The organism is Arthrobacter sp. 05T442 (assembly GCF_056395945.1).
Window position 1 is genome coordinate 1 of the sequence record NZ_JBFTKM010000020.1, and the last position, 48959, is coordinate 48959.

43 protein-coding genes and 6 tRNA genes are annotated in these 48959 nt (G+C 68.1%); 25 read left to right on the top strand and 24 right to left on the bottom strand.

The features are described 5' to 3' along the window. Both AC1DES_RS16295 and AC1DES_RS16300 read left to right on the top strand, forming a co-directional pair. A partial coding sequence (locus tag AC1DES_RS16295) for an HNH endonuclease (RefSeq protein WP_476896750.1) occupies positions 1 to 493 on the top strand: 493 nt, incomplete at its 5' end. 272 nt (positions 494 to 765) lie between these two features. After that, positions 766 to 1149 carry a VOC family protein gene (locus AC1DES_RS16300; RefSeq protein ID WP_476896751.1) on the top strand — a complete coding sequence of 128 codons (384 nt, stop codon included), beginning with the start codon at positions 766 to 768 and terminating at the stop codon, positions 1147 to 1149. 124 nt (positions 1150 to 1273) lie between these two features. Here AC1DES_RS16300 and AC1DES_RS16305 read toward each other — a convergent pair whose 3' ends face one another. After that, positions 1274 to 3814 carry a DNA gyrase/topoisomerase IV subunit A gene (locus AC1DES_RS16305; protein WP_476896752.1) on the bottom strand — a complete coding sequence of 847 codons (2541 nt, stop codon included), beginning with the start codon at positions 3812 to 3814 and terminating at the stop codon, positions 1274 to 1276. A gap of 67 nt (positions 3815 to 3881) precedes the next feature. On the opposite strand from AC1DES_RS16305, the gene AC1DES_RS16310 reads away from it, so the two are divergent. The 3 genes from AC1DES_RS16310 to AC1DES_RS16320 all read left to right on the top strand — a co-directional run bounded on the left by AC1DES_RS16310 (position 3882) and on the right by AC1DES_RS16320 (position 8747). Beyond that, positions 3882 to 6584 carry a bifunctional acetate--CoA ligase family protein/GNAT family N-acetyltransferase gene (locus AC1DES_RS16310; RefSeq protein WP_476896753.1) on the top strand — a complete coding sequence of 901 codons (2703 nt, stop codon included), beginning with the start codon at positions 3882 to 3884 and terminating at the stop codon, positions 6582 to 6584. Positions 6585 to 6709: 125 nt separating this feature from the next. Then, a complete protein-coding gene (locus AC1DES_RS16315; RefSeq protein WP_476896754.1) occupies positions 6710 to 7453 on the top strand; it encodes a DUF5998 family protein in 744 nt (247 codons plus the stop codon). A 16-nt stretch (positions 7454 to 7469) separates the two neighbouring features. After that, positions 7470 to 8747: an alkaline phosphatase family protein gene (locus AC1DES_RS16320; RefSeq protein ID WP_476896755.1), complete on the top strand. Its 1278-nt coding sequence runs from the start codon at positions 7470 to 7472 to the stop codon at positions 8745 to 8747. A 68-nt stretch (positions 8748 to 8815) separates the two neighbouring features. On the opposite strand, the gene sepH is transcribed toward AC1DES_RS16320, so the two are convergent. Then, entirely contained in the window at positions 8816 to 10192 is a 1377-nt protein-coding gene (sepH, locus tag AC1DES_RS16325) for a septation protein SepH (RefSeq protein ID WP_476896756.1), read from the bottom strand. 322 nt (positions 10193 to 10514) lie between these two features. On the opposite strand from sepH, the gene AC1DES_RS16330 reads away from it, so the two are divergent. Further along, positions 10515 to 10814, top strand: coding sequence for a DUF4193 domain-containing protein (locus tag AC1DES_RS16330; protein ID WP_018772415.1), 300 nt, complete (start codon positions 10515 to 10517; stop codon positions 10812 to 10814). On the opposite strand, the gene AC1DES_RS16335 is transcribed toward AC1DES_RS16330, so the two are convergent. After that, positions 10811 to 11296 (bottom strand): DUF3093 domain-containing protein, encoded by a 486-nt coding sequence (locus AC1DES_RS16335; protein ID WP_476896757.1) that lies wholly within the window; start codon positions 11294 to 11296, stop codon positions 10811 to 10813. The genes AC1DES_RS16330 and AC1DES_RS16335 overlap by 4 nt on opposite strands. A 108-nt stretch (positions 11297 to 11404) precedes the next feature. Between AC1DES_RS16335 and dut the strand changes: the two genes are divergently transcribed. The 4 genes from dut to AC1DES_RS16355 all read left to right on the top strand — a co-directional run bounded on the left by dut (position 11405) and on the right by AC1DES_RS16355 (position 14023). Further along, positions 11405 to 11917: a dUTP diphosphatase gene (dut, locus tag AC1DES_RS16340; RefSeq protein ID WP_476896758.1), complete on the top strand. Its 513-nt coding sequence runs from the start codon at positions 11405 to 11407 to the stop codon at positions 11915 to 11917. A 180-nt stretch (positions 11918 to 12097) separates the two neighbouring features. Continuing rightward, entirely contained in the window at positions 12098 to 12832 is a 735-nt protein-coding gene (locus AC1DES_RS16345) for a DUF3710 domain-containing protein (protein ID WP_476896759.1), read from the top strand. Next, positions 12825 to 13265, top strand: coding sequence for a hypothetical protein (locus tag AC1DES_RS16350; RefSeq protein WP_476896760.1), 441 nt, complete (start codon positions 12825 to 12827; stop codon positions 13263 to 13265). The genes AC1DES_RS16345 and AC1DES_RS16350 overlap by 8 nt, the downstream gene beginning before the upstream one ends. Continuing rightward, on the top strand, positions 13262 to 14023 hold the full coding sequence (locus AC1DES_RS16355; RefSeq protein ID WP_476896761.1) for a DUF3159 domain-containing protein: 762 nt from the start codon (positions 13262 to 13264) through the stop codon (positions 14021 to 14023). The genes AC1DES_RS16350 and AC1DES_RS16355 overlap by 4 nt, the downstream gene beginning before the upstream one ends. A gap of 20 nt (positions 14024 to 14043) precedes the next feature. On the opposite strand, the gene AC1DES_RS16360 is transcribed toward AC1DES_RS16355, so the two are convergent. Then, positions 14044 to 14787: a potassium channel family protein gene (locus tag AC1DES_RS16360; protein ID WP_476896762.1), complete on the bottom strand. Its 744-nt coding sequence runs from the start codon at positions 14785 to 14787 to the stop codon at positions 14044 to 14046. Next, positions 14788 to 15459, bottom strand: coding sequence for a potassium channel family protein (locus tag AC1DES_RS16365; RefSeq protein ID WP_476896763.1), 672 nt, complete (start codon positions 15457 to 15459; stop codon positions 14788 to 14790). A 155-nt stretch (positions 15460 to 15614) separates the two neighbouring features. Here AC1DES_RS16365 and AC1DES_RS16370 point away from each other — a divergent pair, with 155 nt between their 5' ends. The 11 genes from AC1DES_RS16370 to AC1DES_RS16420 all read left to right on the top strand — a co-directional run bounded on the left by AC1DES_RS16370 (position 15615) and on the right by AC1DES_RS16420 (position 30438). Further along, positions 15615 to 17591, top strand: coding sequence for an APC family permease (locus AC1DES_RS16370; protein WP_476896764.1), 1977 nt, complete (start codon positions 15615 to 15617; stop codon positions 17589 to 17591). Beyond that, positions 17588 to 18931 carry a class I SAM-dependent RNA methyltransferase gene (locus tag AC1DES_RS16375; protein ID WP_476896765.1) on the top strand — a complete coding sequence of 448 codons (1344 nt, stop codon included), beginning with the start codon at positions 17588 to 17590 and terminating at the stop codon, positions 18929 to 18931. Before AC1DES_RS16370 ends, AC1DES_RS16375 begins: the two co-directional genes overlap by 4 nt. A gap of 167 nt (positions 18932 to 19098) precedes the next feature. Then, complete coding sequence (locus tag AC1DES_RS16380) at positions 19099 to 21912, top strand: aconitate hydratase (protein ID WP_476896766.1); 2814 nt, start codon at positions 19099 to 19101, stop codon at positions 21910 to 21912. 152 nt (positions 21913 to 22064) lie between these two features. Next, positions 22065 to 24038 carry a 1-deoxy-D-xylulose-5-phosphate synthase gene (gene dxs, locus AC1DES_RS16385; RefSeq protein ID WP_476896767.1) on the top strand — a complete coding sequence of 658 codons (1974 nt, stop codon included), beginning with the start codon at positions 22065 to 22067 and terminating at the stop codon, positions 24036 to 24038. Between the two features lie 83 nt (positions 24039 to 24121). Continuing rightward, positions 24122 to 24679 (top strand): hypothetical protein, encoded by a 558-nt coding sequence (locus tag AC1DES_RS16390; RefSeq protein ID WP_476896768.1) that lies wholly within the window; start codon positions 24122 to 24124, stop codon positions 24677 to 24679. Positions 24680 to 24783: 104 nt separating this feature from the next. After that, positions 24784 to 25002: a helix-hairpin-helix domain-containing protein gene (locus tag AC1DES_RS16395; RefSeq protein ID WP_476896769.1), complete on the top strand. Its 219-nt coding sequence runs from the start codon at positions 24784 to 24786 to the stop codon at positions 25000 to 25002. A 58-nt stretch (positions 25003 to 25060) separates the two neighbouring features. Beyond that, complete coding sequence (locus AC1DES_RS16400; RefSeq protein ID WP_476896770.1) at positions 25061 to 26038, top strand: aldo/keto reductase; 978 nt, start codon at positions 25061 to 25063, stop codon at positions 26036 to 26038. 11 nt (positions 26039 to 26049) lie between these two features. Next, on the top strand, positions 26050 to 27111 hold the full coding sequence (locus AC1DES_RS16405) for a nucleoside hydrolase (RefSeq protein WP_476896771.1): 1062 nt from the start codon (positions 26050 to 26052) through the stop codon (positions 27109 to 27111). Positions 27112 to 27294: 183 nt separating this feature from the next. After that, entirely contained in the window at positions 27295 to 28128 is an 834-nt protein-coding gene (locus tag AC1DES_RS16410; RefSeq protein ID WP_476896772.1) for an ECF transporter S component, read from the top strand. Positions 28129 to 28132: 4 nt separating this feature from the next. Next, positions 28133 to 28891: an energy-coupling factor transporter transmembrane component T gene (locus tag AC1DES_RS16415; protein ID WP_476896773.1), complete on the top strand. Its 759-nt coding sequence runs from the start codon at positions 28133 to 28135 to the stop codon at positions 28889 to 28891. Further along, a complete protein-coding gene (locus AC1DES_RS16420; RefSeq protein ID WP_476896774.1) occupies positions 28888 to 30438 on the top strand; it encodes an ABC transporter ATP-binding protein in 1551 nt (516 codons plus the stop codon). Before AC1DES_RS16415 ends, AC1DES_RS16420 begins: the two co-directional genes overlap by 4 nt. A gap of 114 nt (positions 30439 to 30552) precedes the next feature. On the opposite strand, the gene AC1DES_RS16425 is transcribed toward AC1DES_RS16420, so the two are convergent. The 9 genes from AC1DES_RS16425 to AC1DES_RS16465 form a co-directional block, all read right to left on the bottom strand. Continuing rightward, positions 30553 to 32733 (bottom strand): 3-hydroxyacyl-CoA dehydrogenase NAD-binding domain-containing protein, encoded by a 2181-nt coding sequence (locus AC1DES_RS16425; RefSeq protein ID WP_476896775.1) that lies wholly within the window; start codon positions 32731 to 32733, stop codon positions 30553 to 30555. Next, positions 32730 to 34046, bottom strand: a complete 1317-nt coding sequence (locus AC1DES_RS16430) for a thiolase family protein (RefSeq protein WP_476896776.1) — start codon at positions 34044 to 34046, stop codon at positions 32730 to 32732. The genes AC1DES_RS16425 and AC1DES_RS16430 overlap by 4 nt, the downstream gene beginning before the upstream one ends. Before the next feature lie 179 nt (positions 34047 to 34225). Next, a complete protein-coding gene (locus AC1DES_RS16435) occupies positions 34226 to 35584 on the bottom strand; it encodes an HRDC domain-containing protein (RefSeq protein WP_476896777.1) in 1359 nt (452 codons plus the stop codon). A 71-nt stretch (positions 35585 to 35655) separates the two neighbouring features. Then, a complete protein-coding gene (locus AC1DES_RS16440) occupies positions 35656 to 36297 on the bottom strand; it encodes a DUF3000 domain-containing protein (RefSeq protein ID WP_476896790.1) in 642 nt (213 codons plus the stop codon). Positions 36298 to 36366: 69 nt separating this feature from the next. Continuing rightward, the gene (locus tag AC1DES_RS16445) at positions 36367 to 37455 is read right to left on the bottom strand and encodes a threonine aldolase family protein (protein ID WP_476896791.1); all 1089 of its coding nucleotides are present in this window, start codon (positions 37453 to 37455) and stop codon (positions 36367 to 36369) included. Positions 37456 to 37492: 37 nt separating this feature from the next. Beyond that, positions 37493 to 38227, bottom strand: a complete 735-nt coding sequence (locus AC1DES_RS16450; protein WP_476896778.1) for an SDR family oxidoreductase — start codon at positions 38225 to 38227, stop codon at positions 37493 to 37495. Next, entirely contained in the window at positions 38224 to 39621 is a 1398-nt protein-coding gene (locus AC1DES_RS16455; RefSeq protein WP_476896779.1) for a DUF6421 family protein, read from the bottom strand. The genes AC1DES_RS16450 and AC1DES_RS16455 overlap by 4 nt, the downstream gene beginning before the upstream one ends. 201 nt (positions 39622 to 39822) lie before the next feature. Continuing rightward, positions 39823 to 40371 carry a peptide-methionine (R)-S-oxide reductase MsrB gene (gene msrB, locus AC1DES_RS16460; protein ID WP_476896780.1) on the bottom strand — a complete coding sequence of 183 codons (549 nt, stop codon included), beginning with the start codon at positions 40369 to 40371 and terminating at the stop codon, positions 39823 to 39825. A 14-nt stretch (positions 40372 to 40385) separates the two neighbouring features. Beyond that, the gene (locus AC1DES_RS16465; protein WP_476896781.1) at positions 40386 to 40877 is read right to left on the bottom strand and encodes a hypothetical protein; all 492 of its coding nucleotides are present in this window, start codon (positions 40875 to 40877) and stop codon (positions 40386 to 40388) included. Positions 40878 to 41014: 137 nt separating this feature from the next. On the opposite strand from AC1DES_RS16465, the gene AC1DES_RS16470 reads away from it, so the two are divergent. After that, on the top strand, positions 41015 to 42316 hold the full coding sequence (locus AC1DES_RS16470) for an alpha/beta hydrolase family protein (RefSeq protein WP_476896782.1): 1302 nt from the start codon (positions 41015 to 41017) through the stop codon (positions 42314 to 42316). Positions 42317 to 42380: 64 nt separating this feature from the next. Here AC1DES_RS16470 and ybaK read toward each other — a convergent pair whose 3' ends face one another. From ybaK to AC1DES_RS16485, 3 genes are all read right to left on the bottom strand, one after another. Beyond that, positions 42381 to 42878 (bottom strand): Cys-tRNA(Pro) deacylase, encoded by a 498-nt coding sequence (gene ybaK, locus AC1DES_RS16475; protein WP_476896783.1) that lies wholly within the window; start codon positions 42876 to 42878, stop codon positions 42381 to 42383. An 18-nt stretch (positions 42879 to 42896) separates the two neighbouring features. Continuing rightward, positions 42897 to 43373 carry a SufE family protein gene (locus AC1DES_RS16480; RefSeq protein ID WP_476896784.1) on the bottom strand — a complete coding sequence of 159 codons (477 nt, stop codon included), beginning with the start codon at positions 43371 to 43373 and terminating at the stop codon, positions 42897 to 42899. Positions 43374 to 43456: 83 nt separating this feature from the next. Continuing rightward, positions 43457 to 44374 (bottom strand): sulfurtransferase, encoded by a 918-nt coding sequence (locus tag AC1DES_RS16485; protein ID WP_476896785.1) that lies wholly within the window; start codon positions 44372 to 44374, stop codon positions 43457 to 43459. 276 nt (positions 44375 to 44650) lie between these two features. On the opposite strand from AC1DES_RS16485, the gene zapE reads away from it, so the two are divergent. After that, the gene (zapE, locus tag AC1DES_RS16490) at positions 44651 to 45688 is read left to right on the top strand and encodes a cell division protein ZapE (RefSeq protein WP_476896786.1); all 1038 of its coding nucleotides are present in this window, start codon (positions 44651 to 44653) and stop codon (positions 45686 to 45688) included. A gap of 198 nt (positions 45689 to 45886) precedes the next feature. On the opposite strand, the gene AC1DES_RS16495 is transcribed toward zapE, so the two are convergent. The 6 genes from AC1DES_RS16495 to AC1DES_RS16520 all read right to left on the bottom strand — a co-directional run bounded on the left by AC1DES_RS16495 (position 45887) and on the right by AC1DES_RS16520 (position 46892). Beyond that, positions 45887 to 46153, bottom strand: a complete 267-nt coding sequence (locus tag AC1DES_RS16495; protein WP_476896787.1) for an antitoxin — start codon at positions 46151 to 46153, stop codon at positions 45887 to 45889. A gap of 182 nt (positions 46154 to 46335) precedes the next feature. After that, positions 46336 to 46410: transfer RNA gene (locus AC1DES_RS16500), tRNA-Val, on the bottom strand. Between the two features lie 49 nt (positions 46411 to 46459). Then, positions 46460 to 46532 (bottom strand) — tRNA-Gly (locus AC1DES_RS16505). A 56-nt stretch (positions 46533 to 46588) separates the two neighbouring features. Beyond that, positions 46589 to 46663: transfer RNA gene (locus AC1DES_RS16510), tRNA-Val, on the bottom strand. Positions 46664 to 46702: 39 nt separating this feature from the next. Further along, positions 46703 to 46773 (bottom strand) — tRNA-Cys (locus AC1DES_RS16515). Positions 46774 to 46819: 46 nt separating this feature from the next. Continuing rightward, positions 46820 to 46892 (bottom strand) — tRNA-Gly (locus AC1DES_RS16520). A 319-nt stretch (positions 46893 to 47211) separates the two neighbouring features. Between AC1DES_RS16520 and AC1DES_RS16525 the strand changes: the two genes are divergently transcribed. After that, a tRNA-Val gene (locus AC1DES_RS16525) sits at positions 47212 to 47283 on the top strand. A gap of 89 nt (positions 47284 to 47372) precedes the next feature. Then, on the top strand, positions 47373 to 48233 hold the full coding sequence (locus tag AC1DES_RS16530; RefSeq protein ID WP_476896788.1) for a cytochrome: 861 nt from the start codon (positions 47373 to 47375) through the stop codon (positions 48231 to 48233). A gap of 233 nt (positions 48234 to 48466) precedes the next feature. Here AC1DES_RS16530 and AC1DES_RS16535 read toward each other — a convergent pair. Beyond that, the coding region (locus AC1DES_RS16535) for an HNH endonuclease (RefSeq protein WP_476896789.1) at positions 48467 to 48959 on the bottom strand (493 nt) is incomplete at its 5' end.

The window sequence follows — 48959 nt, forward strand, 5'->3', positions numbered from 1 at the left end:
GGCAGGCGGCCCGGAGCAGGCAGGCCCGGGGCAGGCAGGCCGGACGTTCGAGCACACGGGGACCCTGCTGTTCACCGGGCCCGTCACGGCCTCCACGGTCCGGAAGATCGCCTGCGACGCGGACATCATCCCCGTCGTCCTCGGCGGCGGGGGCCGGATCCTGGACATCGGCCGGGCCTCGAGGGTCTTCCCGCCCCATATCCGCAAGGCCCTCACCGCCCGGGACCAGGGCTGCGCGTTCCCCGGCTGCACTATCCCCGCGCCGTGGTGCGAAGCCCACCACATCACCTACTGGTCCCGCGGCGGCACCTCCGGGACAGAAAATGGCACCCTGCTGTGTTCCCATCACCACCACGTGATCCACAAGGAACACTGGACCATCCAGCTCCGCACCGGGATCCCCTGGTTCATCCCGCCACCCCACATCGACCCCCGGCAACGCCCCCGCCGCAACCACTACTTCAAACCCGCCGGCCTCAGCGCGGCCGCGTGACCGCGGCCCGCAGGGACGACCCCACGGATGACCGCAGCGTCTCCACAAAAGCGTTCCCACGTGGTGGCCCGCAGACAGTGACCACGGCTCGGGAGTGACACCGATCCATCGAGTGGCTGCGGCGCACTGGCCCAAGCCTGGCAACGCGAAGTCCATGAGCGCAATACAGCTGGCCGCCGCCGGAAATCCGCGCCCAGTTTTGCAGATACGCCGGGCAGTCGGAGGAGTAAAATTCCTTCCGGGGGGCGGGCCTGGAAAGAGAGAGAACAGCCATGCTCAAGGATCAGCAAGTCGGCGCAGTGCTGCCGGCGGCGGACATCGCCCGTGCGCGTGCTTTCTACCGCGACAAACTCGGGCTCGAACCCGAGAACCCGGATGCCGAGGACAACCTGCAGTACAAGTGCGGCGGCGGAACCGGGTTCCTGCTCTATCAGACACCCAATGCGGGCACCGCCAAGAACACGCAGATCGGCTGGTTGGTCGACGACCTGCCGGCTGCCGTTGCGGAGCTCCGGGCCAGTGGAGTCGTCTTCGAAGAATACGATTTCCCGGGACTGAAGACCGAGGACGGCATTGCCACCACTCCCGACGGGAGCTTGGCCGCGTGGTTCCTGGACACCGAAGGCAACATCTTGAACCTCAACCACATGGCCTAGCCAGGCCGTTCACTGAATGCTGGCCCGGCCGGACCCGCCCCCCGGGCCCGGCCGGACCCGCCCCCCCGGGCCCGGCCGGACCCGCCGCCCGGACCTCCCCTCCCTGACAAGGTGCGTCCGGGGGCTACTCGTCCGTCCCGGACCCCGGCTCCCCGAACCACGCCATGCTGGGGCCAATGGCGTCGATGGCCTGTGAAAGCGGGATGCCGGATCCGTCCCGGCGCCCGTGCTCGCCGGGCAGTGACCTTGCCACGCCGGCCAGGGAGGACGCTTTCGCCGGGCCGTGTCCGGCCCAGGCGAGGAGCAGCGTGTCCTCGCCCTTGAGGAACCGGTGTGCCCGGACCCCGGCCGTGGCCCTGCCCTTGGCCGGATATTCCGCCAGCGCCGTGACTTTGGCGGCGCCAGGAGCTGTACCCGGAAGGGCGCCCTCGGTGCCCGCGATGGTCACAACGACCGCCGCGGTGTCCGCCGGTGCGGCCGCGCCGAAGAACAGGACGCGGTCCCCGGCGGCGAGCTTGATGCCGGCCATGCCGCCGGCAGTGCGGCCCTGCGGGCGGACGGCAGCCGCGCTGAAGCGCAGCAGCTGCGCCTGGCGCGTCAGGAAGACGAGGTCGTCGTCGTCGGAAGCGGCGGGCGCAACACCCACCACGGTGTCCTTGTCCTTGAGGGCGATGACTTCCCAGTCCTCGCGGTTCAGCGGATAGTCCGGCTGGATGCGCTTGACCACGCCCTGGGCGGTGCCGACCGCCAGTATTTGGTCCAGCGGCGCGAACGCCACGAGCGATTCGCCCTTCAGGAGCGTGATGAAATCCTTGGCCGGTACGCCGCCGGCCATGTTCGGTGTCCCGGACGTCGGCGGGAGGACGGGCATGTCCATCACCTGCAGGCGCAACATGCGGCCCTGGGAGGTGATGGCCGCGATCTCGCCGCGGGCGGACGTCTTGACGACCGAGGAGAAGACATCGTGCCTGGTCCGGGGCCCGGTCTCGGCGAGGCTGTCCTGGTTGGCGGTTCGGGCGATCTGGCCTGATGCGGTCAAGATGGCCCAGCAGGGGTCGTCGGAGATCTCGAGCGCCAGGGGAGCGGCCTTGCCCTTGGCGCCGGGTGCGGCGGCGAGGGCGGCAGCGACCGTGGGGGAGACCGCCTCGGATTCGAGGAGCACCGTGCGCCGAGGCGTGCCGTACTTCTCGGCGATGTCGGCCAGTTCGGTGGAAACCAGCGCGCGGAGCCGTTCGTCCGAGCCTAGGATGGCTTCGAGTTCGGCGATCTCGCGGCGCAGTTCCTCCTGCTCTTTCTCCAGCTCGATGCGGGAGTACTTGGTCAGCTGCCGGAGCCGGAGTTCCAGGATGTAGTTGGCCTGGATCTCGGAGAGGTCGTAAATGGACATCAGCCGGGTCCGGGCCGCGGCCGCCTCGTCCGAGGACCGGATGATCTGGATGACTTCGTCGATGTCGACGATCGCGACCAGGAGACCCTCCACGAGGTGCAGGCGGTCCTTTTTCTTGCCCAGCCGGAAGGCGGTGCGGCGCCGGACCACGGTGATGCGGTGGTCCACGTAGACGGAGAGCAGCTGCAGCAGGCCGAGGGTCTGCGGCTGGCCGTCCACCAGGGTGACGTTGTTGATGCCGAAGGAATCCTCCATCGGGGTGTAGCGGTAGAGCTGCTGGAGCACGGCGTTCGGGTTGAAGCCGTTCTTGAGCTCGATCACCAGGCGCAGGCCGTGCTTGCGGTCGGTCAGGTCCACGATGTCGCTGATGCCGGTCAGCTTCTTGCCGTTGACGGCGTCCTTGATCTTCTCGATCACCTTCTCCGGGCCAACCATGTAGGGCAGTTCCGTGACCACCAGGCCGGTCCGCCGTGCGGAGAGCTGCTCGATCTCGACCTTGGCCCGGGTCTTGAAGGACCCGCGCCCGGTGGCGTACGCGTCCCGGATGCCGTCCAGGCCCACGATCCGGCCGCCGGTGGGAAGGTCAGGGCCGGGCACGAGCTTCATGACGTCCTCGAGCGTGGCGTCCGGGTGCTCGATCAGGTGCCGCGCCGCGGAGATCACTTCGACGAGGTTGTGCGGGGCCATGTTCGTCGCCATGCCGACGGCGATGCCGGTGGCGCCGTTGACCAGCAGGTTCGGGAACGCTGCCGGCAGCACGTCGGGCTGGGTCAGCTGGTTGTCGTAGTTGGGGACGAAGTCGACGACGTCCTCGTCCAGGTGGTCCGTCAGCGTCAGCGCCGCCGCCGCCAGCCTGGCTTCCGTGTACCGCGGTGCTGCCGGGCCGTCGTCGAGCGAGCCGAAGTTGCCGTGGCCGTCAATGAGGGGCAGCCGGAGCGAGAAGTCCTGGGCCATGCGGACCATGGCGTCGTAGATCGCCGCGTCGCCGTGCGGGTGCAGCTTGCCCATGACCTCGCCCACCACACGGGCGCTCTTGACATGGCCCCGGTCCGGGCGCAGGCCCATCTCGCTCATCATGTACAGGATCCGCCGCTGCACGGGCTTCAGGCCGTCGCGGGCGTCGGGGAGCGCCCGGGAGTAGATCACCGAATAGGCGTACTCGAGGAACGAGCCCTCCATCTCGGAAGTGACATCAATATCGACGATGTTTTCTACGAATATTCCTGCGGAATCTTGGCTGGCTTCCCCTGCGGGGGACGTGGTTTGGCGGCGGGCCATAAGGCTGGAAGGTCCTTCTAGGGGGTGCTGAACGGGTACTGCGTACGTTTATGACTAGGCTAAGCCTATGGTGGATCAGCCCGAGCACGGCGTATATCCGGAATATTGGGAAGCCGATGTTGTCCTGCGCGACGGCGGCACAGCTCATCTGCGCCCCATCCACCCGTCCGACGCCGAGGCCGTCCAGGCCTTCCACATCGGCCAGTCGCAAAAGTCCATCTACATGCGGTTCTTCGCTTTCAAGTCCAAGCTCTCGGGCAAGGAACTCAAGCGTTTCACGGAGGTGGACTACAAGGACCGGGTGGCCCTCGTGATCACCATCGGCGGGGAGATCATGGGGATTGGCCGCTACGACCGGCTGGATGACCCCGAGGAAGCGGAAGTCGCGTTCAACATCGCGGACGCCCACCAGGGCCGGGGAATCGGTTCCATCCTGCTCGAACACCTCGCCGCCGCCGCCCGCGAAAACGGGATCCGCAAATTCAGCGCCGAAGTGCTCCCGGAAAACCGCAAGATGCTCATGGTGTTCTCCGACGCGGGCTATGACGTCAAACGGCACTTCGACGACGGCGTCGTCAGCCTCGAGTTCAACATCGACCCCACGGACAAGTCGCGGGCCGTGATGGAGTCCCGGGAACACCGCGCCGAGGCGCGCAGCATCCAGGAACTGCTGGCCCCGTCCTCCGTGGCGGTCATTGGAGCCAGCCGCAAATGGGGCACCGTGGGCTACCAGTTGCTCGAACACATCATCGAAGGCGGGTTCACCGGCCCGGTCTACGCGATCAACCCGGAGGCCCTGGAACTTGCCGGCATGCTGTCCTTCGCCAAGCTTTCCGAGGTGCCGGGCCCGGTCAAGCTCGCCATCATTGCGGTCCCGTACGACGAGGTCCCCAAGGTCGTGGAGGACTGCGGCGCCGCGGGAGTCAAGGGGATCGTCGTGGCCACCGCCGGGTACGCGGACGACGGCGACCGCGGACTCCAGAGGCAGCGCGAACTGGTCAGGCAGGCCCGTGCCAACGGCATGCGGGTGATCGGGCCGGCCTCGCTGGGGATTGTGAACACCAACACGGCAGTGTCCCTCAACGCCTCGATGGCGCCCTCCCTCGCCCGCCGCGGCGGCCTGGGGCTCTTCAGCCAGTCGGCGGCGATCGGCGTGTCCCTCTACGCCGCTTCGAGCCGACGCCGGGTAGGCATCTCCACGTTCCTCTCGGCCGGCAACCGCGCCGACGTGTCGGGCAACGACATGATGCAGTACTGGGAGGACGACGCCGACACCACCGCGGTCGGCCTGTACCTCGAGTCCATCGGGAATCCGCGCAAGTTCACCCGCCTGGCCCGCCGGCTGGCCCGGACCAAACCCGTCATCGTCGCCAAATCCGACGCCATGGGCCTGAACCTTCCGCCCGGCCACGCCGTCCGCACCACGCAGGCGCCGCCGGAGGCCCTCGACGCCATGATGCGCCAGGCCGGCGTCATCCGCGTCGAGACGATCGAACAACTCATGGACGTCGCCCAGATCGTCTCCAGCCAGCCGCTGCCCACAGGTCCGGGACTCGCCGTTTTCAGCAACTCCCGCGCCCTCGGCAAGGTAGTCGCTGACAGCGCGGCCGCGCAGGGTCTCGGCGTCGAGCGCATCGTCTCCGACGTCGACCTCGACGCCGGCATGTCCACGGCGCTGCCGGCGCTGCGCCGGAGCCTGCAGGAGACCCTGACGATCGACACCGTCCACGCCGTGGTGGTCGCGTTGCTCCCCGCGCACGGGCTCACGGTGGAGAAGATCGCCGGCGTGCTGGCGGAGTGCTCCGCTGCGGCCGGAAAACCAGTGGTCGCGGCCTTCAGCGGCATCCTGGACCCCTCCATCAGTGTCGAAGGTATGGTGGGACCGGACGACGCCGCAGCGGCACACTCGGCTGCCGTACCGTGCTACTCAAACCCGGGAGCGGCCGTGGCAGCCCTCGCGGCCGTCGTCCGCTACGCCCAGTGGCTCGACCGGGACCAGGGCCTGTTCGTGGAACCCGACGGCTGTCAGCCGGCCGCCGCCCGCGCCGACCTGGAGCAGCTGCTCCAGCACGTGGGAGGCGAGCAGCTCGTTCGGCTCGACGCCGGGCCGGCGGCAGGGCTGTTGGCCCGTTACGGCATCCGCGTCGTCCCGTCCGAGGGGTTCGAGACGGCCGAGCAGGCCGTGGCAGCGGCAGGCAGGCTCGGCTGGCCGGTGGCATTGAAGACAACGGACCCTGCCCTGCGGCACCGGCTGGACCTCGGCGGCGTGCGGCTGGACATCCAGGATGCAGCGTCGCTGCGGCGCAACATAGCGCAGATGCGCAAGTCCCTGGAACGTTATGGCTCACCGTCCCTCGAGGTGCAGTCCATGGTGCCGGTGGGGCAGGCCTGCACCTTCCGCGCCATAGAGGACCCGCTGCTGGGGCCGGTGGTCTCCTTCGGCCTGGCAGGGGATGCCGTCAACCTGCTCGACGACTGGGCCCACCGCGTGCCGCCGCTGTCCGGCTCCGACCTCCACGACTTCATCCGGGCGCCGCGGGCCTCCCGGAAACTCTTCGGCTACCAGGGGCTGCCCGCCGTGGATGCCGCGGCACTGGAAGGCCTGGCGGCCCGGCTGACCCGGCTCAAGGACAACCATCCTGAGATCGCCCTCGTCGAATTCAACCCGGTCCTCGCCGGGCCCGAGGGCGCCTCGATCCTGGCGGCCGACGTCCGGATCGCCAACGCCGCCCAGCGCACCGACAGTGCCCGGCGCGCAATGCGCCGCTAAACCCCTGCCGCTAAACCCCTGCCGCCCGGCACCGGCCGGCGCCATTGCATCGGGCCGGCGCCATGCCTTCGGGCGGGCGGCCCGGCAGTTAGCAACTCCATGGCCGATCTGTGAAAATGGAAACCATGACCTTCCAGCCTCCAGCATCAAATCCCCAGGCGCCCGTCCCGGGACGCCAGGTCGCGCACCACCACGGCCTCCATGACCACAGTGCGCAGGGCCAGAGCCTGGAAGGGGCCCTCCAGCAGGCCGGTTTCTACCCCCGGCTTGTGGCCGACGTCGTTGCGGACGCGCTGGATGGGCGAGACTGCGTGGCGCACCTGGTGCATCTGGAGACGCACTTCGACCGGGCCGAGGTCCGCCGCCACATCACCGTGCTTGTGCTGACGGAGGACATGCTGGTGATCACGCACGTCGATGACCAGCAGCTCGATGAGGCCGGAGAGCAGACCGTCGCCCAAGTGTCGACCGAGTCCGTCCCTGTCACCCAGATCCGCTCCGTGGTGCTCAGCTATGTGTACGCCCAGCCGCAGGATTACAAGCCCTCCGATCCCGTCCGGGAGCTCACCCTCTCCATCGCCTGGTCCGGCGGGCAACGCCTCGACATGGGCCCGGCCAGCTGCGGGGACCCGCAGTGCGAGGCCGACCACGGTTACAGCGGCACCATCGCGCAGGAAGACATCGTGTTGCGCATCAGCGCCGAAGCCGACGGACTGCAGGCCGTGCAGGACGCCAAGCTCTTCGCCCGCGCGCTCCGCGCCGTGAACACCGGTTCTTCCGCCGCGGCCCCGCACGCCGGTCCAGGCCTGCCGCCCCGCCCGCGGATGGGCGTCTTCGGGAACCGCCTCAGCCGCGGCCATCAGCGCTGAGATGGCGCCGGTCCGCGTGCCCGTGCCGCCTTCCGCCCCCGTCGCCGCCCGTCCGGCAGCCGCGCCAGCCACCGTCCTGCCGCCGTCCGCCTCCGCTGCCCCGGCCACCGCGGGTGCCTGGCCCTTGCCGCTGGCCCCGGCATTCGGCAGCCGCTCCATCGCCGAAGTGCTCACCAGCGCCGCGGCCAGCCTCGGCGTCCCGGGCTTTGACAACCGGCTGGACCTGCCTCCCGCCAAACGCGTCTGCGTCGTGCTTGCCGACGGGCTCGGCCGCAACCTGCTCAAGCAGAAGACGGCCCACACCCCCTTCCTGCGCTCGGTGATGCAGGCCGGCCAGGGAAAAGTGCCCGTGTCCCTGGACTCCGCCTTCCCGTCCACCACTGCGGCATCGCTGGCCAGCTTCGGCACGGGACTTTCCGCCGGGCAGCACGGCATGGTTGGCTACGACGTGCTGGACCCGGACCAGGACCGGGTGGTGAACATGCTCGGCAACTGGGACGCGGGCGTGGACCCGCGGCTGTGGCAGCCGTTCCCCACGGTATTTGAGCTGGCCGCCGGGCACGTGGACGTCACCACCGTGAGCCTGCCCCAGTTCAGCAGCTCGGCCATGACCCAGGCCGCGCTCCGGGGCGGACGCTTCGTGACCGGGACCACCTCGCATGCCAGGACCGGCGCCGCCGCTGAGGCCATGGCCGGCTCCGGACCCTCGCTGATGTACTTCTACGTCAACGAACTGGACAAGGCCGGCCACCGGTACGGCTGCCAGTCGCCCCAGTGGGAACACCAGCTCGAAGAACTCGACGCGACCGTCAAGCGCCTCAATGCCACGTTGCCGCCGGGCACTACCGTGCTGCTCACGGCGGACCACGGAATGGTTGATGTTCCCGAGTCCCAGCGGATCGACTATTCGGCCGAAGCGGAGCTCATCGCCGGCGTGCGGCACACCGCCGGCGAGCCGCGGATGGTCCACCTCTACCTCGAAGACGGCGCGGGCGACGCCGGACGGGCAAGGCTGCTGGATGCGTGGCGGTCCCGTTTCGGCGACCGGATCTGGGCTTTCACCCGTGACGAAGCGATTGCCGGCGGCCTGTTCGGTGACGTCCGCCCTGCGGTGGCCGGGCGGATCGGTGACGTCATGATCGCGGCCCGCGACGCGCTGGCACTCTATGACACGCGCCGGGTCCGGCCTACCGCGCTGGCCGTCGTGGGCCAGCACGGTTCGCTGACGAAAGCGGAGCGTGAAGTCCCGTTGCTCTGCTTCCGGGCCGAGGGCACGAAGGCCCCGCGGGGCTGACCTCCCAGCAAACGGGGAGTGCGGCTGAACGCCGGTGAACCCTGCTGCGGGGCCGAACCCGCGGGGCCTCAGTCGCCGCGGGTCCCGAAGACGATGTCGTCCCAGCTCGGGACGCTCGAGCGCTTCGGCTTGGCGGGCTGGCGTTCCGGTTGCTCTGCTTCGGTTTCGTCACGGGTTCCCGGGGCGCCGTCGCGGAGCTGGCGCCGGGACGTTCCGCCGCCGAGGAGCTCGTCCAGTCCGGGGCTCGATGTCGGACCCTGGTTGACCGGGCGCAGCTTCGACGCCGTGATGGTGATCTCGCGGGTGTCCGTGCTGACGCCGTCGTGCAGCTTCAGGGCGTCGTCCTCCTCCGGCTGGCGGGGTGCCAGGGTGAGCCGGGACAGCATGGAGGGCCGGCCGTCACGCCGTCGCGCAAAGGCATCGGGGTCCGCCTGGGGCGCCGTCTCCGCGGAAGGTGCAGCGGCGTCCTCGGCGTCCGTCGTGCCCGGCCGGGCCTCGGCTGGTGCGGGCGCCGCGTCGTCGGCTGCTTCGGCCACTTCGGCGGGCCGGGGGTGGGCGGCCGGTACGCCGTTCGTCAGGAGCAGTGCAAGGGCGTCGTCGGCGTCTTCGTCCAGTCCGAGTCGTTGCCCGCGCCGGGAGCGAAGCATGTCCAGCAGTCCGTCGGCGTCCTGCTCCTGGTGGATCCGGTCCTGCTGGAGCAGCATTTGCTGGATGACAGTGTGCTGGGCGGTCGCTGTGCGGGCGGCGGCATCGGCGTCGGTTTCAAAGTCGAAGGGCCGGTCGGAGACGGCGGAGAGCCGACGTGCCGGCACGGGACCGTCCAGGGGCTCAAGCTCGCTGAGCTGCTGGGCCCACCGGTTCGCGTTCTGCAGTGACTTCCTCGCGGGATTGAACGTCCACATGGCGGGCGGTTCTTCACCGATGCCGGACGGGCCGCCGGACCTTGGTTCGAAGCGGGCCACGACATTCCAGCTGCCGTCAGGGCGGCGCCAGGAGTCCCACTCCACAGTCGACGGTGCAATCCCGTGCGCTGTCAGGCGGTGCTCGACCATTTCGCTGAGCGACGCCGGGTTGTCGCCGAAGACAGACCGGTAGACGTCGTGGCCGGGGGCCGGCGAAGCGACCTCGACCTTGCGGGCCTGCTGGGCGATGTACTCGCGCTCGGCAAGGACGGGTCCTTCATACCGCTGCACCTTCGCCAGCGGAATGCCGGAGAGCTCCGCCACCTCGGCGGCCGTTGCCCCGCTGCGGATCCGCGCCTGGATATCGCGCGGAGACATGGCAACGGGCGGCGCGCCCGCGCCGGAAGCGCCCTTCGCCGACGTCCGGCTGGCTGCCACTCGAAGTGCTTCATCGATTGGCAGCTGGAACATCTCGCCGCCGGTGCCGCTCAACAGGAGATGCTCCCCGTCGTCGTGGACGCCTACAAGCCGTAGATCCTGCATACAAATCCTCCACCCTGGCATTACTATCAAGCGAAACTCTGCCACCCGCGGGCCGTATTTCGGGGTAGGACGGCAGGCGCGCCGTGATTTTCCGCGACTTTCCGCGTCTTTTCGGCCGGTGGAGGGGGTCCGCCGGGACCCCGGACCGCTGGACTCTGGCTTTCCGGAGGTGCTTAAGCAAAAATGACGCCACGCCGGGCACAAAAACCGCGGGTCCGGCGTTGACATCGGTGAACCGCTCCCGGAAGCCCACGGCTACAAGCCCGGCGGCGCCATCGAACGGCGAACCAACAAAACGAATGCGGAGTGTGAGCAACAAACAATGGCGACAGATTACGATGCGCCGCGCAAGACCGAAGAGGACCTCAGCGAGGATTCCATCGAGGCTTTGAAGGCGCGGCGCACGGAGAAGCCCTCGGCCGTGGTGGATGAAGATGAATCCGATCTTGCCGAAGGCTATGAACTCCCCGGTGCGGATCTTTCCGGAGAGGAACTGCTGGTGCGGGTCTTGCCCGCCCAGGCAGATGAATTCACCTGTGCCTCCTGCTTCCTCGTCCGCCACCGCTCACAGATTGCCCGCGAAAAGGACGGCCTGAAGTACTGCAAGGACTGCGAGGGCTAGGCGGCCAGAGCGGCAAGCAGCTGATCGGGGTGCCGGGTGGAGGTCAACCAGTACGGCGTGCGGTCAGACGGATCGGTGATCTCAATGCGGACTACCGGGTCCACCCAGCCGCGGATGCACAGGAACGCCAGGCCGTTGAGCCGTGTCCCGCGCTCGGCCGTGGCCTCCTTGCCGCGGTACGCGGCCGCGGTGCCGACGAAGCCGCGTTCAATGGTGGCCCGGCCGACGCGGAGCGTTGACCTGGTCACGGTGATGGCCGGCGTCGACAGGATGAGCAGCACGGAGATGACGACGAACATCACGATCGCGGCGGTAATGCCGGCGGCGATACTGATGGGCGCCAGCATGAGGATTCCGGCGCTCGACAGTCCCGCCGAGACCAGCCAGATCCAGAAGTTCGGCCAGAGCTTCTCGCTATATAGGACGGTCGCGTCACTGGGGGCGCTCTTGGGGGCAGGCGCAGCTGCACTGGATTCCGGCATGAGCCCAGCTTTTCATCTTTCCCGGGCTATTTCATCTCGGGGCCAGGAGGACGGGGCAGCCCGGGCGGCGCTAGGCCGATCCCTGGGCTGGCGTTAGAGTGAGGGACTGTGACTGAAGAAACCACCGCCGTAGAGATAGCCGCCGAAAGCGCTGCCGAGTATGGGACGCCCACCCTGACGGTGCAGCTGAAAATGCTCGACGACGGCCTGGAACCGCCGTCGTACGCGCACCCGGGCGACGCGGGAGCGGACCTGCGCGCCCGCGAGGACGTCGTACTGGAACCGGGAGAGCGCCGCCTCGTGCCGACGGGGGTGTCCATTGCCCTTCCCGACGGCTTCGTAGCCTTGATCCACCCGAGGTCCGGCCTCGCCACCAAGCACGGGCTGACGGTCGTGAACGCCCCCGGCACCGTTGATGCCGGCTACCGCGGCGAAATAGCCGTGACACTGCTGAACACGGACCGCCATCGGGCGATCGACCTGCGGCGCGGCGATAGAATTGCACAAATGGTCATTCAGCGCGTGGAGTACGCCAGGTTCCTTCCCGTCGAGGAACTCGACGGCTCAGTCCGCGGAGGCGGCGGCTTCGGGTCCACCGGGGGTTTCGGGGCACCTGCCTGAGCCCAGGTTCCCGTCCGGCCCGGAATTATTTTGCAGGACTCTCAAGTGCAGGGTTACAAGCGCCGGAGTACTTGGGCAGGGGCCGCCGGAAGAGGCCGGCGCCATGTGGACAGCCGTCGCCGATGGCGCCTGATGACAACTGCTGCGGCAACACAGGATTACAACTAAGGAGACAACCCCATGGTTTTTGGGCGTGGCAGGAAAGCCAAGCAGGAACAGCAGACGGAGCCGGGGGAAACCCGGGAGACTGTTGCCAACGGTTCCGGAACTCCGGCCGGCGATGCCGCCGGAGGAGACGTCCGCCGTGCCTCCGGCCCCTTCGACGTCTCGGAAATCGAGAGCCAGGACGGCTACGTTGATCTCGGCGCACTGCTGATCGCGCCCCGCGAAGGCCTGCAGCTCCGCCTGGAGGTCGAGGAGGCCACGCAGCGGGTCGTGGCCGTCACGATGGACTTTGAAGGCTCCAGCCTCCAGCTGCAGGCTTTTGCGGCGCCCCGTTCTGAAACGCTCTGGAACGAAATCCGCGAGCAGATCGGTCAGTCCGTCGGCAGCCAGGGCGGCCAGGTCGAGGAGATCGAGGGCCACTTCGGCACCGAGCTCCTCGCCAAGCTCCCGGCCAGCGGTGCCGACGGCAGCGAGGGCTACCGGGTGGCGCGCTTCATCGGCGTCGACGGTCCGCGCTGGTTCCTCCGGGGTGTCCTGGGCGGCGAGGCCGCGCTGGACCGCGAGGCCGCAGCCGGGCTCGAAACGCTCTTCCGGCAGATCGTGGTGGTGCGGGGCGATAACCCGATGCCTCCCCGCGACCTGCTGCAGCTCCGCCTCCCCAAGGACAGCGCAGCGCCGTCCCCGGCCCCGGCCGCTTCCCCGGAGTTGGAACAGCCAGAACGCGGACCGGAGATTACCCAGATTGGCTGATGCGGCCAGCAAGAAACCTGTCGCCTCGGTCTCCGTCAGGAACCTGCCCGACCGCGGGCGGGTGCTCTGCCACGGCTTCATCGAGTCAGTGACCTACGTGCCGGCGGTCCAGGTAGCTTCGTTCATGGCGATCGTGATCGACCACGACACTCCCGCGCCCAAGGCCCGAGTGGCTGGCGTCGCCAAAAGCGGGCCGGTGCTCAGCGTTCCGGCCCCCGGCGTGCCCAGTAACCGGGTGGCGGCCGGCGCGCAGCGGCAGCGGCCGTCCGGCCCCAAGGACCGGCTTCGGGTCATCTGGCTGGGACGGCGCCGCATCCCCGGAGTCGACGCCGGCACCGAGCTCCGGATGGAGGGCATGGTCACGATGCGCGATGGGCTGCCCACCATGTTCAATCCGCGCTACGAAATACTTTCCCGCCAGGAGGAGCAATGACCTTGCCCGAGTATCCCGAGCGTGGAAGCCGGGAGCCCGTCGCCCAGGAGCCTGAAGACTCCGACGCAGGCGAGCCGACCGTGGCCCAGCTGGCCGAAGGATACGCCGCAAAGGCCGGGCTGCACCGGACCAGCGACGGGAACATCGACGTTCTCAAGAGCGCCGGCGGCATCCAGGGCATTGCGGAGAGCATCCTGCCGGGCCTGGTCTTCCTGATCGCCTTCACCATCGACAGGGAGAACCTGACGCTGGCCGTCGTCGCTTCCCTCGCAGTGGCCGCTATCTTCACCGCGGCCCGGCTTCTCCAGCGCAAACCGCTGACTCAGGCGCTGGCGGGCTTCATCGGCGTCGGACTCTCCGCCTGGCTGGCCACCTCGACCGGCAAGGCAGAGAACTTCTACGTTCTGGGGTTCTTCACCAACATCGGCTACATCGTGGCCATGTCCATCTCGGTGGCCGTGCGCTGGCCGATCGCCGGCTTGCTCTTCGGCTTCGTCCGCAACGAGGGCCTTGAATGGCGCAAAGACCCGAAACGGGTCAGGGCCTACAGGCTCGGCACCTGGGTGATAGTTTCCGTGCTGGTCCTGCGGCTCGTGGTGCAGGTGCCGCTCTACTTCATGGGGGAGCAGGGCCTGGCCGCCCTCGCCACCACCCGCCTCCTCATGGGCACCCCGCTCTACATCCTCGGCATCTGGATTGCCTGGCTGCTGACCAAGCCTGCCCCGCGGCCGGACGCAAACGGAGCCGGGCCCACCTAGCCGGCTCCCGCAATCGGGGGTTAGCCGTCGAAGCCGTCGTCGCCCGCCGGCTGCGCGCCGTGACCGTGCTGGTCCGAGGTCACCGGGTGCTGGTCGTCAACGGGGGATTCGGGCGCGAGCAGGGCGCGAAGGTCGTCTTCGGCCACGATCGTGGTCACGAAGAAGAGCTCGTCGCCGCCGTCGATCACGTCATCGCGGCTCGGCGTGATCGGCGCCTGGTCCCGCAGGATCGCGACCAGGGTGGAGTCCTCGGGCCAGTCGACATCACCCACGGTGCGGCCGATGACGTGTGAATCGTGGGGGACCGTGAACTCGACGAGGGACGACACCCCGGTCTGGAGCGTGAGCAGCCGGACGAGGTCGCCGATTTCCACCGCTTCTTCCACCAGGGCGGTCATCAGCTGCGGGGTGTTGACCGCGACGTCGACGCCCCATGAGTCGTCAAACATCCAGTCGTTCTTCGGGTTGTTGACCCGGCCGACAGTCCTGCCGACGCCGAACTCCGTCTTGGCCAGCAGGGAGACCACCAGGTTGACCTTGTCGTCACCGGTGGCGGACACCACGACGTCGGCGTCCTCGAGTTTGGCGTCCTGCAGCGTGCTCAGCTCGCAGGCATCGCCGACCAGCCAGTGGGCGCCGCGCAGTCCGCTGCGGCCAATCACCTCGGGCTTGAGGTCGATCAGCAGGATTTCGTGCTTGTGGGCCAGCAGTTCGCGGGCGATCGAAGAACCGACGCTGCCCGCGCCGACAATGACGACTTTCACTCAGGACTCCTTGGCGGGGGACTTGGCAAGAATGTGGGCTACTTCAGAGCTGCGGTCCACGTTCAACATTGCGTGAACGGTGTCGCCGTCCTGGAACGAGGTGCCGGCCACGGGCAGCATGCCTTCGCCGAACCGGGTCAGGTACGCGACCCGGATGCCCGCGGCCTTCTCGGCCGACGTCACCGGGTGCCCGATCCAGTCCGGGTTCAGCTCCACTTCGGCCAGGACAAGCCTGCCCGAGGGCTCCCGGAAGTCGCCGGCGATGTGCTGTTCGGGGAGGATCCGGCGCAGCACCTGGTCGGCGCTCCAGCGCACCGCGGCCACTGTGGGGATGCCGAGGCGCTGATAGATCTCCGCGCGTCCCGGATCATAGATCCTGGCCACAACGTGGGGGACATGGAACGTCTCACGGGCTACCCGGGTGGCCAGGATGTTGGAGTTGTCGCCGCTGGAGACAGCCGCAAAGGCATAGGCCTCTTCGACCCCTGCCCGCTTCAGCGTCTCCCGGTCGAAGCCGACGCCGGTGACTTTGCGGCCCGCAAAACCGGTCCGCAGGCGCCGGAAGGCACGGTCGTCCTGGTCGATGATGGCCACCGAATGGCCTGCGTCCTCGAGCGTGTGCGCCAGGGTTGCCCCCACACGGCCGCAACCCATGATCACGAAGTGCGCCACACGTTCCTCCTCAAATCGAATGAATCTGATACCGCGTAAAACTCTACCGGCCACGGGCCGCCGCGAAGCCAAGCCCACGGGCGGCAGGGCCATGCAGCCGGCCCGGTCCAGTTCCCCGTCATGACATCGCGTCCGAATCAGACTAACTTTGTCTAGTGCTGACAATTCTCAATGCCGTGAAGCGGGTGCTGGTAGGCAGGCCCTTCCGGAACGACCGTCTGGCCCACACCCTTTTGCCGAAGCGGATCGCGCTGCCCATTTTTGCCTCGGATGCGCTGTCCTCCGTGGCATACGCGCCCGATGAAATACTCCTGACCCTGGCCCTGGCCGGCGTCAGCGCAGTGGCCGTTTCGCCGTGGGTGGGCCTTGCCGTCATGGTGGTCCTGCTGACCGTCGTCGCGTCCTACCGCCAGAACGTCCACGCCTACCCGTCCGGCGGCGGCGACTACGAAATCGCCAACGTCAACCTCGGCAAGTACGCGGGCCTGACCGTCGCGGCCGCCCTGCTCGTGGACTACGTGCTCACCGTCGCCGTGTCCATGTCCTCGGCCGCCGCCTACCTGACCACGGCCATCCCGTCACTGCACGGCCAGCAGGCGCTGATCGCGACCATCGGCGTCGTCCTCCTGGCCCTGGTGAACCTGCGCGGCATCAAGGAGGCCGGCAGCGTCTTCGCCGTGCCGACCTACATCTTCATGGCCTCCATCCTGGGCATGACGGCCGTCGGCATCTTCCAGGCCGCCACCGGCCACCTGGGCGAAGCTCCGTCGGCCGCGTTCACGATCGTGCCGCAGGCCGGCTTCGACGAGGGCCTGGTAGGGCTGGCCGGCGCATTCCTGCTGCTCCGGGCCTTCTCCTCCGGCGCGGCGGCGCTGACAGGCGTTGAGGCCATCAGCAACGGCGTGCCCAACTTCAAGAAGCCCAAGAGCAAGAACGCGGCCGCCACACTGCTGCTGCTCGGCGTGATCGCATCCTCCATGCTCGCCGGTATCATCTACCTGGCGAATGCCACGAAGGTCCACATCGTCGGCGACCCGGCCAAGGAATTCCTCCTCAACGGCCAGCCGCTGGCCGAGGACTACATCCAGAATCCCGCCATCAGCCAGATCGCCCAGACCATCTTCGGCGTTGGATCCATCCCCTTTTACATCGTGGTCGCAGCCACGGGCGTGATCCTGGTGTTCGCCTCCAACACGGCCTTCAACGGCTTCCCGGTGCTCGGCTCGATCCTGGCCCAGGACGGCTACCTCCCGCGGCAGCTGCGCACCCGCGGGGACCGCCTGGCCTTCAGCAACGGCGTCCTGGCACTGGCTGCCGGGGCCCTCGTGCTGATCGTCGCCTTCAACGCTGACGTCACCAAGCTCATCCAGCTCTACATCGTGGGCGTCTTCATTTCCTTCACGATGAGCCAGCTGGGCATGGTCCGGCACTGGGGACGGGAACTGAAGCTCGCCAAGGATCCGGCCGCCCGCCTGCACATGATCAAATCCCGCATCATCAACGGCGTGGGCTTCGGGATGACGGCACTTGTCCTGCTGATCGTGCTGATCACGAAATTCCAGCAAGGCGCCTGGATTGCGCTGCTGGCGATGTTCATCTTGTTCCTGATCATGTGGAGCATCCGGGCCCACTACGACAACGTCGCCAAGGAACTCGCCGTCGACGAGGACTCCTCGCCGCGGGCCCTGCCCAGCCGGGTGCACGCGGTGCTGCTGGTCTCGCACGTCCGCAAGCCGGTTCTGCGCGCACTCGCGTACGCCAGGGCCTCGCGCCCGTCCCGGCTGGACGCCATCACCGTGGACATCAGCCCCGAGGAGACCGAGCAGACCCTCGCCGACTGGGAGAAGCTGGAAATCCCGGTGCCACTGACCGTGCTCGCCAGCCCGTTCCGGGAAACGGTGACCCCGATCATGGAGTACATCAAGAACATGCGGCGCGACTCCCCGCGTGACCTGATCGTCGTGTACATCCCCGAGTACGTGGTGGGCAAGTGGTGGGAACAGCTGGTCCACAACCAGACCGCGCTGCGCATCAAGACCCGGCTGCACTTCGAACCGGGCGTCATGGTGGCCAGCGTGCCGTGGCAGCTGAAATCTTCCGAAGAAGCCAAGAGACTCCAGGACATCCGATGAGCACCGATACGCACGCCCACACCGATCTCGTCCTCGACGTCGGGCCCGTGGCCCATGGCGGGCACTGCGTCGCCCGGCACGAAGGACGCGTGGTGTTCGTCCGGCACGGGATCCCCGGCGAGAAGGTCCGCGTCCGGCTGACCGACGACGGCGCCGCGGCCAAATTCTGGCGGGCCGACGTGGTGGAGGTGCTGGAGCCCTCTCCGGACCGGGTGCCACACTTCTGGGACCTGGCGGATTCGGCGCGTTCCTGGTCCCACCGCCACCCTCCCGTCGGCGGCGCCGAACTGGGCCACATCTCGCTGGAGCGCCAGCGCAGCCTCAAGGCCGAGGTCCTGGCCGAACAGCTGCGGCGCCTCGCCGGCGTCGAACGCGACACCGTGGTGGAAGGCGTGGGCGACGACGCCGCGCCGGGAACGGCTGCCGGCCTCGGCTGGCGGACCCGCGCCGGCTTCGCCGTCACGCCGGGCGGCAAGCTCGGTATGCATGCCCACCGCTCCGACACCGTCCTCCCCGTTCGCGGGATGCCGCTGGCTGCTGACGGCATCAACGCCCTCCGGCTGTGGGACATCGACCTGCAGGGGATTGAACGCGTCGAGGTCGCGGCCCCGGCCAACGGCTCGCGTCCGCTCGTGCTCCTGGTCCCCGCCGCCGGAACGCGCGCCAAGCGCCTCAGCGCCATCCTCGCCCAGCTGCCCGACGACGTCTCCGTGGCGCGCTTCGACGCTGACAAGGGCGAGGTGCTGCAGCTGCGCGGACGCACGTACGTCCAGGAAGCCGCGGCCGGCCACGAATACCGCGTCACCGGCGACGGCTTCTGGCAGATCCACCGGGATGCCCCCGACACCCTGGTGGGCGCCGTCACCGGATTCCTGCGCGACGGCGGTTACGTGGCGCCGGGGGCCGTGGTGGGCGACCTCTACGCCGGCGCCGGGCTCTTCACCGCACCTTTGGCCGATGCCGTGGGTGTGACTGGATCTGTGCTGTCGATCGAAGGCTCGCCCGGCGCCAGCCGCGATGCGCGCAAGAACCTGCACGACGCCGCCCAGGTGGAGATCGTCCAAGGCCGGGTGGAACGGGTGCTGCGGGAGAAGCCGCGCAGCTTCGACGCCCTCGTCCTGGACCCGCCCCGGGCCGGTGCCGGCAAGGCGGTCGTGAGCCACCTGATCGGAGCCGGACCCCGGGCCATCGCGTACGTTTCCTGCGATCCGGCGTCATTTGCCCGCGACCTCGGCTACTTCCAGCAGGGTGGCTGGGGCCTGGCAGGGCTGCGGGCCTTTGACCTGTATCCGCACACCCACCACATGGAGACTGTGGCGCTACTGACTCCGGGGCGCTGAAACTACTAGGATGGGCGGAGTAGTCCGTCGTCGCGCTCCATCAACACGGCTGATCCCACGCAATCCGTACACCTTTTGTACTGATTCTTGTGCTGGTTAGGGTGACCTAACTAGCAAGGGTTCAGCGGCGCGGCAAAGATGAAACTGTTGCGAGAGGAGTCCTGCGAATGAGCATTGTGGACAGCTTCGGTTCAAAAGGCAAACTTAATGTAGCCGGTACCGAATACGAAATTTTCCGGTTGAACTCCGTCGAAGGTGCAGAAAACCTTCCGTTCAGCCTCAAGGTATTGCTTGAAAACCTGTTGAGGACCGAGGACGGCGCCAACATTACGGCCGACCACGTCCGCGCACTGGCCGGCTGGGACCCCAGCGCCGAGCCCGACACTGAAATCCAATTCACGCCGGCACGCGTGATCATGCAGGACTTCACTGGCGTGCCCTGCGTAGTGGACCTTGCCACCATGCGTGAGGCCGTCAAGGAACTCGGCGGCGACCCCAAGCGGGTCAACCCGCTGGCACCGGCCGAAATGGTGATCGACCACTCGGTCCAGATCGACGCTTTCGGCAACTCCGGCGCACTGGAGCGCAACATGGAGATCGAATACCAGCGCAACGGCGAGCGTTACCAGTTCCTGCGCTGGGGCCAGACGGCATTCGACGACTTCAAGGTCGTCCCGCCGGGAACCGGCATCGTGCACCAGGTCAACATCGAATACCTGGCCCGCACCGTCATGACCCGAGAGGTTGACGGAGCCCTCCGTGCCTACCCCGACACCTGCGTCGGCACCGACTCCCACACCACCATGGTCAACGGCATGGGCGTGCTGGGATGGGGCGTCGGCGGCATCGAGGCCGAGGCTGCCATGCTCGGCCAGCCCGTCTCCATGCTCATTCCGCGCGTCGTTGGCTTCAAGCTGACCGGATCCATCCCGGCCGGCGCCACCGCCACCGACGTCGTGCTGACCATCACCGAGCAGCTGCGCAAGCACGGTGTGGTCGGCAAGTTCGTGGAGTTCTACGGCGAAGGCGTCGCGGCTGTGCCGCTGGCCAACCGCGCCACCATCGGCAACATGAGCCCGGAGTTCGGCTCCACGGCAGCCATGTTCCCGATCGACGACGTCACCCTCGACTACCTGCGCCTCACCGGCCGGTCCGACCAGAACGTCGCCCTCGTCGAGGCTTACGCCAAGGAACAGGGCCTCTGGCACGACCCCTCGCATGAGATCAAGTTCTCCGAGTACCTCGAGCTGGACCTGTCCACGGTTGTTCCGTCGATCTCCGGCCCGAAGCGCCCGCAGGACCGCATCATCCTCACCGAGTCCAAGGCCCAGTTCCGCGAGGACCTGCGCAACTACGTGAAGGAAGACCTCGCCGACGGCAGCCTGGACGAAGCGATCGACGAGAGCTTCCCCGCGTCGGACTCGCCGTCGTTCACCGCCTCCGCGACCCACCTGGCAGACGTGGCCCCCCACGCCCACGGACCAAAGTCCAACGGCCGCCCGTCCAACGCCGTCAGCGTCAAGACCGCAGACGGCCGCGAGTTCGAGCTCGACCACGGAGCGGTCTCGATCGCCTCGATCACGTCCTGCACGAACACGTCCAACCCGTCCGTGATGCTGGCCGCCGCCCTGCTGGCCCGCAACGCCGTCGACAAGGGCCTGGCCTCCAAACCGTGGGTCAAGACCTCGGTCGCCCCCGGCTCCAAGGTCGTCACCGACTACTACGAGAAGTCCGGCCTGACCCCTTACCTGGAGAAGCTTGGCTTCTACATCGTCGGCTACGGCTGCGCGACCTGCATCGGCAACTCCGGTCCGCTCGACGCCGAGATCTCCGAGGCCATCCAGGCCAACGATCTCTCCGTCACCGCGGTGCTCTCCGGTAACCGCAACTTCGAAGGCCGGATCAACCCGGACGTGAAGATGAACTACCTGGCCTCCCCGCCGCTGGTCATTGCCTACGCCCTGGCCGGAACCATGGACTTCGACTTCGACGCCGACGCCCTGGGCCAGGACGCCGACGGCAACGACATCTTCCTGAAGGACATCTGGCCGAACCCGGTCGAGGTCCAGCAGGTCATCGACTCCTCGATCGACAAGGAGATGTTCGCCCGCGGCTACGAGGGCGTCTTCGACGGCGACGACCGCTGGAAGGCACTCGACACCCCGGCCGGCGACACCTTCGCCTGGGATGCCAAGTCCACCTACGTCCGGAAGCCCCCGTACTTCGAGGGCATGAAGGCACAGCCGGATCCGGTCACGGACATCACCGGCGCCCGCGTGCTGCTCAAGCTCGGCGATTCGGTCACCACGGACCACATCTCACCGGCCGGTTCGTTCAAGTCGGACACCCCCGCCGGGCAGTACCTGCTCGCCAACGGTGTGGAACGCAAGGACTTCAACTCCTACGGCTCACGCCGCGGCAACCACGAGGTCATGATCCGCGGCACCTTCGCGAACATCCGCATCAAGAACCAGCTGCTCGACGGCGTCGAGGGTGGCTTCACCCGGGACTTCACCCAGGCGGACGGCCCGCAGGCCTATGTCTACGACGCCGCCCAGAACTACCAGGCTGCCGGCACCCCGCTGGTGGTCCTGGCCGGCAAGGAGTACGGCTCCGGCTCATCCCGCGACTGGGCTGCCAAGGGCACCGCGCTCCTGGGCGTCAAGGCCGTCGTCGCCGAGAGCTACGAGCGCATCCACCGCTCCAACCTGATCGGCATGGGCGTCCTGCCGCTGCAGTACCCGGCCGGCCAGAACGCTGCCAGCCTTGGGCTGACCGGCACGGAAACCTTCGCTGTTGAGGGCGTCACCGCCCTGAACGAAGGCACCACGCCGAAGACCCTCAAGGTCACTGCCACAGCCGAAGACGGTTCGGTCACGTCCTTCGATGCGGTCCTGCGCATCGACACCCCGGGCGAAGCCGACTACTACCGCAACGGCGGCATCCTGCAGTACGTGCTGCGCCAGATCTCCGCTCACTAGCGGAACGCCCCAGGGCGGATCAGGCAACGCAAAAGCCAGGCGAAAGACCCCGGCCGGTCCATGACCGGCCGGGGTCTTTTGCGTTCCGGCGCCCAGGCTGGTCCCGAGGCGTTAGAGTTAAACGGCATGTCTACCACCCGAAGGAGGGGCCGTTGGGAATCTTGGACACAATCCGGAATCCGCAGGACCTGAGCAAGTTGTCCGCGGCGCAGCTGGATCAGCTGGCAGCCGAGGTCAGGGACTTCCTGATCGGCAACGTCTCCCAGACGGGAGGTCACCTCGGGCCGAACCTCGGCGTCGTGGAACTGACCATCGCCGTCCATCGGATCTTCGATTCCCCCCGTGACAGCATCGTCTTCGACACCGGACACCAGTCCTACGTTCACAAGCTCCTCACCGGCCGCCAGGACTTCAGCACCCTGCGCCAGCAGGGCGGCCTGTCCGGCTACCCTGACCGCGGCGAATCCGAGCACGACATCGTCGAGAGCTCGCACGCGTCCTCGTCGCTGTCCTGGGCGGACGGTATCTCCCGTGCCCGGCAGCTGACCGGCGACGGCGACCGCTTCGTGATCGCAGTCGTGGGTGACGGCGCCTTGACCGGAGGCATGGCCTGGGAGGCCATCAACAACATTGCCGCGGACAAGAAGCGCCGCGTCGTGATCGTCGTCAACGACAACGGCCGGTCCTACGCGCCCACCGTCGGCGGCTTCGCCGACTACCTCGCGTCCTTGCGGCCCACCATCGATTCCCTCCGCGCCGCCCCCGCCTACGAAGGCACCCTGGAATGGTGGAAGCGGAAACTGCAGGACGGCGGCCCCGTCGGGCAGTTCACCTACAAGAGCCTGCACGCCATGAAGAAGGGCATCAAGGACTGGTGGGCCCCGCAAGGGATGTTCGAGGACCTCGGCATGAAGTACATCGGTCCGGTGGACGGCCATAACCTCCAGGCCATGGAGCACGCCCTGTCCACGGCCAAGAACTACGCCGGACCCGTGATCGTGCACGCCATGACGGAGAAGGGCCACGGTTACGCGCCGGCCCGAGCCCACGAGGCGGACCAGTTCCACGCCGTCGGGATTATCGACCCAGAGACCGGTGTGCCGACCGAGGCCGGCGGCGCCCAGTCCTGGACCTCCGTCTTCGCCGACGAGATCGCCGACATCGCCGATGAACGCAAAGACATCGTGGGCATCACCGGCGCCATGCTGATCCCCGTCGGGCTGCACAAGTTCGCGGCGCGCCACCCGGAGCGCGTGTTCGACGTCGGCATCGCCGAACAGCACGCCCTGACCTCTGCCGCCGGCATGGCCTTCGGGGGACTGCACCCCGTCGTCGCCGTCTACGCGACCTTCCTGAACCGCGCCTTCGACCAGCTGCTGATGGACGTGGCCCTGCACAGAGCAGGGGTAACGATCGTCCTGGACCGGGCCGGAGTCACCGGGCCCGACGGCGCCAGCCACCACGGCATGTGGGACATGGCCATGGTCCAGATCGTCCCGGGCCTGCACCTCGCCGCACCCCGCGATGCCACGAGGCTCCGGGAGGAGCTGCGCGAAGCCGTGGCCATCGAGGACGCACCGAGCGTGATCCGGTACTCCAAGGGCAGCGTCGGTGCCGAAGTCGAAGCCCTCGAACGGCTCAGCGACGGAGTTGACGTACTCGCCCGCCGTCCGGCCGGCTCGACGGAAAACGACGTCCTGATCGTCAGCGTCGGCGCGATGTCCGAACTCGCACTCGATGTCGCGAACCGGCTCGGCGCCCAAGGCATCAGCTCCACGGTGGTGGACCCCCGCTGGGTCCTGCCGGTCCCCAAATCCGTCATCGCCCTCGCCTCGCACCACCGCCTCGTCATCTGCATCGAGGACGGTGTGCGCGCCGGCGGCGTCGGCTCCCGGATCCGCCAGGAAATGCGGGCCGCCGGGGTCGACACGGCCCTCAACGAAGTCGGGCTTCCGGTCGCGTTCCTGGACCACGGAACCCGCAGCGAGGTGCTGGAGCGCGTCGGACTGACCGCCCAGCAGGTCACCCACGACGTCGTCGCGCAGGTTTTGGGGACCAAGGTGCCGTTTGCACGCCCCCTGCCCGGCCAGGAACACCCCAGCACCGGCAGCCTGCCGCTGCTGTAGCCGGCACGTCCACGTATCAAACACCCTCCCGCGCCAGCACTGAAAAGGTGCCGTCGCGGGACGGTCCAGGAAGGAACTGGCACATGAGCGGAATTATCCGGGTCTACAAGCGCAATGAAGAAGGGGTCCTCGAATTCAGGGAGGCCTGGTTCGACGAGGACTACAGCCAGTTCGTCATGAACCACGGCGTGGTCGGGCACCAGAGCAAGACCGACGAGACCGATGTGGCCGGCGCCGCCGCAGCTGACGGCCTCATGGACGCCTTCGCCGTGCAGTGCGCCGAGGACGGCTACGCCGAAATCCCGGAGGAAGAGCAGTTCTGGGTCGTGGCGCAGTACGCGCTCAAGACCAGGGAAGGCACTGACCGGGACCGCTACCTGGAAGAAAAAGCCAAGGACGCTTTGATCAGCCACCTGGCCTGGCGCGGCCTGGGGGTCGTGGACCGCTCCGAGTTCTCGGACTCCAAGCTCAACATCTTCTGCCTCACCCCGGAGGTCAACAAGACCGTCAACGCCATCAAGGTGTGCATTCGCGGCGAAGACCTGGACTTCACCAAGCTGAGCATTGGTGCCGCGCCGTTCGGTGAGAACACCTTCAAGCTCAAGCATTCGCCGAAACCGGCCAACGGCTTTACCCTGTAGTTCGGGAACCGTTTCCTGGCTGGACACGCCCGTCGCTTCACCTGCAGTTCGCATCTCAAGGAACACATCAGTTTTGGGGGCAAACCGAACGGAAGGCACCCGACATGACGCCGAAAGCGATTGAACCAGGCCGCACCCCGATTCCACGGGGGATTGCGAGCCAGGCCCGCAGATCCCTCGCACATGTGGGGGTGGAGACGCTGGAACAACTCGTGCAGCTCGGCCATCGAACGCTCTCCACCCTGCCGGGGGTCTGCCCGCGGACGCTGGCCCAGATCCAGGACGCCATGGACGAATGCGGCCTGGAGCTGCCCGCCGGGTAGCGGACCCGGGCGCGCCTGCCTGCCGGGGCGGCGCGGCCGGCCGTTATAGGGTGAATCCATGACTGAATACCGCCGCGTAGGAAATTCCGGACTGACTGTCTCTGTTGTGGGACTCGGCTGCAACAATCTGGGCCGGCCGGGCACCGCGACCGAATCGCAGGAGGGGACCGACGCCGTCGTGCATGCCGCCCTGGAGGCCGGCATCACCTTCTTCGACGTCGCCGACACCTACGGCCGCGAGCCCGGCCTCAGCGAGACCATGCTCGGGGCGGCCCTCGCCGGCCGCCGCGACGACGCCGTCGTCGCCACCAAGTTCGGCATGGACATGCGCGGGGCCAACGGCGAAGACTTCGGAGCCCGCGGATCCCGCCGCTACATCATAAAAGCCGCTGAAGCCTCCCTGCGGCGGCTTGGCACGGACTGGATCGACCTCTACCAGTTCCACACGCCGGACCCGCTGACCCCCATCGACGAGACCCTCGCTGCCCTCGACGAGCTCGTGAGCAGCGGCAAGGTCCGCTACATCGGCCACTCCAACCGGGCCGGCTGGCAGATTGCCGAGGCGGAATTCGTGGCCCGGGCCCGCGGGGGAGCACGCTTCGTGTCCAGCCAGAACCACTACAACCTGCTGGACCGCCGCGCCGAGCTTGAGGTCACGCCGGCCGCAGAGGCGTACGGACTGGGCGTGCTGCCCTACTTCCCGCTCGCCAACGGCCTGCTCACCGGGAAATACGCCAGGGACACCGCCCCGGAAGGGTCCCGGCTCAGCCACACCCGCACCAGCCTGGTCCACGACGCCGACTGGGAACAGCTGGACGCCTTCAGCGCGTTCGCCTCGGCGCGCGGCCTCAACGAGGTCCAGGTTGCCTTCTCCTGGCTCGCCGCCCAGCCGTCCGTCAGCAGCGTCATCGCCGGCGCCACGAAGCCGGAGCAGGTCCGGCAGAACGCTGCCGCGGTCGCCTGGAAGCCGAGCGCCGCCGAGCTGGCCGAACTCGACGATCTCTTCCCCAGGACACCGAAAGTGGCCCTGTTCTGAGCGGTCCGGCCATGAGCAGCTTCGCGGCGGCCCCTCCCGCCACGCACTCGGTCCTGATGGACGTCGACACCGGCATTGACGACGCCCTGGCGCTGGTCTACCTGCTGTCCCGCCCGGAGGTAAACGTGCAGGCCATCACCTGCACCGCAGGGAACGTGGGCGCGCGGCAGGTGGCCCTGAACAACCTGGCCCTGCTGGAGCTGTGCGGCCGGCAGGGGATCGAGGTGGCCATCGGCGCCGAGGTGCCGCTGGAGATCCCGCTCGTCACGACAGAAGAGACCCACGGGCCGCAAGGCATCGGCTACGCCGAGCTGCCGGGGCCCGCGCAGCAGATCTCGGGCCGCCACGCCGTCGACGTCTGGGTGGAGGAGGCCCGGGCACACCCGGGGGAGATCACGGGGCTGATCACCGGCCCGTTGACGAACTTCGCCCTGGCGCTGCGGCGCGAGCCCGGGCTCCCGCGGCTGCTCAAAGGCCTCGTCATCATGGGCGGCAGCTTTTACTACCAGGGCAACACCACACCGACGGCCGAATGGAACGTCTCCGTGGATCCGCACGCCGCCAAGGAGGTCTTCGAGGCCTACCGCGGGCTGCCCGAGGACAAACTGCCGCTCGTGTGCGCGCTGGAAAGCACGGAACGGATCGAAATGCGGCCGGAGCACCTGCGGCGCCTCGCGGAGGCTGCCGGCGCGGACGGCCCCGAGCTTGTCCTGCCCGAACAGCCCGAGGGGCTGCGCAGTACCTCCAGCAACCCGCTGGTGGCGTGCTTGTCCGACGCGATCCGGTTCTACATGGAGTTCCACCGGCTCTACGACCAGGGTTATGTCGCCCACGTGCACGACGCCTTCGCGGCCTGCGCCGCGGTGGAACGCACACCGTTCGGCTCACGACTGGCCACGGTCGACGTCGAGACCGTGTCGCCGCTGCTGATCGGTACCACGGTCGCGGACTTCCGCGGGCTCTGGGGGCTGCCGCCCAACGCCCGGATTGTCTCCGGGAACAATCCGGAACACTGTTTTGAGGAGCTGATTTCCTCCGTGGGTGCCCTGGCCCGCCGGCTTGGCGGCCGCTAGCGGCAGCAGGCCGCCAGGGGGCTCTGTGGCGCGTTCCCAAGGCTGTTCCGCGGCGCCCCCGCCGATCGCTAGGATGGTAGCTGCGCCGAGGTGACATAGGCGCGTAGTTTGCTGCGCCCGGACCGCCGTATCAGGACCCTGACAGACGCTCCCGGCAGGCACCCACAGCCAAAGGAATCCCCCATGTCACAGAAATCACTGACCCTCCCGCCTTCTGGACAGGCGGCCGGCCGCGGCCGCCGCCTGCTGGAAATCGCCGGCGCCGCCGCCATCGCCGCCACATACGTCTTCCTGGTCCTCACCCAGCCCGCGGACATCGCCAACGGCCCGGCCAGCTTCTCGGCACTCGTAGCCCTCGGCGGGTTCCTCCTCGGCGCGGTCCTGCTCATCGTCGCCGTGCTGCCCGTCCTGCCCACCTCCACCCTGGTCCTCATCCCCGTTGCGCTGGTGCTCAACGTCGTCCTCGGCCAGCTCATGGGAACCACCGGACTCCCGTTCTACTTCGACTCCATCGGCACGGTCCTGATCGCCGTCCTCGCCGGACCGGCCACCGGCGCCGCCACCGGCGCGCTCAGCAGCATCGTCTGGTCCTTCTTCAACCCCACCGTCCTGCCCTTCGCAGCCGGCGCGGCCCTCATCGGCTTCCTGGCCGGCCTGGCCGCCCGGAGCGGCCTCTTCCGCCGCTTCTACCTGGCGCCGGTGGCCGGGTTCGTCACCGGCGTCCTCGCGGGCGTCGTCTCCGCCCCGATCGCCGCCTTCGTGTTCGGCGGAACCTCCGGCATCGGCACCGGCGCGATCGTCAGCGCCTTCCGGGCCATGGGGGACACCCTGCTCGCAGCCATCACCAAGCAGGCACTGATCTCGGACCCGATGGACAAGGCGATCGTCTTTGCCGTCGCCGCGCTCCTGGTCTACGCCCTGCCCCGCCGCACCACGTACCAGTTCCCGTTCGTGCGGCGGTTCCGGGTCCTCGCCGGCAAAGCGCCGGAACAGCCCAAGGCCCAGCCCGAAGCCTGAGACCATGCCCCCGCGACTCCACCCGCTCACGGCGCTGACTGCGGCCGCCAGTGCTGCCGTCATCACGACGGCGGCTGCCAGTTGGCCGCTGTCCCTCGCCGTAGCCGCAGTCGCGGTTGCGCTTGCTGCGCGCGGCGGCGTCGCAAGGCGGGTGCTGACCGCAGCAGGAGTGATTCTGGCGCCCTTGTGCTTCTCCCTCCTGGTGCTGCATGGGCTGTTCTTCCCGGAAGGCCACACCGTCCTGGCCCAGTGGGGCCCGGCCCGTGTCACCGCGGAGGGACTGGATTTCGCGCTGGACCTCGCCTCCCGCACCGCCGCATGCGTGCTCGTGTTGCTGCTCTTTTCCTTCACCGTCAGCGTTGCGGACCTGGTTGCTGCCCTGGCCGCCCGCAGGGTGCCGCCGCAGTTCGGGTTCGTTCTGGCGTCCACCCTGACCCTCGTGCCGGCCATCGCGGGCCGGCTGCACGGCATCCGGCAGGCCCAGGAGGCGCGCGGGCTGGTACTGCGCGGCGGTGTCCTCGCCAGGATCGGCGCCGTACGGCTGCAGATGGTACCGCTGGTCCTGGGGCTCATCGAGGATGCAGGCAACCGGGCGCAAGCCCTCGACGCCCGGGGCTTCGGCAGCCCGGGCCCGCGCACGAGCTACCGCGACGTCCGTGATTCGTCCGCCCAGCGGCGCTTCCGCGCAGCGGCGCTGCTGCTCGCCGCCGGGGCAGCCGTCGTAAGGCTGGCACTGTCGTGGCCCGCTGCGGGGTCGTCGTGAGTGCCACGACCCGGCCGGCGCTCATCGCGCGGATCGCCGGGTTCACCTTCCACGGGGATACCGTGGCCGCCCTGCGCGGCGTCGGGCTGTCGGTTGCGCCGGGCAGCCTGACCGCCGTCCTGGGCGGATCCGGGAGCGGAAAATCCACGCTTGGAAAACTGCTGGCCGGCTGGCTCCGGGCCGGCCACGCGGGACAGCTCCGCGGCAGCCTGGAGCTCGACGGTTCCCGCCTGGACTTCCGCGGCGTACCGGAGGACCCCCGGATCAACTCCGCCGAATGGTCCCGCCGCGTGGCCTTCGTCCCGCAGGACGCGGCCGCGATGCTCTCCACGGTGCGCGCCACAGTCGCGGAGGAGCTGGCCTTCGGCCTGGAAAACCGCGCGACGCCACGGGTGGACATGCTCCGCGCCGTGGAGCGCACCGCCGCACGGACGGGCCTGTCAGGGCTGCTGGACAGGGACCCGGCCACGCTCTCGGGGGGAGAGCTGCGGAGGCTCGCCCTGGGCTGCGCCGTCATCACTGAACCGGACATGCTCATCCTTGATGAGCCGCTGGCATCACTGGACGCGGAGGGGGCCGCGCAGATTGAGGACCTGGTCCGCAGCCTCTGCGCCGCCGGGACCGGCGTTGTCCTGTTGAGCCAGGCGGCCGACCGCCTGGCCTGTGAAGCGACGCACTGGACCGTGCTCGACGGCGGCACTGTCACCGCCGCGGGTGCACCGGCGCTGCTGCTCGGCTCTGCTGAGCTGGAGCGTGCGGGGGTGCTCGGCGCCGGTGGTGGAGGCCCGGGTGTCGTGCGACCTGTTGGCGTCCGCGGAGTCCCTGGCTGGCGTCCCGCACCTGCCGCCGCTCCCCGCCCCGGGCCGGCATCGCTTGAATTGTGCGGGGTCGGGTTCGCGTACGGCCGGGGCCCGGGGCGGCGGGGGACGATGCCGCAGGAACGGATCCTGCGCGACGTGGACGTCGCTGTGCGGCCGGGCGAGATCGTCGCTGTGACGGGTCCCAACGGTGCCGGCAAATCCACCCTTCTGCGGCACTTCAACGGGCTGCTGCGCCCGTCCGAGGGGGACGTGCGGGTCTGCGAGCGCAGCATCGCCGGCGTGCCGGTGGGCACGGTCGCGGCTTCCATCGGCCTGCTCTTCCAGCACCCCCGGGACCAGCTCTTCGAACGGACCGTCCTGCGCGAAGCCTCGTTCGGGCTCCGGCAGCAGTTCGGGAAGGCCGACGCCGAGGGACGGGCTCGGGAGGCGCTGGCGGCCGTCGGCCTTTCCGTGGCTGACGAAACCAGCCACCCGGCCGAACTGCCCGCCTCACGGCAGCGGCTGCTCGCCTTGGCCTCGGTCCTGGCCCGCGACCCGGCCGTGCTGGCCCTGGACGAGCCCACCGTCGGGCTGGACCGGAACGGACTCGAACGGCTGGGCCGGGCCGTTCACGCAGCGGCGGCGCGGGGCACCGCCGTCGTCATGGTCACCCACGATCTCGCCTACGCCCGGGCCACCGCCCACCGGATCCTCGAGCTCGACGGCGGACGGCTCCGCGAGGCCTGAACCGATGCCGCTCCGCGGCGTCCTTGCAGACGACAACGCCGCCGCCCGGACCAAAGTCCGGACGGCGGCGCCACGCGGCGGAATAAGGGCCGGCGAAACCGGGGCCGCCCTGGCCTAGGCCGGTGCCGAGGCCACGCCGGGTGCCAGGAACTTCCTGCCGTTGACCCGCTCGGAGGCGCCCACCCGGTCCAGATACGGGGTGATGCCGCCGAGGAACATCGGCCAGCCGGCGCCCAGGATCATGCAGAGGTCGATGTCCTCCGGACCGGCCACCACGCCCTCCTCGAGCATGAGCCCGATTTCCTCTGCCAAGGCATCCTGGGTGCGGCCCAGGACCTCCTCGCCGGCGGACGGGGTGTTGCCGAAGGACATGAGCGCGAGGGTCCCGGCGGGGATGAATGGCTTGCCGTCCGGACCCAGCGCCTGAGCCCCGTTCTCTATGGCCCAGATGGACTTCACGCCGTTGTCGATGAGGTTCTGCAGGTTCTCCGAGACACTGAAACGGTCCCCGAACGCGGCGTGCAGGGACTCCTGGACGTGCTGCGCCACCGGCAGCCCCACCATCGCCCCGAGCACGAAGGGAGTCATCGGCAGGCCCATGGGCCGCAGCGCATTGTCCGCCACGTCGGCGGGCGTTCCTTCGTCGAAGGCCGCGGTGACTTCACCCATGAGGCGCAGCAGGACACGGTTGACCACGAACGCGGCGGCGTCCTTGACCAGCACGGCGGACTTCTTGAGTCCCTTGGCGAGCTCGAACGCGGTGGCCAGCACGGCGTCGTCGGTTTTCGGGGCCCGGACGATCTCCAGGAGGGGCATGACGGCCACCGGGTTGAAGAAGTGGAAGCCCACCAGCCGCTCCGGGTGCTCCAGGTCCTCCGCCATGGCGGTGACGGACAGCGAGGACGTGTTGGTGGCCAGGACGCACCCGGCCGACACAATCGCCTCGACCTCCTTGAAGACCTGCTTCTTGACGTTGAGCTCTTCGAAGACAGCTTCGATCACGAAGTCGGCATCAGCGAACGCCTCCTTGGAGACCGATCCGCTGACCAGTGCCTTGGTCCGGTTGGCGGCGTCCGGGCTGATCCGCTTCTTCGCCAGGAGCTTGTCCACCTCGGCATGGACGTAGCCGACGCCCTTGTCCACCCGGGCCTGGTCGATGTCGGTCATGACGACCGGCACCTTGAGCTGGCGGGCGAAGAGGAGCGCGAGCTGGCTCGCCATCAGGCCGGCGCCGACGACGCCGATTTTCGTCACCGGGCGCGCGAGCTTGCGGTCCGGAGCGCCAGCGGGACGTTTGGCCCGGCGCTGCACGAGGTCCAGGAACGCGTAGACGGTGGACCGGAACTCCTCTGTCTGCATGAGGTCCGCCAGGGTCTCGCACTCGAGCTCGGCCGACTGGGCCTGGGTCAGGGTGCGGTTGGCCTCCAGGACATCCAGGACCTTGGCCGGGGCGGGGGAGGCGTTGGAGGTCTTGGTCTCCACGAACGCGCGCCCTGCCGCGATTGCGGCCGCCCAGCGGGCGGCAACCTCAGGATCGGCCGGGTCGACGGCGTTGGTGCGCTCCGGTGCCACTGCACCGGCGATCACCTGGGCGGCCCAGGCGACGGACTGCTCCACGAAGTCGGCCGGCTCGAACATGGCATCTGCCACGCCCAGCTGGTAGGCCTGCGGCCCGGTGAGGGTGCGGTTGTTGCTCAGCGGGTTCTCGATCATGACCTTGAGGGCGTTCTCCGGCCCGATGAGCCGCGGCAGGATGTAGACCCCGCCCCAGCCCGGGATGAGCCCGATGAACGCCTCCGGCAGGGCCAGCGCGCCGGCGCCGGTCGACACCGTACGGTAGGTGGACTGGAGGGCGATCTCGAGGCCGCCACCCAGGGCAAGGCCGTTGATGAAGGCAAAGCTGGGCACGCCGAGGTTGGCCAGGGTGGCGTAGACCTCGTGGCCGAGCTGGGCCATCCAGAGACCCTGCTCGCGGCCGCTGACGGACTTGACCGTGGAAAGGTCCGCGCCGGCGACGAGGAAGTACGGTTTGCCGGTGACGCCGACGCCGACGATCTCGCCGCGCGCGGCGCGCTCCTTTAGCCCTTCCAGGACGGTGCCGAGCTCGACCAGGGTGTTGGGCCCGAGCGTGGTCGGCTTGGAGTGGTCTAGGCCGTTGTCCAAGGTGATCAGCGCAAAGGTGCCGGGGCTGTCCTTGCCGCCCACCGCGGGAAGCTGGATGTCCTGGACGTAGGAGTGGGTGATGGTCTCGTTCGGGAAGAGATCGGCAAGCTTGCGGAAATCGGCGGCGCTCATGCTGCGGCTCCAGTCTCGGTGGTGGCGGAATCGGTGCTGTCTGCGGCTGACGTGGCTGTGTCAGCCAGGGCAGTGCCGTAATCCGCGTGGTGCGGGTTCTCCCAGATCACGGTGGCGCCCATGCCCAGGCCGATGCACATGGTGGTCACTCCGTAGCGCACGGACGGGTCCTCCTCGAACTGCCGGGCGAGCTGGTTCATCAGCCGGACGCCGGAGGAGGCAAGCGGGTGTCCGACGGCGATCGCCCCGCCGTAGCGGTTGACCCGGGGGTCGTCGTCGGCGATTCCGAAGTGGTCCAGGAAGCTGAGCACCTGGACGGCGAAGGCTTCATTGATCTCGAAGAGCCCGATGTCTGCGATGCCGAGTCCGGCGTTCTTGAGGGCCTTCTCCGTGGCGGGGACGGGCCCGATGCCCATGAGTTCGGGTTCGACGCCGGCGAACGCGTAGCTGACCAGGCGCATCCTGACCGGCAGGCCGAGCTCCTCGGCGGCATCGGCGGAGGCCAGGAGGGCGGCCGTGGCGCCGTCGTTCAGGCCGGCGGCGTTCCCCGCGGTGACGCGGCCGTGGGCCCGGAACGGTGTGCGCAGCGCTGCGAGGTCTTCAACCGAGGTTCCCGGGCGCGGCGGCTCGTCCACGGTGTTGACGGTCCAGCCCCGGCCGGGTTTCATGGTCGCGACGGGCACGAGGTCGGGCTGGATCTGTCCCTTGCCGTAGGCGGCCGCGAGTTTGTCCTGGGAGGCGACGGCGTACGCGTCGGTGCGGTCCTTGGTGATGGCGGGGAAACGATCGTGCAGGTTCTCTGCGGTGTTGCCCATGTTCAGGGCGGCGGGATCGACGATGCGTTCTGACATGAAGCGCGGATTCGGGTCGGCGCCTGCGCCCATCGGGTGGTTGCCCATGTGTTCCACGCCGCCGGCGATCACGACGTCGTAGGCGCCGAAGCCGATACCGCTCGCCGTCGTGGTCACGGCAGTCATGGCGCCGGCGCACATGCGGTCGATCGCGAAGCCGGGCACGGTCCGGGGGAGTCCGGCGAGCAGGGCAGCGGTGCGGCCGATGGTCAGGCCCTGGTCGCCGGTCTGGGTCGTGGCCGCGATGGCGACCTCGTCGATCCGTTCGGCAGGCAGGGAGGGGTTGCGGCGCATCAGTTCGCGGATGCACTTGACCACGAGGTCATCGGCACGGGTTCCGGCGTAGATCCCCTTTTCGCCGGCGCGGCCGAACGGGGTGCGGACGCCGTCGACAAAGACGACGTCGCGGATGGTGCGGGGGCTCGCGCTGCCGTTTCTTCCGCTGCTGCGGGGTTCGCTCACGTGTTACTCCTCATTGAGACATGGGTGCCGGATACCGTCCCGGTGGCAGGAACAGCCAGGGGGTACAGGAAATCCGGGCGACATCATGCATCATGTTACTCGTCGGTAACATAGCTGGCAAGGAACGGGAGCAGGTGCGCGGAGAGGGCGCGGCGGCCAGGGGTCCAGGGACCCGCGGACTATAGGGCGGAACCCGACGCCGTTTCCACGGCGGCCTTGCGTTCATTGACCGGCAGCGGCGCGGGGTTGAGGAAGGCTCCGGCGATCAGCGGTGCGGTGATTTCGATCTGCCACTGCCGTGCCCCGAGGTTCGCCAGCTCCTCCGCTACGCCTTCCTCGCTCAGTTCCGCCGGCGGACGCCATGCCACGCGGCGGAGAAAGTCCGGGGTCAGCAGGTTCTCGACCGGAAGGTTCAGTTCCTCGGCCCGTACCTGGAGCTTGGGCCGGGCCGTCGCGAGCCGGGCGGCGGCTTCCGGATCCCGGTCGGCCCAGACCCGCGGGGGCGGGGGTGCGTTGGTGGCCAGGTGCAGGGGAGGGAGTTCCTCCAGGGCCCTCGCGGTGCTGATGCAGCGCAGCCAGCGCGGGGCCTCGCGCTGGGCAGCCCGGCCGTGGAAGCCCTTGGTGGCCAGGAGCTGGGGAACGGTGGCCGGCATGGCCTTGGCGGCGGCCACGAGGGCCGAGTCCGGGATCAGCCGGCCCGGCGCGACGTCGCGTTTTTGTGCCAGCGAGTCGCGTTCCAGCCAGAGCTCACGGACGGCGGCCAGCTGGCGGCGGTCGCGGATCTGGTGGAGTCCGGAGGTCTTGCGCCAGGGGTCGACCCTGGGCGGGGCCTGTCCTGCCTCGAGGATCGCGGCGAATTCCTGCTCTGCGAAGTCGAGTTTGCCGTCGGCGACGAGGAGTTCGATGAGTTCCTCGCGCAGCTCGGTGAGGACCTCGACGTCCAGGGCGGCGTAGCGAAGCCAGGGCTCCGGCAGCGGGCGGGTGGACCAGTCGGCCGCGGAGTGTTCCTTGGCTAGACCGAAGCCCAGGAGCTGTTCGATGACGGCGGCGAGGCCCACCCGGGGGAGCCCTGCCAGTCGCGCGGCGAGTTCGGTGTCAAAGAGTTTGTCCGGCCACATGCCGAGTTCGGACAGGCAGGGCAGGTCCTGGCTGGCGGCGTGGAGGATCCATTCGACCCCGCGCAGGGCGTCGTTGATGATCCGCAGGTCGCCGAAGGGCTCGGGGTCGATCAGCCAGGTTCCGGAGCCTTCGCGCCGGATCTGGACGAGGAAGGCGCGCTGGCCGTAGCGGAATCCTGAGGCACGTTCAGCGTCCACTCCCGCCGGGCCGCGGCCTGCGGCGAGGGCCGCGGCGCAGCGTTCCAGGCCCGCGGGCGTCTCAATGACAAGCGGGACTCCGTCGCGGGGGGCGTCGAGGTCAATGACCTCGGGGACCAGGCTGTCGAAGCCTTCCACCGTGATGTGGGCTGTGGTGTCCGCGGCGTCTGTCGTACTTTCAACGCCGCCGGCGGCGGTGATTTCCGGATTTTGAGGGGTCATGATCTCTCCAGTTTACCGACAACGTGGCGTATAAGGCCGCGACGCGGGCTGAAACGGCGTGATCGCGCGTGTCATCGGGGGCGCCGGGGGAGCGCGGACACGCCCTCAGGCAGCGGCGGCAGGCCGGCGAACGTGCAGACCATGTCCGACCACGCTTCCAGGTGCGTGGTGATGTCCGGAGTGGCGGGGGTCCACGACGCCCGGAGCTCAATGTCGATCGAATCCGGCCTGTCGGAGAGCGTTCCGAAGCTTTCGGACAGCACCCGGGTGGCCGTTCCGCCGGCCGCGCGGTAGGGCGCCTGGTGGTTCTCGAGGGCTTCGACGAGCCACGCCCAGGCAACGGAGCCCAGGAGTTCATCGTTGCCCATTTCGGGCTCGAGCTGGGCACGGATGTAGGTGACGATCCTGAACTCCCCGTCCCACACCGCGGATCCGTCGGGGTCGTGGAGGAGGATGAAGCGGCCGGTGGCCAGCTCGACGTCGTCGTTGCCGGAAGCGGGTTCAAAGGCGGCGGCTGCCGGCCCGTGGATCATGGCGGTTTCGGCGGTGCCGCCGGATCCGATGACCTCCGCTCCCAGGGCGACGGCGAAACGTGCGAGCCGGGAGGGGGCCGGAATCTCCTCAAGGTGCAGTTCGCCGCGGCATCGTGCGTTTCGAAGGGTTCCCAGGGCGAACAGAAAGTCTGCGGGAACCTGGTCGAGTGAGCTCACAATGGCAGGTTATGCAACAGCCGGTCCCCGGCACGGCAGGCTCGCCGCCGGGCCGGGGATGCCGTGCAGGACTCAGACGGCAGCGAGTTCGCGTTTGATGGCCGCAATGAAGGAGTCAACGTCTTGCTCGGTGGTGTCAAAGGAGCACATCCAGCGGACTTCGCGGGCCGCCTCGTTCCAGTCGTAGAAGCGGAAGGACGTGCGCAGGCGGTCTGCCACGCCGGCGGGCAGGACGGCGAAGACGCCGTTGGATTCCGTCTTCTGGCTCAGTTCGACGCCGGGGATCGACTCCACGCCGGCGCGCAGCCGGGCGGCCATGGCGTTGGCATGCGCTGCCGAGCGCAGCCACAGATCACCTTCGAGCAAGGCGATGAACTGGGCCGACATGAAGCGCATCTTGGAGGCCAGTTGCATGTTCATCTTGCGCAGGTAGACCAGGCCGTGGGCGGCTTCCGGGTTGAGCGCGACGACGACCTCGCCGAACAGCAGGCCGTTCTTGGTGCCGCCGAAGGAGAGGATGTCCACGCCGGCGTCGCGGGTGAAGGCCCGCAGCGGAACGTTAAGGTGTGCGGCGGCGTTGGACAGCCGGGCACCGTCCATGTGCAGTTTCATGCCTTTGGAATGGACGTGCTCCGCGATGGCCCGGACTTCCTCCGGCGTGTAGCACGTGCCGAGCTCCGTGGTCTGGGTGATGGACACGGCAAGCGGCTGGGCCCGGTGTTCGTCGCCCCAGCCCCAGGCTTCGCGGTCGATCAGCTCGGGCGTGAGCTTGCCGTCCGTCGTGGGGACCTGGAGGAGTTTGATGCCGCCGATTCGTTCCGGTGCGCCGTTCTCGTCCATGTTGATGTGCGCCGTGGAAGCACAGATGACCGCACCCCAGCGGGGCAGCAGGGACTGGAGGGACAGGACGTTGGCGCCCGTGCCGTTGAAGACGGGGAAGCATTCGATCCCGGCGCCGAAGTGCTCTTCCATGAGCTGCTGCAGCCGCGCGGTGTAGTCATCCTCGCCGTAAGAGACCTGGTGGCCTTCATTGGCGGCGGCGAGGGCCGCCAGTACTTCGGGGTGGACGCCCGAGTAGTTGTCCGAGGCAAACCCGCGGACCGATGGATCGTGGAGCCGCACCGCAGTGCTGGCAGGGGCAGTTTCAACTGTGCTTGTCATCGCTTTACTCACGCTTCCAGTCTAAGGAGATCCGGGCTCATCGGCTAAGCAGCAGCCGCTGGCCGTTCAGTTCTGCCGCGGAGGAGGTGAAGAGCCCGACGGTGGCGGCGGCCAGGTCGTCCACGTCGGTGAAGCCGGGGAACGCGCGTTCGGGGGACTTGGTGCGCATCGTCGCGTCCACGAGGGCCTTCACCACGAGGATGGCCGCGGCGCTCCGCTGCGCCACCGGGGCGTCCTTGTGGCCGGACTGGGCCCGGTGGAAGCCGTCTGCGACCGCCAGGGTCCAGGCTTCGGCGGCGGCCTTGGCCGCCACATAGCTGGCACCTCCCGCCGTCGGCTTGCTGACGGCTGTGGAGGAGACCATGGCAAAGCGTCCTGTGCCGGAGGCTGCGAGGTCATCGAAGAACACCCGGGTGACGTTGCGCAGGGTGGTGATGGCGCTCCGCTCCAGGAAGTCCCAGTCATCGTCGCTCTGGTCGGTGATGCCCTTCGCGCCGCGCCAGCCGCCCACGAGGTGGATGACGCCGTCGACGCTTCCGGCTCTTTCGGCCAGATCCGCGCGCAGGGCGCGGACGCTCTCCAGGTCCGCGAGGTCGCAGGTGAGCGGCGTGACGCCGGGACCGGCTTCGGCGGCGGCCGCTTCGATCCGTGGCCCGTCCGAGCCGACCGTGAAGACCGTATGGCCGGCCTCGCGGAGGGCGCGGGCGGCAGCGATCCCGGAAGGGCCGCTGCCGCCTGCAACCACGACGTTCAGGGTGCGTCCGGCGCTCATCCGGCGTTCATGGCCCGGGTGGAGCTGGCAGTATCGGACGTGCCGGTGATGCCGGCCGTGGACTCAATGACGGGGCGCATCTTCTTTTCCAGGGCCTCGTAGAACATCGAGAGCGGGAATTCGTCGTCGAGGACCTGGTCCGTGAGGCCGCGCGGCGGGCCGGCCAGCGGCAGCGCATCCGGACCCTTGGCCCAAACCGAGGCAGGGTTGGGCGTGACCGTGCCGGAGATCAGTTCATAGGCGGCCAGCCAGTGGGCCATCTTGGGGCGGTCGATCGAGCGCCAGTAGAGTTCCTCGATCCGCGCACCGAGTGCAACCACGACGTCGGCAACTTCGTCCCAGTCGATGCTGAGCTTGCTGTCGGTCCAGTGCAGGACGTGGTGCTGGTGCATCCACGCGAAGAGCAGCTGGCCGCCGAGGCCGTCGTAGTTGCGGACCCGGTTGCCGGTGATCGCGAAGCGGAAGATGCGGTCGAAGATGACGGCGTACTGGACAAGTTTGGCGTGCCGGCGGGCGTCCGGGTCAGCGTCCTCGTCCTTCTCGATCTTCACCGACTCGCGGAAGGCGGTCAGGTCGCAGCGCAGTTCCTCAAGCGAGTAAAGGAAGAACGGCATGCGCTGCTTGATCATGAAGGGATCGAACGGCAGGTCGCCGCGCATGTGGGTGCGGTCGTGGATCAGGTCCCACATGACGAACGTTTCCTGCGTCAGCTCCTGGTCCTCGAGCAGCGCGGCCGCATCCTCGGGCAGCTGCAGGGACGTGATGTCCGCGGCGGCGCGGAGCACGCGGCGGAAACGGGCCGCCTCGCGGTCGGCGAAGATCGCGCCCCACGTAAAGGTCGGGGTTTCCCGGACGGCGACGGTTTCGGGGAAGAGGACGGCGGAGTTGGTGTTGTACCCCGGAGTGAAGTCGAGGAAGCGGATCGGGACGAACAGCTTGTTGGAGTATTCGCCTTCTTCCAGTCCGGCGACGAACTCGGGCCAGATGACCTCGATCAGGACGGCCTCGACGTGGCGGTTGCTGCTGCCGTTCTGGGTGTACATCGGGAACACTACGACGTGCTGAAGCCCGTTGACCCGGTGCTGCTGCGGCTGGAAGGCCTGCAGGGAATCCAGGAAGTCCGGGACGCCGAAGCCGCTACCGGCCCAGCGGCCGAAGTCGGTGACAAGCAGCTCCAGGTAGCGGGCATCGTGCGGGAAGGACGGGGCCAGGGCGGTGACCGCTGCGGTGATGGTTCCGACGTGGCCGGCCGCGGCTTCGTGGGCTGCGGCATCCGGCACGGATCCGTCCTGGCTCTGGAGGGCCTGCAGGGCGGTGGCTGCGGCCTTGAGGCGCAGCCATTCCTGGTTGCCGGCCGTGATCGGGGCGGGGGCGGTGAGAGCGGTCGTGGTCATCGTCGACGGTCGCCTTTCTGGTTGCTTGGAACGTCTTTCTCGAGCGTAGCAAGCAATCAGAACCTCTAATGCAAAATCAGGCTGAGCATAAGAAACTATGTGGCAAGTGGGGCCGGCAGCCTGCCCCAGGTACAGCGGGGGCAGGGCTGCCGGATCCCGGTATGGAGCGGGGCCGAGGGGCCGGCGCCTGGTGCATGCTGCCTACGGGCGGGTCTCGTCCGCCGGGACCAGCTTCAGGGACACCGAGTTGATGCAGAAGCGCTGGTCCGTGGGAGTGCCGTACCCCTCGCCGTCGAAGACATGGCCCAAATGGGAATCGCACGTAGCGCAGCGGACCTCGACGCGCTCCATGCCGAGCGTGCGGTCGTGGATATAGCGGACGGTTCCATCCGCGAGCGGCGCCCAGAAGGAAGGCCAGCCGCAGTGCGAATCGAACTTCTCCTTGCTCGTGAACAGTTCGGTGCCGCAGGCCCGGCACTGGTACACGCCCGCAGTGTGGGAGTCCCAGTACTCGCCGGTATACGGCCGCTCGGTGCCGGCCTGCCGGAGCACCCGGTACTCCTCCGGGGTGAGCTCCTGGCGCCACTGCTCGTCGGTCTTCGCCGCGGCTGTCTTGTCCGCGACGGTCTTGTCTGTGGCTGACGTCTCCGCGGCTGTCCCGTCCGCGGGCGGTGACGCCGGAGCGACAGGGCCGACGGCGAGCGACGGGGCAACGGATGTGTTCTCTGACCTCTTGCTGAAGATGCTCATAGCCTCAATAACGCTCAGGAGTCGCCGATAAATCCCGAACCGGCGTACAAGTGCAGCACGGGCACGCCGAGCCGGTCCTGGGCCTTGTTGGCCCAGTCGGTGTGGAACGTGTCGGCCAGGGCGTGGGGACGGGTGATCACGACAGCCTGTCCGGCGCCGAGTTCCTTGACTTTGGCAACGAGGCCCTCAACGGCTCCGCCTTGGACCACTTCGCCGGTGACCCCGCCGCCGATTCCGCCCAGGGCCGCGAGCGAGGCGGCCAGGGTCTCGGCGGCTGCCGCCCGTTCAGCGGCGGGATCGTGCGCCTGGGCCGTGAGTTCACGGAAGGCCTTCGCGATCTCCAGCATGGAGAGGCTTTCCAGGAAGTCCACCACCAGGTGACGCTCGGTGTTGCCGGGGACCAGGACCATCAGGGCGGCATCACCGCCGGCAACCAGGGTTTCAATGTTGACGCGGTCATCCGCACCTAGGGGCTCTTCTGTCAAGATGACGATTGGATCACTCATGACCCCAGCCTAGTCGTGCACTTCCGGCCCCGCACTGTTGTGTCCGCGCGGGAAATCCCCGTGTCCGCTCCGGCGGCGGCAGGCCGTTGAACAGGCAGGATGCCTGCCTTGGCTGGGACTTCAGTCAGAATGGTGGCATGGCATCATCCCTGCGCCTCCTGGCAGACCCGCAACGGACCCCGGCCGCCCGTGAAGCCTCTCCCGTCGGGGAGGGCGCCGAGGCCATCGTGCCCGGAAGCGCCAGGTGGGCCGTCGGCGGCATCATCGGCGGCAGCGCAGCAGCGGGCCTGCTCGCGGCCGGTTCCTCGGCGCTCGCGCTCTATTTTGCGCGCCGCGTCATCACCCCGGCCCGGGTCCGCGAGCAGGACCAGGAGGTCCTGGCCGTGATTCGCGCCGGGCGCGGCCTGCAGGTCATCCTCGCGGCCACGCCGGATGCGACCGTGGACGGCGTCTACGGGCTTTTCTTCGATGGCGGCCGCGGCCACGCCCGGATCGGACGTATCCTGTCCTACTCTCCGGCCGAACGCACCGTGCTGCGCGAAGTCGAGGCCGTCTACAGCGGCGATCTCTCGACCGCGCGGCGCGGATCGTGGAGCGGTGCGGCCTATCCGGATCCCGCCACGATCGGCCTTGCCGCGGAGGAAGTCCCCATACCGGTCGACGGCGGGACCGCGCCGGCGTGGCTGGTCCGGGCCGCGCCGGCCTCGGACGTCTGGGCCATCATGGTGCACGGACGCGGAGCCACGAGGCAGGAAGGCCTCAGGGCTGTCCGCACGGTCCGGGACCTGGGCATGTCCTCTCTCCTGATTTCCTACCGCAACGATGGCCTGGCGCCCTCGGCCCAGGACGGACGCTACGGGCTGGGCTCCACTGAATGGCGTGACGTTGATGCTGCCATCAGTTACGCCCTCGGGCAGGGTGCGCGCGAAGTGGTGCTGTTCGGCTGGTCCATGGGGGGCGCGATCTGCCTCCAGACCGCTGACCTGTCGCGGCACCACCACCTGATCCGGGCGATGGTGCTGGACGGACCCGTGATCAACTGGGTCAACGTGCTGGCGCACCATGCCGAGCTGAACCGGATTCCTTCGGCCGTGGGCCGCTACGGCCAGCTGATGCTCGGCCATCCCCTCGGCCGGCGGCTGACGGGCCTGGCCGCCCCGGTCGACCTGAAAGCGATGGACTGGGTATCCCGTGCAGTGGAGCTCAGGACGCCGACCCTGATCCTTCACAGCGTTGACGACGAATACGTTCCCTACGGTCCCTCTGCGGCCCTGGCGGAGAAGAATCCGGACATGGTCACGTTCGAACCTTTCAGCACCGCCCGGCACACGAAGGAATGGAATGTCGATCCGGAACGCTGGGAGCGGCTGGTCACTGCCTGGCTGCGGCAGCAACTGGCCCCGCGCCCGAACCCCGGACAGCCGCATCCGGAGACGTGAGCTGCGCCGGAGTGGCACGCCGGCGATTTTTGGCGCTAACACCGGCGTCCGGGCCTTGGTGGTGTCAGTGCCTGCCGGTGCCGATCGGCGCCGTGCGCGCGTCCGTTAGACGGATCAGCTCCGACGGGTCCAGCTCAATATCCAGTCCGCGGCGTCCGCCGGAGATGAGGATCGTCTCCAGTTCCAGGGCGCTGTCGTCGATGACAGTGGGGGAGGACTGGCGCTGGCCGAGCGGGGAGATGCCGCCGAGGACATAGCCGGTCCGGCGCTCCGCCGACGCCGGGTCCGCCATCGCCGCCCTCTTGCCGCCGAGGGCCGCGGCCATCGCTTTGAGGTCCAGGTTTCCGCTCACCGGTACGACGCCGACGGCGAGCCGGCCGTCGACGTCGACCATCAAGGTCTTGAACACCCTGGCCGGATCGATGCCGAGCACATCAGCGGCTTCCATGCCGTAGCTGGCGGCCGTCGGATCATGGGCGTACGGGTGCGCGAGAAAAGGAACCCCGGCCGCCGCGAGTGCCGCGGTGGCCGGAGTCCCCTGGGACGTAAGTTTGCGGGCCACAGTGGATGTCCGTGGGGGTCAGGACTGCGGGGCCGCGGAGTCCGCGCGGGCCATCGCGGCCACTTTGCGCTTGATCCGGCCCAGCATCGCCGTCATGCCGCGCATGCGCAGGGGCGTGATGGCCCGGGTGAGGCCGAGCAGTTCCGGCATGTCGTCAGGAACCGCCAGGATCTCCGCGGCACTGAGCCCGTCGAGTCCTTCATGGAGCACACCGGCGAAGCCGCGGGTGGTCGGGGCCTCTTGCGGAGCTTTGAAAAAGAGCCGCACCCGGGCCGGCGCACCGTCGTCGGGTTCCTCGGTCTCGATGGTGAGGAACAGCGGCGTCTGGCACTCGACCACCTGCTCCATTAGCTCCGGGTGGTCCTTGAACCGTTCCGGAAGCTCCGGTAGTCCGCGGGAGAACTCAAGGAGCAGCTGCAGCCGATCGGATTCGGTCAGGGCCTGGAAGTCGTCAACGATGTCCGCCAGCGCGGCGGGGAGGGCAGAAGTATTCATCCCTCCCAGCTTACGCACGGCAGGCGTTTGTGTCCCGATCGGTTCCGTCCCCGGCCGCACAGGGCCGCCCGCTGCCCACTGCCCTATCTGGCCGCAGGGACGGTGCCGCGCTCGGCGCCCTTGACGATGGGAACGCGAACGGCGTTGCCCCACTCGGTCCAGGAGCCGTCGTAGTTTCGGACGGAGTCGAAGCCCAGGAGGTACTTCAGGGCGAACCAGGTGTGGCTGGAACGTTCGCCGATGCGGCAGTAGGCCACGACGTCGTCGCCGCTCTTGAGTCCAGCCTCACCCAGGTACAGTGCCTCGAGTTCGGGGCGGTTGCGGTAGGTGCCGTCCTCGGCTGCCGCGCGGGCCCACGGGATGGAGGCCGCCGTCGGGATGTGGCCGCCGCGCAGGGCGCCCTCTTCCGGGTAGGCCGGCATGTGGGTGCGCTGGCCGGTGTATTCCTCGGTGGACCGGACGTCGATCAGCGGCTTGCCGAAGTGGGCCAGGACATCGTCCTTGAAGGCGCGGATGGGGGCATCGTTGCGTTCCACGACGGGGTACTCGCCGGGGACCGGGACTGTGGTGTCCGTGGTGAGGGCGCGGCCCTCGGCGATCCACTTGTCCCGGCCGCCGTCCAGGAGCCGCACGTCCTCGTGGCCGAAGAGCGTGAAGACCCACAGGGCATATGCGGCCCACCAGTTGGACTTGTCGCCGTAAATGACCACGGTGGAGTCGCGGGAGATGCCCTTGGATGCGGCCAGTGCGGCAAAGGCCCCACCGTCGACGTAGTCGCGGGTGACCTCATCGTTCAGGTCCGTGTGCCAGTCGACCTTCACCGCTCCCGGGATGTGGCCGGTCTCGTAGAGCAGCACGTCCTCGTCGGACTCGACCACCACCAGCTTGCCGCCGTCGAGGGCGCCGGCCTCCAGCGCCGCGGCAAGCCACTCGGTGGAAACGAGGCGCTGCGGGTGGGCGTAGGCGGCGAACTTCTCGTTCTGCTCAACGGGGTAGGGCATTGCGATGGCCTTTCACTGAAGCGGTCGGGAGGCCGGGCCCTGGGGGAATCGAACGGGCGCCGGGCCTGGTACAACACTAGCCACGCCCGGGCAGGAATGCTCCACCTATGTTCACAGTCGGAAATATGGCCTTCATCACGCACCGGCCGCTGATGGGCCGTTGCCGCGGGCGTCCGGTCGGGTGGCCAACAAGCCAGGCCGGCAACGTGGCCAACAAACCCGGCCGGCATTGCCGGTATCCTTTCTGGGGACAAGAGACCAGCAGAACGGACCACCTTGGTACAGATCGAACAGCTCGCCGCCAGAACACCGGCAGTTTCCGTGGACGAACTCCTCAAGGGGTTCTATCCGTCGCCGCGTTTTGGCAAGGTGTCGTTTTCCAGCTACCGGCCGGATCCGTCCCAGCCCAGCCAGGCCCATGCTGTCCGTGAGCTGGAGGGTTTCGCAGCGGGTGTGGGCGCGCGCGACGGTGACGGCCTGTTCAAACGGCTCTTCGGCAAGAAGGACACCTCCCGGGCAGGGATCTACCTCGACGGCGGTTTCGGCGTAGGCAAGACCCACCTGCTGGCCTCGCTGTGGCACGCCGCCCCGGGACCCAAGGCCTTCGGCACTTTCGTGGAGTACACGAACCTGGTCGGGGCGCTGTCCTTCCGCAAGACCGTCGAGGCCCTGAGCCACTACAAGCTCGTATGCATCGACGAATTCGAGCTCGACGATCCGGGGGACACCGTGCTCATGTCCCGGCTCATGCGGGAACTCGCCGACGCCGGCGTCAAGCTCGCCGCCACCTCCAACACCCTGCCCGGTTCCCTGGGTGACGGCCGCTTCGCCGCCGTCGACTTCGCCCGCGAGATCCAGGTGCTGGCGGACCAGTTCGACGTCGTCAGGATCGACGGCGAGGACTTCCGCCACCGCGGCCTCCCGGCGGCGCCGCTGCCGCTGCGCAATGATGACCTGACGCACCACATGCAGGCCGAATTTGACGGCAAGACCGTGGCGCGGGATGAGTTCAGCACCCTCATCAACCACCTCGCAGGGGTCCACCCGAGCCGCTACCGGCAGCTTATTGAGGGCATCGAGGGCGTGGTCTGGAAAAACGTGCACACCATCACCGAGCAGGCCGTCGCGCTGCGCTTCGTGGTGCTGGCGGACCGGCTGTACGACAAGGACGTCCCCATCCTCGCCAGCGGTGTGCCGTTCGATCAGCTCTTCACAGAGGAAATGATGACCGGCGGCTACATGAAGAAGTACTTCCGGGCCGTCTCACGATTGACCGCCCTGGCCCGTGAGGGCCAGAACCACGAACCGTCTTAAGCCTTAATTCCGGGCGCGGGGTCACCTTCCAACGCAGGGTCACCAACGGCCGATCCTGACGCAACGGACGGACCCTTGGCCACCCCGCGTTAGGCCCTCGCGGTGGGCATCACGGTTGACAGGCATCTTTGGCCAAGAAACGCCAAAGGTGCCGGCGCCGCCTCTCGGCGGGACCGGCACCTCGGTGACGTACTTGGGTCAGAGGCCCTGCTGCCGGGGTTCCCCGGCTACAGGCGGCTCCCCGGCGACGGGAGTTTCGGCGACTGGGGCCGTCTGCGGCCGGTCGTCTGCCTTGTCCACGTAGTCGGAGGCGCCACGCTGCACTGCATCGATCTTGTCGGCGTACTTTCCGCCGGTCTTCGTGTCGACGAAATCGCCGGCCTTCTCGATGCCGTCCTTGATGGCTTGTTCATTGCCACCAATTACTTGCTGAGCCTTGCCCTTTAGATCGTCAAGTAAACCCACGGGCACCTCCCTTCGGTCGCGGAGCCAGAGCGCTCCTAGCGCTTTCGATCCTATCCGGCGGTGCTGGGCGTGCCAAGGGTGTAAGCCCAGGGGAGAAAGACCCGGTGGTAAGGCCTGAAACGTGGAACGGGCGGTCCCGGTGACAGACAAGAAAAAAGCAACCCCGGGGGAGCTGCTTTGTGTGGTGGGCGATACTGGGATCGAACCAGTGACCTCTTCCGTGTCAGGGAAGCGCGCTACCGCTGCGCCAATCGCCCGCAACCGGAAAGATCCGGAGTGGAGTTATTTGAATCTAGTACATAAGAGAGCGGACGACGAGATTCGAACTCGCGACATCCACCTTGGCAAGGTGGTGCTCTACCAGCTGAGCTACGTCCGCATTTTAGTCCATGCCGGCTGTGCCGGTGGTACTGCATCAAGCAAGTTCCCTTGCTCTGGTGGGCGATACTGGGATCGAACCAGTGACCTCTTCCGTGTCAGGGAAGCGCGCTACCGCTGCGCCAATCGCCCCTTGCATCCGGCCAAGACCGGAAACCAGGGTTTTCACCGAGGTGGGTACGGGATTCGAACCCGTGTATACGGCTTTGCAGGCCGCTGCCTCGCCTCTCGGCCAACCCACCGTGTAGGCAGGATTCCGAAGAACCTTTGCCGTGACAGTGTCCTGCGAGCGGACGACGAGATTCGAACTCGCGACATCCACCTTGGCAAGGTGGTGCTCTACCAGCTGAGCTACGTCCGCATTGTTGTCAGCATTTCCGCGCCGCAATCGGCATTTCCTCGCGTTCCAACGAGTAAGAACTCTATAGGAGGTTAGGGGAATCTACAAATCGCGCGGACGACCTTTCCTGCGGAGGGCCCTGCTTCGTTGGATTCTAGGGGATTTTACGAATTACAACGCTGTAATTCGGGGTGCGGTGCCGGGACCCGGGGGTCCTGCTCGCCAGCGCCCGACGGCGGCTTTCGGGGCGATCCCTCAGTGACGCATTTCGCTGCCCGGCCCGCGGGGGAGGGGTGGATTTCTAAAATCCGCCCCGGTGGGCTAGCATTCAATGTCGTTGGGGCGATTGGCGCAGTGGTAGCGCGCTTCGTTCACACCGAAGAGGTCACTGGTTCGAACCCAGTATCGCCCACCCACGAAATGGTCCGTTCCGCTCAGTCAGCGGGGCGGGCCATTTTTTGCTTTGCCCTCCTTGTCTGACCCCTGTGAAAGAGTCTTTCCATGACCGCTCCGCTCCTCGCCCACGCCACCGACCACGGCCGGATGTACGCTCGATCGACGTCCGAGCAATTCTCCGTCCCTTCGATCACCACGGTTATCGGACAGCAGCCCCATGGCCTCGACGGTTGGTTCGGATATATGGGAGCCAACAGCCTCGCCCAGGATCCGGCCCTTCCCGCCATCCTGGGGAGCCCGGCCAAGCTGCGTCAGGCGGTCAGCCGTGCGGCGAAGGCAGCGGAAACGTACCGGGACGACGCCGCGAAACGTGGGGACCGTGTCCACAACTATTGCGAGCAGGTTGCGCTGCGTGCCCTCGGCCGGCCGCACCAGATGAAGGAAACGCGGGAGGCCCTGGCGGCCAACGGCGAGGAAGCCTTCGCGGCCCGCTTCGACGAGTGGTGGGAGCTCTTCCAGGTGGAGCCGATCGCGCCGGAGATCACCGTCTGGAATAAGACGGTCGGCTACGCGGGCACACTGGACCTCGTCGCAAAGATCAATGGCCGCACCTGCCTTATCGACTACAAGACCAAGGGCACCAGCCGCGACGGCACCGTCAAGCCACTCGATGACAAAGTCGTCATGCAGCTCGTGGCAGGCATGAAGGCTGAGGAAAGCCTCGTCGATCCCGTGGCGGGGAAGTGGGAGGCCTGGCAACACGGCGAATCCCCGATCCTGCTGGCGGTCGCTGTAGGCGAGACGGAGGTCCGACCGCTGCGGGCCAATCCGGACGTCCTCAAGCACCACTGGTGGAAGTTCTGCGCCCTCCGCCGCGTGTGGGAAATGTCGGCTGACACGGCCACAGCCGGAGCGGCACTCCTCCCGCTGGCGCCGCCCGCGCTGGCCCCGGGCCCCCGGCGCTGAGATCGATGGGGCCGGCTCATCTCTCCACGAGTCCTGAGGTACTGCTCCAGTCCGGGACTGTGAAGCATGGTTCCGGCGCCGCTCCGCCCGGCGGTTGCCGCCACTAGGGGCGAGGGTCACTCGCCGGTGCCTCGGTCACGCCGCACCCTGTGGTTGCCCGGCTGGGCCGCCACTTACCGCCGCTGCCACCAGCGTTGCCATCACCGACCGCCACTGTCAGGGTAGTGCCGCCGTCACGCGGCCGCGCTGAGGTCGGCGGGTTTGAAGTAGTGGTTGCGGCGGGGGCGTTGCCGGGGGTCTATCTGGGGTGGCGGGATGAACCAGGGGATCCCGGTGCGGAGCTGGATGGTCCAGTGTTCTTTGTGGATCACGTGGTGGTGGTGGGAGCACAGCAGGGCCCCGTTGTCGGTGCCGGTGGTGCCGCCGCGGGACCAGTAGGTGATGTGGTGTGCTTCGCACCAGGGCGCGGGAATGGTGCAGCCGGGGAAGGCGCAGCCCTGGTCCCGGGCGGTGAGGGCCTTGCGGATGTGCGGCGGGAAGACCCTGGAGGCCCGGCCGATGTCCAGGATCCGGCCTTCGCCGCCGAGGACGACGGGGATGATGTCCGCGTCGCAGGCGATCTTCCGGACCGTGGAGGCCGTGACGGGCCCGGTGAACAGCAGGGTCCCCGTGTGCTCGAACGTCCGGCCTGCCTGCCCCGGGCCTGCCTGCTCCGGGCCGCCTGCC

What these genes read in the sequence shown, in the direction of transcription:
- AC1DES_RS16485 (WP_476896785.1), bottom strand. Translation starts at nt 44,374, where the DNA reads ATGCCCTACCCCGTTGAGCAGAACGAGAAGTTCGCCGCCTACGCCCAC.
- AC1DES_RS16455 (WP_476896779.1), bottom strand. Translation starts at nt 39,621, where the DNA reads ATGACCACGACCGCTCTCACCGCCCCCGCCCCGATCACGGCCGGCAAC.
- sepH (WP_476896756.1), bottom strand. Translation starts at nt 10,192, where the DNA reads ATGCAGGATCTACGGCTTGTAGGCGTCCACGACGACGGGGAGCATCTC.
- AC1DES_RS16400 (WP_476896770.1), top strand. Translation starts at nt 25,061, where the DNA reads ATGACTGAATACCGCCGCGTAGGAAATTCCGGACTGACTGTCTCTGTT.
- AC1DES_RS16305 (WP_476896752.1), bottom strand. Translation starts at nt 3,814, where the DNA reads ATGGCCCGCCGCCAAACCACGTCCCCCGCAGGGGAAGCCAGCCAAGAT.
- AC1DES_RS16415 (WP_476896773.1), top strand. Translation starts at nt 28,133, where the DNA reads ATGCCCCCGCGACTCCACCCGCTCACGGCGCTGACTGCGGCCGCCAGT.
- AC1DES_RS16315 (WP_476896754.1), top strand. Translation starts at nt 6,710, where the DNA reads ATGACCTTCCAGCCTCCAGCATCAAATCCCCAGGCGCCCGTCCCGGGA.
- AC1DES_RS16310 (WP_476896753.1), top strand. Translation starts at nt 3,882, where the DNA reads ATGGTGGATCAGCCCGAGCACGGCGTATATCCGGAATATTGGGAAGCC.
- AC1DES_RS16355 (WP_476896761.1), top strand. Translation starts at nt 13,262, where the DNA reads ATGACCTTGCCCGAGTATCCCGAGCGTGGAAGCCGGGAGCCCGTCGCC.
- AC1DES_RS16330 (WP_018772415.1), top strand. Translation starts at nt 10,515, where the DNA reads ATGGCGACAGATTACGATGCGCCGCGCAAGACCGAAGAGGACCTCAGC.
- AC1DES_RS16335 (WP_476896757.1), bottom strand. Translation starts at nt 11,296, where the DNA reads ATGCCGGAATCCAGTGCAGCTGCGCCTGCCCCCAAGAGCGCCCCCAGT.
- msrB (WP_476896780.1), bottom strand. Translation starts at nt 40,371, where the DNA reads ATGAGCATCTTCAGCAAGAGGTCAGAGAACACATCCGTTGCCCCGTCG.
- AC1DES_RS16390 (WP_476896768.1), top strand. Translation starts at nt 24,122, where the DNA reads ATGAGCGGAATTATCCGGGTCTACAAGCGCAATGAAGAAGGGGTCCTC.
- AC1DES_RS16410 (WP_476896772.1), top strand. Translation starts at nt 27,295, where the DNA reads ATGTCACAGAAATCACTGACCCTCCCGCCTTCTGGACAGGCGGCCGGC.
- AC1DES_RS16405 (WP_476896771.1), top strand. Translation starts at nt 26,050, where the DNA reads ATGAGCAGCTTCGCGGCGGCCCCTCCCGCCACGCACTCGGTCCTGATG.
- AC1DES_RS16480 (WP_476896784.1), bottom strand. Translation starts at nt 43,373, where the DNA reads ATGAATACTTCTGCCCTCCCCGCCGCGCTGGCGGACATCGTTGACGAC.
- AC1DES_RS16445 (WP_476896791.1), bottom strand. Translation starts at nt 37,455, where the DNA reads ATGACAAGCACAGTTGAAACTGCCCCTGCCAGCACTGCGGTGCGGCTC.
- AC1DES_RS16450 (WP_476896778.1), bottom strand. Translation starts at nt 38,227, where the DNA reads ATGAGCGCCGGACGCACCCTGAACGTCGTGGTTGCAGGCGGCAGCGGC.
- AC1DES_RS16395 (WP_476896769.1), top strand. Translation starts at nt 24,784, where the DNA reads ATGACGCCGAAAGCGATTGAACCAGGCCGCACCCCGATTCCACGGGGG.
- AC1DES_RS16375 (WP_476896765.1), top strand. Translation starts at nt 17,588, where the DNA reads ATGAGCACCGATACGCACGCCCACACCGATCTCGTCCTCGACGTCGGG.
- AC1DES_RS16425 (WP_476896775.1), bottom strand. Translation starts at nt 32,733, where the DNA reads ATGAGCGCCGCCGATTTCCGCAAGCTTGCCGATCTCTTCCCGAACGAG.
- AC1DES_RS16345 (WP_476896759.1), top strand. Translation starts at nt 12,098, where the DNA reads ATGGTTTTTGGGCGTGGCAGGAAAGCCAAGCAGGAACAGCAGACGGAG.
- AC1DES_RS16300 (WP_476896751.1), top strand. Translation starts at nt 766, where the DNA reads ATGCTCAAGGATCAGCAAGTCGGCGCAGTGCTGCCGGCGGCGGACATC.
- AC1DES_RS16435 (WP_476896777.1), bottom strand. Translation starts at nt 35,584, where the DNA reads ATGACCCCTCAAAATCCGGAAATCACCGCCGCCGGCGGCGTTGAAAGT.
- AC1DES_RS16465 (WP_476896781.1), bottom strand. Translation starts at nt 40,877, where the DNA reads ATGAGTGATCCAATCGTCATCTTGACAGAAGAGCCCCTAGGTGCGGAT.
- AC1DES_RS16380 (WP_476896766.1), top strand. Translation starts at nt 19,099, where the DNA reads ATGAGCATTGTGGACAGCTTCGGTTCAAAAGGCAAACTTAATGTAGCC.
- AC1DES_RS16470 (WP_476896782.1), top strand. Translation starts at nt 41,015, where the DNA reads ATGGCATCATCCCTGCGCCTCCTGGCAGACCCGCAACGGACCCCGGCC.
- AC1DES_RS16530 (WP_476896788.1), top strand. Translation starts at nt 47,373, where the DNA reads ATGACCGCTCCGCTCCTCGCCCACGCCACCGACCACGGCCGGATGTAC.